We start from the raw sequence: 50041 nt of genomic DNA on the forward strand, positions 1-50041 counted from the left end.
TTCCGATGGTCTGTTGATTGTGACTGTCTATGAGCCTCATTTGTTTGGTATTGCCGAGATGATCCAACCCGTGCACGCTCACTTGCTACGTGCTGAAGCGGAATCAACAATATTACGTGTTGATGCCCATAAAGCCAGGGAACTCTTCCATCAACAAGGATTGTGGGAAGATGCCGCTGCGCTACTTGCCTATCATACCGGCTATTTATTTTACCGTGACGATTTAGTGGTGCAACAGCGTACCTATTCAGTGATACGAAATCATTTAGAGGAAATGAATCTGTTACCACAAGAGACCCGACTGCGCGTTTCTATTCTGGATTATATTCAGGAACGTACACATTTATCGCGCAGTAGTGTTTTAAATGTTGTCTCTGCGTTAAAAAAAGGGGGGTATATTGACTTTGAACGGGGAGGGTACCTAACGTCAATCAACAAATTACCTGAGGGGTTCTAAATAAGTCCAAAAATAAACTAAAAACCAATTATCAACATGGTCTAAATATCCTATTGTAGCGACACTTTATTTGTTCCAAACATAACTCTATGTCCACGATAGGAAAGCTATGAAAAAGACACTTATTACACTCATTATTGCTAACGCTTTTACCGCAACAACCGCCTTTGCTGCTGCCGATGTCGGTACCTGGTATGCGGGGGGGAAATTTGGTTGGTCACATTATTTTGACTCCAGCACGACGCAACAAGCCAATGACCATGGGGATAAATACGGCAATGTGGGTTTTGATAGTGATAATGTGGGTGGCGGTGTATTTACCGGTTATCAAATTACACCGTGGCTTGCCGTCGAAGGTGGCTACGATTACTTAGGTAATATGCAATTCAATGGCAGGAATGGTGCATCAGGTTCGCAAATGAAAAGCCAGGGGTTGCAAGTAACGATGAAAGCAAGTTATGGTCTGACCGATGCCTGGGATATTTATGGTCGGGCAGGGGCGATGGGATATCGCGCAGAATCTGATATTAAAGGAAGTAACCATTTTGACACGGGTATACGTCCGGTAGTCGCGGTGGGTACGGAGTATGCGTTCAATAAAAACTGGGCTGGACGCCTTGAATATCAATGGGTAAGCAACGTGGGCAACGAAAACCAGATTGGTGCCAGCAGCGATATCAGTTCAGTAACGGCAGGGGTATCTTACCGTTTTGGCCAGCATGACTGAGTAGATTAGTAGAACGCAGGACAATGCTTTAATTACGCAATGTAGAAAAAGCCTCCTCATTATTATTGAGGAGGCTTTTTTATTACTCAAATAATGTGGTAACAGTTTGATTGATGCTTAACAGCCCAGTTCTATTCTGCTCTCTATAATAGTAGTCATTCATCTGTTGCATTTGCTCAAGCTTGGTTAAAGAGGTATATACCTGATGAGTCTCACTGTGAACATCAAAAATATCACGCGATTTAACATCCTGAAGATATTCACTTTTTAGTGATATCGCAATATTGTCAATTTGCTGTTTATTTTTTTGATATAACGATCTGTACAGTTCAGGATTAGCAGATGGTGATGTGGCTTCCTGTTGTACAACTGGAATAATCATGTTGTTAATTTTGCTCACCGGTGCCGGTGGTGCCGAATTACAGGCAGAGAGTGTGCCAATGAAAAAGATAAAGTAGAGTTTGCGCATGTGCTTTATATAGACAGTAAGTGGATGCCTGCCATTATCTTTTTTAACAGGTGTGCGTCCACAACTATAATGTTTAAAAATAAATAAGTTAAAATTTAAAATTAAACACTGTTTCGTTTTTCGCTAGAAGATGAGCGTGATAGCCTTTGATTATTGAATTATGTTCATCATCAGCATGCAACGATTTTAAAACCAATCAGCGATCAAATATGCAGAACACTTTTCTGCACATTAATATGTTATTAGCCGAGGATTTATGAAACTTAATAAAGTAGTTGGTTATATGGTTATGGCGGGTGTGTGTTCTGCATCGTTAATATCACTTCCTGCGATGGCACAAGAGGTGGCGAAAGAGGCCACGGCACAGACTAAAAGTGCGAATGATGCGTTGTACGGACAACTCCCGTTCACGGATAAAACCGATTTTTCTAATGCTCACAAAGGCTTTATTGCGCCACTGCCACAAGAATTGATTAAGGGGAAACAAGGGAATACCGTCTGGAATCCGCAGCAGTACGCCTTCATTAAAGAGGGCGATAAAGCGCCGGATACGGTGAATCCGAGCCTGTGGCGCCAGTCACAATTGATCAATATCGGCGGTTTGTTTGAAGTCACTGATGGCGTTTATCAGATCCGCAATCTGGATCTTTCGAACATGACCATTATGGAAGGTAAAGAAGGCATTACCGTTATTGACCCGTTGGTTTCGGCAGAAACGGCTAAAGTAGGAATGGATCTCTATTACCAGAATCGGGGCAAAAGACCTGTTGTTGCTGTTATTTATACCCACAGCCATGTTGACCATTACGGCGGTGTGCGTAGTGTTGTCGATGAAGCTGATGTGAAATCCGGCAAAGTAAAAGTATATGCACCGGCTGGCTTTATGAAAGAAGCCGTGTCGGAAAACATTATGGCGGGGAATGCGATGAGTCGCCGCGCCAGCTATATGTATGGCAACCTGCTGAAGCCCGATGCGAAAGGTCAGGTAGGCGCTGGTCTTGGTACGACGACCTCCGCCGGCACGGTAACGTTGATTGAACCCACTAACTACATCACTCATACCGGACAGAAAGAAGTTATCGATGGTCTGACTTATGACTTTATGATGGCCCCGGGTTCGGAGGCACCGTCAGAAATGCTGTGGTATGTGGAAGAAAAGGGGATGATTGAAGCGGCGGAGGATGTCACACATACCTTGCACAACACTTATTCACTGCGCGGCGCGAAGATCCGCGATCCGCTGGCATGGTCGAAATATATCAATGACGTCATTACTCGCTGGGGGGGGAAATCGAACATTATTATTGCTCAGCACCACTGGCCAACCTGGGGGAATGACAATGTGGTGAAGTTAATGAAGAGTCAGCGTGATATGTACCGCTATATTAACGATCAAACTTTGCGCATGGCAAACCAGGGGCTGACCCGCGATGAAATCGCCGCCAATTTCAAATTGCCATCCGGTCTGGCAAAATCATGGGCCAGCCGAGGGTATTACGGTTCAGTGAGTCATGACGTGAAAGCAACATATGTCTTTTACTTAGGCTGGTTTAACGGTAACCCGGCAACCCTCGATGAACTTCCGCCTGTTGATGCAGCGAAAAAGTATGTCGATTACATGGGGGGAGCGGATGCCATTATGCAAAAAGCAAAAGCTGACTATGCTCAGGGGAATTACCGCTGGGTAGCGCAAGTGACTAACAAGATAGTCTTTGCCGATCCGCATAATAAAGACGCGCGCAACCTGGAAGCCGATGCACTTGAACAGATGGGGTACCAGGCAGAGTCTGGCCCGTGGCGCAATTTCTATCTGACCGGTGCACAGGAATTACGTAACGGTGTAGTGAAAGGTGCGACACCCAATACGGCCAGTCCGGATACGGTTAAAGCTATGTCGCCAGAGATGTTCTTTGATTATCTGGCGGTACATATCAATGGTGAAAAAGCGGCAAATGCGAAAGCAGTCTTTAACGTTGATTTGGGGAGCGATGGCGGAAAATATAAGCTGGAACTGGAAAATGGCGTGCTTAACCATAGCGCTAATGCACAGGCCAGCGATGCAGATGCTTCCATTGTTTTGAACCGTGCAACCCTCAACAAAATCATTCTTAAGGAAGAGTCGCTGAAACAGGCGAAAGAGAAGGGCGAAGTGACTATTACCGGCAACCAGGCTAAAGTTGATGAATTCCTCAGCTATTTAGATAGTTTTGATTTCTGGTTTAATATCGTAACCCCCTGATTTTAGAGATAAATGATAAGACCCGCCATAACAGGCGGGTTTTTTATTCTCTGGGGTTGTGCTTGATTCAAGTCCATTAGCAATGGGTGTTCAAAGATGCTGTGTGCGTATTTCTACCTTAGAGGACCAAGTGGGTAGAAAGGTCATCATGGTATATGCCATTGATGGCAAGGCCAGGGGGTTCTGTTTGGTACGCATTAATTGAATTTAACATAATATACATTATGCGCACTAACATAGTGAACGGTAAAATCTGGTGTATTTGGTTCATCATTGTGCTGGTCATTGATAACGTCTAACAGCGCTGTTGATGGATTCATACTGTTCACCGACTACCATTCAAACCATACACTTTACCCATACGTCAAATCATTGACGTTGCAATTGCTCACTCACTCCTTTTCGTGTACAACCAAGGTACAACACAAACCTGTGCCCCTGGAATTTCACAGCATCGGACCATACAACACAATGCAAAGAACTATCCATGTTCATAAAAATGATAATGCTATCTTACGCGTCGCTTTTTTATTTACTCTTTCATTCGCGCTGACTGGCTGCGCGTTGACCCGTGTCTCTGCCAGTTCACATGACAAAGACGTCGATAAACTAAATGTTATTGGTTTGGATCTGGATGCTGCAAGACAAAGAGCAATCGTGGACGGTTTTGCGTGCAGTAAGGATGCAAACCTCAATCTGGTGCAAACCGAAAGCGGCAATCATAAATGGTTACAAACGGAATGCAGTAAAAAAAGCCTGGAACTGTTCTGCCCACAAATGCGGTTTATAGTACTCAATGTTGACCCCAATACAAATAAAGTTGTTGATGTGGGGAAATATATTAATCAGCATACTTGTTTCTGAATATGACTCGGGCACCAACACCAGTAGGACCTCTGTGATATCGATGTCCCCTTCTGTCTCCACTTCGATTCAAGAGTACCGGATTGTATTGATCCTATGAAAATAATATAATATCTGCATATTTTTAATGATAATCGTTACTGTGTAGCGGATAGTCGACTGCCAGATAAAACTTGAACCAAATCAAAAGTTTTATCTGCAATAATCACTTGGGGTTATGATGAATGATTTAAACCGTTTTTACTTTGACTTACCACAATGGCTAGGTAAGAGTGAAGGCATTCATCGACAATTTATTGGTAACTTTATATCTTGTCTCCATGATGAACAATTACAAGTAATACTGAACCCAGCTAATTTCCCTTGTTATGGTCTTAAAAGACTAGCAATTAAAAATTCCATCACATTCTCTTTTCATTCATATAATAATGACAAAAATGTTTTCTCGATAAAAGAATCGCCTATATATGGACTGTACTCTGTAGATAAAAATGGATATTCGGGGTGGGCAGATATTTGCGTCAATTTTAGCTCATATGTCGATAAAATAAATAAAATAGACAGTGATAGTGCCAAAAATATCATTGGCGAGAAACGGGAATTTTTTAGGGAGACAAAACTCTCCAAGCATCAACAGCCGCAGAACCACGTTGTTCTCCCCTCGGATTACCTGTTTTTCCCCATGCAGGTCAACTCTGATTCGGTTACCGATCATGAGAACATCAGCGCCATGGATGCATTAGACTATGTTGCGGCATTGGCTAAAAAGACAAATCGAACGTTGGTAATCAAACGCCACCCGATGTGTAAATCCAGAGGTATTGATGCCAAGATTGCGTATCTATTAGCAAGCAACGAGAATGTTATGTCTGTTGATGCAAATATCCACGAATTAATTGAAGGGAGCTCTGCCGTTATCGCATGTAATTCTGGCACAAGCATTGAAGCCTTGATTTTAGGCAAACCAGTTTATTGCTTTGGTCGGAGCGAATGGTACGAAGCTACACATAAAATTGAAGTCTTAGAAGATTTCGATGCCATATTTTTGAATGATAAACACAGTACCATGTCTGCTTTCCAGGAAAAATTGATAGCATACTTATTATCTGAATATTGGATTCAGTTTGATGATATTGAGTCTATTAAGACAAAAATAAAATACTGCATAAGCCTCTATGAGAGCAACTACGGTGATGACTTCATTGACAACCATAATGATGGTGAATGTTATGTCAGGAGTTTTTTGAATGCCCAACGAGAGATCGCGATCCTGAAGAGAAAGCAAAAGAAGTATAAGAAAGATTATGAATTATTATCTTTTGTAATGCGATTTGTCCTATTTTTACCCTTTAAAGCTACACTTACTATGCTGGGAAGGAACAAAAATCATTGATTCTGAGGGCGTGATGGAAATTGCTGGCTCAGAATCCTACTATTTCATCGCATACAGGATACAGAAACATGGCTGACTGGAACCCTTCGCTTTATCTCCAATATGAGACCGAACGTTCAAGACCTGCAGCTGAATTGCTCAGCAGAGTCGCGCTGGAGAATGTCCGCTCAGTCGTCGACCTCGGCTGCGGCCCGGGTAACAGCACCGCATTGCTACATCAACGTTGGCCATCAGCAAAAATAACAGGCGTGGATTCGTCTCCGGCAATGCTGAGCGAAGCGCGTAACGCGTTGCCTGGCTGTCATTTTATCGAAGCGGATATTAGCGCATTTCAGGCAGAAGAGCCTGTCGATCTGCTGTATGCAAACGCATCTTTACAATGGGTTCCCGATCACTATCAGCTGTTTCCCCACCTGGTCTCTCTGCTGGGCAAAGATGGCGTACTGGCCGTACAAATGCCGGATAACTGGCTGGAGCCAACGCATGTTCTGATGCGTGAGGTCGCCTATGAACTGGGTTACCCCGATCGCGGCCGCGCACCTCTTCCCGGAGTGCATGCGTATTATGATATTTTGACTGATATGGGCTGCGATGTTGATATCTGGCGTACAACCTACTATCACATTATGGAATCACACCAGGCAATTATCGACTGGGTGAGTTCTACAGGGTTACGTCCATGGTTGCAGGACCTGAGTGAAAGCGAACAGCATCGCTATCTGGCGCGCTACCATGCATTGCTGCAGGAGCAATATCCGCTGCAAGAGAATGGGAAAATACTGCTGGCGTTTCCGCGGTTGTTTATCGTTGCTAAACACAATTCTTAATCACTGACCGTCAATTATCAGCCTTTTTATACCAGGGGCTGATAATTATTGTGAATTCCCCATGCGCGCCCTCGCCTTTTTACGATGAGGATCTAGTGATGAAGCCAGTCATCTGCTAGTGTCTGAGAACGTTAACTGACGGGGGTTGTCATGTCTAAAGTCTACATTGGCGGTTGTCTGTGTGGCTCTATTCGCTTTACCGCGACGAGCCCTAATAATTCGCATACCTGCTCGTGTGATATTTGCCGCAAGCATACCGGTGCACCAACTGTCGTCTGGATTGAATTTAATGCTGAAAATGTAGAATGGACGGGAAAAGCGGGTAAACCGACGACCTGGCGTTCTTCAGAAACCTCCAGTCGTGCTTTTTGCCCTCAATGTGGAAGTTCAGTTGGTGCCATTGATGACGCTCCGGTAATTGCGCTATTAGCAGGCGTTTTTGATGATCCCAATGATGAAGATCTGGCCCCCGAGTTTCATTCATTTACCGATATGCAGCCTGCGTGGTGGCAAAGAGAATTCGGCTAAAGCCGCACTGCCCGGCGCATCAAGTCTCACCTGTTCCTACCGTTAAACAATGAGGGCTGGTCGCGCGACCAGCTCTACCGGATGTTATGTCAGCTGGTAATGCTTATCTGGCATATGTTTCGCTGGTACAGCGGTTTCATCATTCATCTGCAGCAAATCGATTTCAATTGCATTACAAATCGCATCGAGTGGCAGATCATTATTCTCTGTACCAAACGGATCTTCGAGCTCTTCGGCTAGCGTATCGAGCGAGATAAAGGTATAGGAAATAAGCACCGAGATGAATGGTGTCATATAGTGTAAATCCACCACTAACGCGAACGGCAACATAATACAAAACAGATATACCGTGCGATGAAGGATTAAGGTGTAAGCAAACGGGACTGGCGTGTTCGCGATACGCTCACAACCTGCCAGCACTGCCGACATATCATTTAACCTGTTGTTTAAACTGTGAAATAATATATCAGATAGCTGCCCATTTCGTCTGCGAACGGCCAGCCATTCACCCATCAGCAGCAGAATGCGGTTTGCCGGAGATTGGGACGCAAAGACGGTCTGTAAATCGCTCTCGCTGAGGTATTTCGTCAGGGGTTCCGCTTGCGGTTGTCGACGTAACGTCATACGCAGGCAATGGGCAAATGCGATTTGCAAACGAACGAACTGCCCCAGTTCGGCATCATCTGGTAAGGTCGTTTTCACCTCGCGCAGAAGTGAACGGGAAGCAATCATCAACTGCCCCCACAAATGTCGGGCTTCAACATAGCGTGAATAACAGGCGTTGTTACGAAAGCCTAAGAAGATTGCAATTGCGACACCGAGAATGCTGAACGGTGCCAGGGTAAATTTGATACCCAGCATCGTATACCATGGCAGCATGATGATAACGGCAATGGAGAGCAGGAAATTCAGCAGCAAGCGTGAAAAGATTTTGGATAATACCGAGCCATGCCAGACGAATATCAGGCGTAGCCAGTGTTGTTGGGGGCGAACGATCATGGTTATCTTCGGAAAATGTGAAAGCCGGGACATTAAACGTGATCGCGATCAATGTTGCAAGCTTATAGCAACACTATCTCAACATCTTTTCCTGCTGACCCTACTCTGCACTGAAGCTACAGATGAGTGGTATTTTAAAATAGCACATTGTATGTTGTAACTAAGTAAGATCGATAAAAAACCCGGCCTGAGCCGGGTTAATGTATTAGCACAGTGGCTTAACAGCTTCGCGCATGCCTTTTGCCAGGATAGAATCCAGATCAGCAGAAACCTGTTCTACCAGGCCGGAAACCTGTGTCAGATCCTGTTCCCAGTGCTCTTTTACGGCCAATACCGCGTTGACCAGCGCTTCGGTCGTAATCTGGCGGTCACGATGCTGAGCCCACAACACCTGGAAACGCTCCATCCAGTGTGCATCATCCTGAACTGGATAAGATTCACCGTTACGCTCACCGCGGTAGAAGGCAATCAAGGCTGCCAGGGCGAATGTCAGACGCGGCGGCAGTTGGCCGCTGGCCTTCTGCCCTGCCAACAGCTGCGGCAGAATACGGGTGCGGAATTTGGTCATGCCATTAAGCGCAATCGACAATAGTTGATGCTTAATGTACGGGTTGCAGAATCGGCCGGTTACCGCACTGGCAAATGAAGCCAATTCATCGCGCGGCAAATCCAACACCGGAATAATCTCTTCATAGATGGCTTTCTCAACGAAGGCGCGAATTTCAGCATCATTCATTGCTTCACCCACGGTATCAAGCCCTGCCTGCCAGGCGACCGGTACCAGTGCAGTGTGCGCACCGTTGAGAATGGCGACTTTACGCTCTTTATACGGCTTGATGTCATCAACAATCAGAACGTTCAGCGGGTATTTATCGAGGCGAAGTTCGGTGGCTAATGATTTTGGCCCCTGAATAACAAACAGATAGAAGTGTTCTGCGGTATCAAGAAACGCATCATGATAACCCAGTTCAGCTTCAAGCTTCGCAACTTCATCACGTGGGTAGCCGGTAACAATACGGTCCACCAGCGTAGAGCAAAATGCGTTTGCCTTGTCCAGCCACTGTACAAATGCTTCCGGCAACGCCCACTCCTGAGCATAACGCAGAACCAGTTCATGTAGCGCTTCACCATTGTAATCAATCAGCTCGCAAGGAATGATAATCCAGCCTTTATCAAGCGCACCATTGAAATGGCTATAGCGTTCGAACAGCAGTCGGGTCAGTTTAGCCGGATAACTCACCGCTGGCGCATCATCAAACTTATCACCCGCGTGGTAGCTGATACCCGCTTCCGTGGTGTTAGAGAAAACAAAACGCATTTCAGGATTATGCGCCAGCTTCAGGAACTCATCGTATTCGCTATAGACGCTGATTTCGCGGTTGACCGAACGAATTAAACGGGCATCGCTGACGGCTTCGCCCTTTTCATTCAAACCACGAATGATGGTGGTATAGAGACCATCCTGGGTACTCAGTGACGGCGGGAAGGTACTTTCGATAGGACGAACAATGACCACACCAGCGTTCAGATCGGTATGTTCATTCAGCAGATCAACTTGCCAGTCAACAAAGGCGCGCAGGAAGTTTCCTTCACCAAACTGAATAATGCGTTCAGGATAGTGAGCACCGGGAAAATCGCGACGATTTAGTGTTTGCACAATGGGTTCCCTTTTTGATTAGTCATACAACCTGATTGAATTGGTCTAATAGGTTAGCAAACTTTAATACAATGAAACCCTGTTTTGATCAATCACCGGTGACAAATTAGAGCGTTTTATAAAAAAGTGTGGTCCCGGCCAGTGTTCCATCGGGCATTTTTGCATAGCCAGGGATGACCCCTGCTTTTTGCCATCCACAATTGTGGTAGAACAACTCGGCGGCGCTGCCTGTAGACGTATCAAGAACCAGGAGGGTTTTCCCTTCATGACGTGCGCAAATTTCCAGTGTATTCATCAATTCCCTGGCGATCCCACACCGCCGTGCAGAGGTATGAACCAGGAGTTTGGCAACGTCTGCACGATGAGGCTGGTTTTCGGGTTGATCGATAATGAGCTGAACGGTCCCAATGAGCGTCCCTTGCGCATTTTCACCCCCCAGAACAATGCGTTCTCCACAAGAGACACTTTGCGCAACACGCGTCCAGAAAGGCCGTGACTTATCGCGGTTAAAAGGAAGCATAAAACTGACAGATGCGCCATCGTTCACGCACTGTTCAAGGACATCACTAAGCTCGTCGATTCTCGACAGGATCTGTTCCGCGCTCAGTATAAAGCAGGGAGTGTTGATAGCCATTTGGTCTCCTTAGATTGACCCCTTCATACTGCAATTAACAATTACATAACACAAGGAGTCGAATCATAGGATTATGTTATCTATGGCTTATTCATTTGCAGCACTAACCAGTGGTAGATAACAGTGACAACGTAACGTTGCTGTTGCTCGCTCAACGGTTGCCCCTGTGGTATATCATGCCATTTGGCCAGACATCCCCTACAGCACGTCGCCGTGGCATGTTGAGCGATAAACACCGGATGTCCACGCATCGGCGTTTGCTTTCCATCATTGGCCGGAAACGCGGGTGCCAATCGCTTAGCAATAAAATCGGCCGCATGTTGTTCAATGACCGGCGCACCTTTTTCCAGACAATATTGTCTTTCTTTCTGACCGAGACGAAACCGCGATCGAAAAGTCGATTTCGTCAGTCGGGCAAAAAGCGGGTCGAGCGTGTTCATCAGTAAACCGAGCGCCCTAACTGTTGAGTTAATTGTTCCAGTACCGCAATACCCGCCAGCGAGTTCCCTGCGGGATCCAGCTCCGGACTCCAGACCGCAATCGCCATCTCATGCGGCACGATCGCCACAATGCCACCACCGACACCCGATTTCGCCGGCAGACCTACCCGCCAGGCAAATTCCCCGGCATTTTGATACATACCGCTGGTCGCCATTAGCGCGTTAATCTGCCGCGCCTGCATCGGCGAAACCACCGGCTCGGTGAGGTGGAAAGCGTTCCCTTGATTCGCCAGAAATACGAAGGTCCGCGCCAGTTCCACGCAGCTCATTTTCAGCGCGCAGTAGTGAAAGTAATTTTGCAGAACGGTCGTCACATCGTGATGAAAATTGCCAAAGGACTTCATCAGCCAGGCAATTGCCGCGTTGCGGGCGGAATGCTCAAACTCAGAGCGAGCAACCGTCGTATCATAAGCGATATCAGAAACGCCGCTTAATGCACGTACCACTTCCAGCATTCGTTGCCGTGGTGCACTCAGCCGACCTTGCAACATATCGCAAACCACCAATGCCCCGGCATTTATAAAAGGATTACGCGGTATACCCTGCTCCATTTCCAGCTGCACCAGCGAGTTAAATGGATGACCGGAAGGATCTTTGCCAACACGTTGCCAGATCTCGTCTTCCTGGTAATGACGCATTGCGACAACCAGGCTAAGCACCTTTGAAATCGACTGAATAGAAAAACGTTCTTGCGCATCCCCCGCCTGATAGTGCTGACCATCAACGGTGCAAATGGCAATACCCAGTTTTGACCCATCGACGGAGGCTAATGCAGGAATATAATCGGCGACTTTTCCCTGACCAATCAGCGGACGAACCTGCTGCACAATGGTCTCTAAAATTGAATTGTCCATGGCCCTGGCCACAACATGCTCCTTGCTCGCAGGTATGAAAGGCCTGCGAGTATAACAGAGCTGAATACACAGCGTCAGGCCGGAAGACGGAATCTGGCAACGGCCTGCATAAGCTGATGAGATTCATGATGTAACTGTAGGGAGGAATCAGATGCGGCGTTCACCAGATCGCTGGTCTGTCGGGCTTCGTTATTCAGAGCCTGAAGCTGACTGGTCAACTCGTGAATACGCGTTCCTTGATTCATCGTCGCAGCAGAAATGTCATTCAATAAGGCACCAAGATTTTCCACCAGCGATATAACCTGTTGTAGGTTGTCATCGAGTCCGTTCACCGCATGAAAGCCCTCATCTATACCCGCTAAGGAATGATGAATCAGCGCCTGAATATTCTGCGTGGACTGACTGCTTTTTCTCGCCAACAATCCCACTTCTTTTGCAACAACCGCAAATCCACGCCCTTGCTCACCAGCATGCGCAGCTTCAATCGCCGCATTTAACGCCAGAATATTGGTCTGAAACGCGATGCTGTCAATCAGTGAGATGATCCCGCGCATCTCTGATGAACGGGCAACAATCGCCTGCATCGACGCATTTACCGTTGCCATCATCCGGTCGCCACCCGCAGCAATATCCCGCGCCTGAACGGCGCGTTGATTCGCCAGTTGAGCAAACCCACTGTTATCCTCAACATGTGTTTCCAGAAACGAAATATGTGATGTCACCGTATTTAGCTCATCGCTCTGTTTCGCGGATTGCTGATACAACTGTTTATTGCTTTGTGTAAGCTGAGTGATATTCCCCACCATTGAGGTAGTCGCGTCATTCACCTGCTGCACCAGCATACGTAGCCCATGCTGCATCGCGTCAATACGTGAGCTCAGTTGTGTCACTTCACGATTAAACTGGCTCACCTGGGGTGCCGGACGGGAAAGATCGCCAGCCGCTAACACATCAATATGATCGATCAGCCGTCTCAGTGGCGCGATGACCCAGCGGGACATACTGCGCCAGACCAGTACCGCAATCGCCACCAGCACAAGAGGAATAAATAAAAAGAGCTGCTGTAAACGTTCAAGACTGGTCAACAGCTGCTCTCGCCCTTTTTCCGCTTGCTGGCCACTGTCTTGCTGAAAGCGTGCATAATTTTCATTAAAGTCTGTCTGAAACGCCTGCACAGGTACGGCAAAAAATGCATCAATACTATTGGATTGCATTACTCCATCTGCCTGCTCCTGAATACCGCTATAAAAACGCTGATAGCTCTCCATCAAGTCGGCAGCCTGATGCGGACCCATTGCAAGCCAGGCATCCCACGCCGTTTTTGACTGCGTTAACGCATGCTGAGCCTCTTCCATTAACGGATGCCAGCTCCCTTCCGAGCCGGTAGCCGCATCCTGCATAAAGTAAACGCCGGCACGATTAAGTAAGTCGCTGGCCGATAACAACGCCACCCTTGCTTGATCGATCTTCGACTGTTGCAAGAGCACCTGCTGGTTATGCTGTTCATTTATCTGCGCGTCCCTGACAGAGGTTGAGAGCATAAGCGAGGATGCAATCTGCAAAACAGAGAACAGCGCAATAATACAAATAATACCGGTTAACAGACCAAACTGACGGGGGATCAGGCGACGAAAAATTTGCGTTATGTTCATATTACTCTTCTGTATCAAAGCGTTAGACTCGAGTTTACGCAGAGTAAATGACAAATTTATGGCAGAAATAAGACGGATGCCCCTGCTGAGGCACCCTGGCTATCAGAGACGGTTTTTCCAGACGGTTTGCACATTGCAAAACTCATGCAGGCCAAAGTGAGAAAGTTCACGGCCAAAACCGCTTTTCTTCACGCCGCCAAAAGCAACACGAGCATCACTGGCACTGTAACCATTAATAAACACGCCACCACACTCCAGACGGGCCGCCATAGTTTGTGCCAGTGCCTCATCCGCGGTAAACAACGTGGCCGACAAGCCGAACTCGCTGTCATTAGCCAGTGCTAATGCGTGCTCAGCATCCTTCGCGACGGTAATCGCCGCAACCGGGCCAAACAACTCCTGACGAAATGCCGTCATTTCCGGCGTAACATCACCCAGCACCGTCACGGCATAGTAATTACCCTGACCGGCGATCTTTTCCCCGCCGAGAAGTAAGCGCGCCCCTTGCGCCAGTGAGGCTTCAACCTGCTGATGCAGTTCATCCCGCAGATCAAAACGTGCCATTGGGCCGAGATCGTTCTCTTCATTTAGCGGATCGCCCATTTTCAGTGCGCTGGCTGCCGCCACAAAACGTTGGGTGAATTCTGCGGCAATACCCTGTTCAATAATAAAGCGCTTCGCTGCGGCACAAACCTGCCCGGTATTCTGATAACGCCCTGCCACTGCTGCTTTGACGGCTAAATCAAGGTCTGCATCATTAAGCACGATAAACGGATCGGAACCTCCTAACTCAAGCACGCATTTCTTCAGTGCAGCACCGGCCTGAGCGCCAATCGCAGCCCCTGCCCGCACGCTGCCCGTCACGGTTATCGCTGCGATACGCGGGTCATTAATCATCTGGCTAACCCCGGCGTTATCGGCATTAACCCAGCCATATACCCCAGCCGGTATTTCCGCATCGCTAAACACCTGGGCGATAATTGCGGCACAGCCGGTCACATTTGGTGCATGCTTTAACAAATAACCATTTCCGGCCAGCAAAATCGGTACGGCGCCGCGCATAACCTGCCAGAGCGGGAAATTCCACGGCATGATCGCCAGAATAGTCCCCAGGGGACGGTACTCAATCACGGCCTGGTTATTCTCAACCTGCGTTGCCTCGGTACTGAGCATCGCTGGCCCATGTTCAGCGTACCAGTCACATAATGCCGCAGACTTTGCCACTTCCGCACGAGCCTGCCTTACAGGCTTACCCATTTCACGCGAGATACACTGCGCCATCTCTTCGGCGCGGCCACGCAGCGCCTGTCCGACCCGACGCAACATCTGTGCGCGATGGACGACGGTCGTGTGTTTCCATTCATTGAATCCCGTCGCCGCCAGATTCAGCGCGTGGGTAATCTCATCGGCGCTGGCCCACGGCATTGCCGTCAGCATTTCGCCACAGGTCGGGTCAACGGAAATAGCATGTGTTGCTGCTGTGATGGTCATAAGTGCCTCTCTTTCTCGCAAGGTATGGTTATATCATGCGCAGGTTTACTCTTCCTGAAAAATGAATAATATTAACCATACCATTCACGAATAGAGAAAATTATGGACCTGACGCAACTGGAAATGTTCAATGCCGTCGCAGAGACCGGCAGCATCACGCAGGCAGCGGCGAAGGTGCATCGCGTGCCGTCCAACCTCACAACGCGTATTCGCCAGCTTGAAGCGGACCTTGGCGTCGATCTGTTTATTCGTGAAAATCAACGTCTGCGGCTTTCTCCCTCCGGGCACAATTTTTTGCGTTACAGCCAGCGGATCCTGGCGCTGGTAGAAGAAGCGCGGATGGTGGTCGCAGGAGATGAACCACAGGGATTGTTCTCTCTGGGGTCGCTGGAAAGTACAGCCGCCGTACGTATTCCGGCCACACTTGCCGAATATAATCAGCGCTACCCTAAAATCCAGTTTGCACTGGCAACAGGGCCGTCAGGTACCATGCTGGACGGTGTGCTGGACGGTACGCTGAACGCCGCTTTTGCCGATGGCCCTATAACCCATCCAGGTCTTGAAGGAATGCCGGTGTACCGTGAAGAGATGATGATTGTCACCCCACACGGACACCCGCCCATCAAACGAGCCAGCGATGTGAATGGTTACAATATCTATGCTTTTCGCGCCAACTGTTCATATCGCCGCCATTTTGAAAGCTGGTTTCACGCCGATCGTGCGATGCCGGGCACAATCCATGAGATGGAGTCCTACCACGGCATGCTGGCCTGTGTGATTGCGGGGGCGGGAATCGCGCTTATTCCGCGTTCTATGCTGGAAAGCATGCCAGGCCACCATCAGGTCAATGCCTGGCCGCTGAGCGAAAACTGGCGTTGGTTAAATACGTGGCTGGTCTGGCGTCGGGGGGCGATGACGCGACAGCTGGAAGCATTTATTGAGGTACTGGAACCTCAGCTGTCGCAGAATGCGGATTAACTGGCGAACGTCAGATGGCAAGGCAGTTGTTCAAGCTGCTGCCGTACCTCTTCATTGAGTCGGGCATCGGTCACGATATCCGTCAACGCATCCAGATGTGTGACGTTGAAAAGTGACCATGCACCATATTTTGAACTATCTGCCAGCAGGACGCGACGTTTGGCGTTTGCAACCAGGTCACGCTTCAGACCGGCCTTTTCTTCCGTCGGTGCGGTGATCCCGCGGGCCAGGTCCCAGCCGTTACAGCTTAGAAACGCGATATCCGGCCACACGTTTTGCAGCAGTTTACGCCCGTGCTCGCCGATACAGGACTGGCTGGAGTCATCAATGCGCCCGCCAATGATCGTCACTTCAATTTGTTTGAACTCAGAAAGAAATAGCGCAATGTGCAGATCGCTGGTGATGACGCGCAACGGCAGATGGGTAAGCTGGCGCGCCAGTTCAATCATCGTCGTTCCCGCATCCAGGACAATGGCGTCCCCGGCTTTCACCAGGCTTGCCGCCGCGCTGGCAATAGCCTGTTTTTCCATCAGGCTACGCTGCATTTTCTCATGAGTGGTCGGTTGCGAAGGGATAAACCGGTTAAGCGTCACGCCGCCGTGAGTTCGGCTGATAACACCTTCCTGATCGAGTTTAATCAGGTCGCGACGAATGGTCGCCGGCGAGGCCTGAGTCACAGCAACAAGCTGTTCAACCGTTGCCAGATTATGCCCTTTCAGATAATCCATAATCTGTTCTAACCGATTATATCCCTTCATTTTAATCCCGCGTAATTTGCATTGCTAACTGGATGGACACGGCCATGCTCTCAGACTTGGCTTTACCTGTCCAGGCAATATCAAACGCCGTGCCGTGGTCTGCAGAAGTGCGAATAAATGGCAATCCGGCGGTGATATTCACCCCATCATAGAATCCCAGCAATTTTAGCGGAATATGGCCCTGATCGTGATACATCGCCACCACCATGTCATACATACCTTCGTGGCACTGCATAAAGACAGTGTCCGGTGGGCAAGGCCCGGTGACATTCAGCCCCTGCTCCCGCATAGCCTGTACCGCAGGGCCGACTATGGTCATCTCTTCATCACCAAACAGACCGTTTTCCCCGGCATGGGGATTAACGCCTGCTACCGCAATACGTGGATTATCAAACCCGACACGACGCAGGAAATCATCCGCGACCCGAATGACTGTTTTCACACGCTGTTCACTGAGCGTATCAAGGAATTTACGCAGTGCAATATGCGTGGTGACATGAATCACTTTAAGCTGTTCGGTATACAGCACCATTGCGTAGTCTTTGCTGTTAGTCAGTTGCGCCAGTAATTCGGTATGGCCGGGATAATGATGTCCTGCCATGTGCAGTGCTTCTTTATTCAGCGGCGCCGTGGCAATGGCTTTCACTTCCCCGCTGAGCGCCAGCGCGGTGGCACGCTTAATACAGCGGTATGCCAGATCGCCAGCCTGTGCCTGGACCACGCCCGGTTCAAGCGCAGCAGGATCGGCAAGGGGTTCATCAATTACATTGATAACACCGGGGGCGAATTGTGCCTGGGTTACGTTATCGATCACCCGAAGGTCCACAGGCGGCGTGACGTTTAATGCCTGGATGCGCCTCAGCGTTTGTGCACAACCCACAACCACGACCGGCGCGCCAGACAACTCTCCCTCCACCAACGATTTAATAATGATCTCCGGTCCAATACCTGCCGGGTCGCCCATGGTTACCGCAATCGTGTTATTCACTCATTTTCTCCTCGATATAATTCAAAACCTGACGCAGAGTGGTTTCATCACCGAATCCCCCTGCTTTTGTCATAACCGGGCGTTGCCAGTAGCTACCGGCAAGATGGCCGTACGGCACACACTGGGCCACACGGTCGGTAATACGAAATCCTGTTGCCTCCAGCGCATCCGCGATCGCCATCGCGACATCACCGCCGGAAAGATACAGCGCCCCAGGTGAGGCTTCGTGCAGCACCTGGCGGGTAAGCTGTCCAAGAAACTGGCAGATTGTTTCACCGAGCTGCGCGCGGCTCATCTGCAGGTGTGCACACAGTTTTGCAATATGATGGCGTGCTTCGATGTCTGGGCAGGTGTGAACGATGCAGTGTTTACCTGAGATGAGAACCCTGACGATACGCTGCACATACTCTGTCCGGTTACCACTGAAGATATTTTCGATATCAATGAATACAGTCTCCACCCGCGGGTCCTGACACACTGCAGCAATCTGTTGTTGAGCGATTTCACTCATTGAACCCACTACCGCCAGTAAACACTGGGAGGACGGTGTCCGGACATGGCGGGCCAGCGCGTCACAGATCCCGGCAGACCCTACCAGCAGCGGCGATTCCTCCTGCATCAGCGCTTCCGAAGCAATAACATCAAGATCGGTCTGCGTGCGGGCATCCACCACCCAGATTTGTGGCGTTTTCGCAACAGGCTCTCTGAGGTGCTGCAGATAGTCGCTCAGAGACATTGCCCGACACGCAATGACTGTTTGCGCCTGTAACACCTCACAGATATCGGCGCTAATAACCGGCGTTTTCGGATCGCTGGCAAATTCAGTCTGCGTTACGGGAATACCGTTAACGAGGCACTGCCCCTGCTCAGTGGTACGCCCGGCTGAGGGACAAGCCAGCGCCACGATGGCCCGCTTTTTACCTGTAATCCGCATTAACGCGTCCAGTTCGGCCCCTGGGTTTCCGCGCAAAGTTGAATCCATTTTCTTAAGCCACTGCGTCTGAGGGCCTGCCTGACTGGCAAGAGCCAGCTCACTTACTCTGGCGGCGGCCTGCTCTGCTTCCAGCGCACGACTATCCGTGTTGATGACCAGCACATCTGCATCATCGGCACTGGGCAATGTGAAAGCGACATTCACCGTCATACCCGTCAGCGCCAGACTTACCCCCGCATCATTACCACCAGTAAAGTCGTCGGCAATCACCAGTACCTTCGGCCTTGCTACCTGTCTACTCATCCATGCTCCGGGTTGTTGTATGTTGATAATGATTATATTCAATCACATTTGATTAAATGTGAGCAAGCTCAAGTTATTCGGTTCCGAGATAAATTATAAATTTAGCCCATGATGCAATCGTTCCTGAATCTCAGTGAGCGAATTCAATCACTCGAACAACAGGAGAATGTTGTGGCAACAATCAATAGCACCGTGATTAGCGGTTCGAATGCCATCCCCGCACTGGAGCCGTTACTGGCGGGGAAACGCCAGCTGTTACTGGTGACGGATAGCAATATTGTCGGGCTGGACGCGGTAACACAGATCCGTAACTTACTGGCCAACGATGGACGTCATGTGGCTCTGATTGACAATGTGCCTGCAGAACCCGGGCATCACGATGTCAGCGCGCTATTAAAAAACGTACAAGATCTCAACGTAGAAATGGTTATCGGTATCGGCGGAGGCAGCGTACTGGATGTGGCGAAACTGTTCTCCGTCTTATGCCATCCTGAATCTCCGACACTTGACGCCATGCTGGCGGGAGAAAAACCGCTGCAACGCGTTGCTTCTGTGCTGATCCCCGCCACGGCAGGTACGGGGTCTGAAGCAACCCCGAATGCCATTCTGGCTATCCCGGAGCAAAACACTAAGGTCGGTATCATCTCTCCCGTGCTGTTACCGGATTTCGTAGCCCTGTTGCCAGAGCTCACGACCAGCATGCCGGCGCATATTGCCTCGTCCACTGGAATTGACGCGTTATGTCATCTGATTGAATGCTTTACCGCTACTGTCGCCAATCCCGTAAGCGATAACGCGGCGCTCATTGGCCTGCGTAAGCTACTCAACCATATAGAAACCTCCGTCAATGAGCCGGAAAACCTGCTGGCCAAACTGGAGATGCTGTGGGCATCGTATTACGGCGGTGTGGCGATTAACCATGCCGGTACTCACCTGGTTCACGCGCTCTCTTACCCGCTTGGCGGTCGATACCATCTCCCACATGGCGTCGCTAACGCCATTCTGCTAGCACCCTGCATGAAAGTGATTCGCCCTTTTGTGGTCGACAAGTTTGCCCTGGTATGGGATTTGCTGCCTGACGCTGACCCCACTCTCAGTGCCGAAGAAAAATCCTGCGCCCTGGTGGAGTACTTCTCCACACTGGTGAAACGCCTGAACCTGCCCGATAACCTGGCAACGCTTGGTGTACCGTCTACTGATATTCCCGCACTGGCCGATGCCGCACTGAACGTAAAGCGCCTGATGAATAATGCTCCCTGCAAGGTGAGCCATAACGATATTCAGGCCATTTATCAAACTCTGTTTCCAGAACTGATGACAAAGGAGTGAATAATGAGTAGCAAAATCCGAGGAGTACTGACGGCAATCGTTACCCCGTTCGACCACGACGGCGGGCTTAACCTTAAAGAACTGAGAAACCAGGTAAACCGCCAGTTAAACGCCGGAAACGGTATTTTCTGCGGCGGGACCAACGGCGAATTCTTTGTACTTAACGAAGATGAAAAAATCGCCGTCACGCGGACCTGTGTAGAGGAAGTGGCGGGTCGGGCACATGTAGTAGCACACATTGGCGAAATATCTACCCGTGAAACCATCCGCCTGGGCAAACAGATAGAAAAGCTGGGTGTCGATGCGGTGTCGGTCATTACCCCGTACTTTGTTCCTCTAAAACAGGCTGAACTTATTGCCCATTACACCGCGATTGCCGATGCGCTCTCCGTCCCGGTATTTCTCTATAACATTCCGGCGCGGACGGGAAACACCATTGAGCCTCAAACAGCCAGAGTGCTGGCGGCACACCCGAACATTATCGGGATCAAAGACAGTGCCGGCAGTTATGAAAGTCTTAGCGGCTTCCTGGACGCAGTTAAAGATATCGAGGGATTTGATGTGCTGAATGGTCCAGATTCACTCATTCACCAGGGGTTTGTTGATGGCTGTTCCGCCTGTATTTCGGGGCTGGCTAACGTCGCACCACAAGAAATTAACGCGATCTGGTCTCGCTTTAACGCGGGCGACGTTGCTGGGTCGCATCAGGCTCAGGAGAGCGTCACGGGTCTGCGCACCGATCTCTATAAAGTAGCCTTCTCTCCGGCTGCGGTAAAAAAAGCATTACAAATCATGGGCCATGATGTTGGCGCAAGTCGTTACGCTGTCACGTTTGATACACATCAGGAACGCCAGATTCAGCAAATTATCAATAACTATTTGCGATAGACACTTTTACAGCGGCGGCAACGCCGCTTAACTAACAGGATTGTGTTATGAACGTCATCTGTACATCACCTTCATTTGCCAAATACGATCAGCAGCCGATCAAACGGCTTAACGACGCAGGACTTGAATTAATCATGCTACCTGCAGATGCCGGTTTTGAAGCGCTTGCACCTCATCTGGAACAGACCGTGGCAATGATCGTCGCTTTTACCGATGTTAATGCCGAACTAATCGCGGCGGCACCGAATCTGAAAATCGTCTGCAAACACGGCGTGGGTGTCGATAATATCGACCTCAATATTACGCATGAAAAAGGTATTTTTGTTACCAATGTGCCGGATGCCAATAAGCATGCCGTCGCAGACTTTGCGTTTTCCCTGATCCTTAACTGTGCACGTCAGCTCCCCTATGCGATTGAACAAACCCGCGCGGGAAACTGGCCACGAATCTTCGCCTCCGATGTATATGGAAAAACGATTGGCATTATTGGGTTAGGTAACATCGGTAAGCAGGTTGCACTGCGAGCCCGCGGCTTTAATATGCGCGTACTGGCTCACGACGCATGGCAGGATGCACAGTTCGCCGCAGATAATCACATTGAATACGTTTCGCTCGATGAACTAACAGAACAAAGTGATTTCATCACGTTACACACACCGCTGACGCCAGAAACCAAAGATCTCTTTGATTTAGCACAGATGAAAAAAATGAAAAGCAGTAGTTATCTCATTAACGTTTCACGCGGTGGTGTTGTTAATGAAGAGGATCTCTTTCTGGCTCTGACGCAGGGTGTCATTAAGGGTGCTGCTGCCGATGTCTTTCTACAAGAACCGTGCAATTCACACCCCTTATTTGCGCTCGATAATTTCATACCTACTGCACATATCGCAGGATATACCGAGGGCGCGATCAGCAATATCGGCGAGCAATGCGTTTATAACATCATTGAGCATGTCATTCATCAGCGTAAGCCTAAAAATATCATGAACGGATTATAACATTGTGGAGATAACCCTACCCTTTCCACAATAATAAAAATGAACATCTACCATGGGCCAGATATATGAATAATTTTGCAGAAAAATCCCGAATTCGTTGGTGGATTGCGGGATTAATGTGGCTTGCTATTGCAATTAACTATATTGACCGGACGGTATTATCGGCTGCTGCACCTCACCTCATTGATGAGCTAAAACTCGATCCTGAAATGATGGGGTTTATTATGGCGGCGTTCTTTTGGTCATATTCTTTACTGCAAATACCAGCAGGTTGGTTTGCAGACCGTTTTGGTCAGAAAAAAGGTCTGGGTTTTGCCGTCGCGTGGTGGTCAATCGCCACCTCAATGATGGGGTTAGCCACTGGATTTAAATCTCTACTCGCATTGAGACTTGCTCTGGGCGTCGGTGAAGCCGCCGCCTATCCAAGCAATGCAGGGATCGCTGCGCGTTGGTTCCCGGATCGGGAAAGAGCCACCGTCTCAGGATTGTTTGACAGTGCCTCTAAATTTGGTGGTGCCGTCGCGATGCCGCTTATTGTCTGGATGATCTACCAGTTTGACTGGCGGATGACATTTCTGATTATTGGTGGTGTAGGCGTTTTTTGGGTCATTGCCTGGTATTTTATTTATACAGAAAACCCGGAAGACCACAAAAGGATCAGTGCAAGCGAAATTAAACATATTCGCGAAGGGCAAAAGCAAAAACACGGTGACAAATCCGTATTACCGATGCGTTGGTATAAACTGTTGCGCTACCGGAATATTTGGGCAATGTGTATCGGTTTCTTTACCATCAACTATACATCCTATTTCTTTATTACCTGGCTGCCCACCTATCTGGTAAAAGACAAAGGAATGGATTTTATCAAAATGGGGATGGTTGCCGCCCTGCCATTATTATGTGGAATGGTGATAGAAGTCTTTGCCGGCTGGGCCTCTGACCGTATGGTACATAAGCGGGTCCTGTCACTGACTGCCACAAGAAAATTATTCCTGACAATCGGTCTGTTAATGGCTTTATGTATTGGTTTTGCCCCTTTCACTGATTCCGTATTTATGACCGTGTTTTTACTGTGTGTGGCGAAATCAGGCACCACGGTTGCCGCCTCGCAGGTCTGGGCACTACCGGGTGACGTTGCGCCTAAAAACAGCGTATCGATTGTTGCAGGGTTACAGAATACTGTCTCCAATATGGGGGGCGCGGTAGGACCCATTATTACCGGTGCCATTGTTGCAGCCACTGGCTCCTTTACCTGGGCGCTGGTGTTCTCTGCCGCACTGGTGGTTCTGGGAATTTTGAACTATCTATTTTTGATGGGCAAAGTTGAGCCAATCATCGACAGCGAACATGAAGCGTTGTGCATGAAAGAAGCGCAGCAGCACTAAATTCGCTCTGGCAACGGCATTCTCCGGTCAGTCAGTCGTACTGACCGGCTTTATCTTTTCTAGTAACACACCCCGTTATCATCCGCAAAGCAGCGTGATCTTAATCACGAAATGATTGTATTTTCACCAGTAAACGTTTTAAGATCGCCACCTCTCCTTTTTGCAGCTAACCCGATTTATACATATGACAACAAACACTGTTTCCCGCAAGATCGCGTGGCTACGGGTAGTTACGCTTGCTATTGCCGGTTTTATTTTCAATACCACTGAGTTTGTCCCGGTCGGTTTGCTGTCCGACATCGCACAAAGTTTTAATATGCAAACCGCGCAGGTTGGGATCATGTTGACGATCTACGCCTGGGTGGTAGCCCTGATGTCGTTGCCATTTATGCTGCTCACCAGCCAGATGGAACGACGTAAGCTTCTGATCTGCCTGTTTGTGGTGTTCATTGCCAGCCATGTTCTCTCTTTCCTCGCATGGAACTTCACTGTACTGGTCATGAGTCGCATTGGGATTGCCTTTGCCCATGCCATCTTCTGGTCAATTACCGCGTCACTGGCTATTCGCATGGCCCCTGCCGGGAAACGCGCACAGGCGTTGAGCCTGATTGCCACCGGTACCGCACTGGCGATGGTATTAGGCCTGCCTATCGGGCGTATTGTTGGGCAATATTTTGGCTGGCGTACCACCTTCTTTGTCATCGGTATGGGGGCGTTAATCACGCTTCTTTGCCTGATTAAGCTGTTGCCTAAACTACCAAGCGAGCATTCAGGCTCATTAAAAAGCCTGCCACTGTTGTTCCGTCGCCCTGCGCTGATGAGTTTGTATTTGTTAACGGTGATAGTGGTGACCGCACACTACACGGCTTACAGCTATATTGAACCGTTTGTCCAGACGGTCGCCGGGCTGAGCGCTAACTTTGCCACCGTGCTGCTTCTGGTCCTCGGTGGAGCGGGTATTATTGGCAGCGTTATTTTTGGCAAGCTGGGTAATCAGTATGCCTCGGTGTTGATAAGCGGGGCGATCGCCCTGTTGACCCTGTGCCTGGTGCTGCTACTGCCTGCTGCCGATAGCGAAATGCACCTTGCGGTCCTGAGTATTTTCTGGGGCATTGCCATTATGGTGATCGGTCTGGGAATGCAGGTGAAAGTACTGGCACTGGCTCCGGATGCCACTGACGTCGCAATGGCGCTGTTCTCCGGTATCTTTAATATTGGTATTGGCGCGGGGGCACTGGTGGGAAATCAGGTAAGTCTGCACTGGTCGATGTCGACAATTGGTTACGTCGGCGCACTCCCTGCCGTTGCCGCGTTGATCTGGTCAGTGATTATCTTCCGCAAATGGCCGGTAACGCAGGAAGAGCAACCACAGCAGCAATAAGAAACGGGCCCGGTAGACATACCGGGCCCGTTGTTTAATGGTAGGTTTGGATGATTTCCAGCACGCCGTTAATAATAAACTGCACACCCATACATACCAGCAGGAAGCCCATCAGACGGGAAATAGCTTCGATCCCCCCTTTCCCCACCAGCCGCATAATTCCGCCAGAACTGCGCAGACATCCCCACAAGATAATCCCGACGACGGCAAAAATAATGGGTGGCGCAACCATGATCACCCAGTCCGGGAATTCGGAGCCGTGACGCACGGTGGAGGCCGAACTGATGATCATTGCAATCGTCCCCGGGCCGGCAGTACTCGGCATTGCCAGCGGAACAAAGGCAATATTGGCCGTCGGTTCGTCTTCCAGCTCTTCGGATTTGCTTCTCGCTTCCGGAGACTCATGCGCTTTCTGCTGAGGGAACAGCATACGAAAGCCGATAAACGCAACGATTAACCCGCCCGCAATACGCAATCCGGGAATCGAAATCCCGAAAGTATTCATCACCAGTTGCCCGGCGTAGTACGCGACCATCATGATGGCAAACACGTAAACAGACGCCATTAATGACTGACGGTTACGCTCTGCGCTGTTCATGTTGCCGGCTAACCCGAGAAACAACGCCACGGTGGTTAACGGGTTGGCTAACGGTAACAGGACTACCAGCCCCAGTCCTATCGCTTTAAACAAGTCCATCATAATGTCATCTTTCCTGTGCGTTAATCGTCAACGGCAAGTATAAGGTGAAATCGCTGAGATAAGCCATTGTAGCGATGTAAGGATTCATTTTTCATCCTGGCGGATAAACCAGAATTATCAAAACGTTAAAAATAGATGCGCCATTCGCCGGGCCTGATGATTTAGCAAAACGTGGCATGCGGAGACTCATTCATTTGACTTATATTTGCCTAAGCAATAATATCAGCCGTGACTAACTACTTGCCAGGGCAACCATTGTGAAAAGCACCAGTGATCTGTTCAATGAAATCATCCCACTGGGTCGTTTGATCTACATGGTTAATCAGAAAAAAGATCGTTTATTAAACGACTATTTGTCACCGCTGGATATCACGGCATCGCAGTTTAAGGTGCTCTGCTCCATCCGTTGCGCGGTGTGCATTACCCCTGTCGAATTGAAAAAAGTGCTGTCTGTCGATCTTGGCGCCCTGACACGGATGCTGGACAGACTGGCCTGTAAAGGCTGGATAGAAAGGCTTCCGAATCCACATGACAAGCGCGGCGTGCTGGTGAAACTCACCGAAGACGGCGCAGCAATTTGCGAGCAGTGTCATCAATTAGTAGGGCAAGACCTGCACCAGGAACTAACAAAAAACTTAACGGCGGAAGAAGTAGCAACACTTGAGCATTTGCTTAAGAGAATCCTGCCGTAAACAGAAAGAGGTATGACGATGTCCAGACGCAATACTGACACAATCACTATTCATAGCATTTTGGACTGGATCGAAAATAACCTTGAATCGCCACTCTCGCTGGAAAAAGTGTCTGAGCGTTCAGGTTACTCCAAATGGCACCTGCAGCGGATGTTCAAAAAAGAAACAGGCCATTCATTAGGTCAATACATCCGTAGCCGTAAAATGACTGAAATAGCGCAAAAATTGAAAGAGAGTAACGAACCGATCCTCTATCTTGCGGAGCGATACGGTTTTGAGTCTCAGCAAACGCTGACCCGGACATTCAAGAACTATTTTGATGTACCGCCGCATAAATATCGGATGACGAATATGCATGGCGAATCCCGGTATTTGCTACCGCTCAATCAATGTAATTGCTAATCGCCAGTTAACGACGTAACCGAGGAAATCATGAAACTTCTGTCTTATGCGATGCTGGCCCTGCTGCTTGTTGTGTCGGGCCAGAGCATGGCGGAACAGACCCCGCAGCCAACAACGCAAAATAATCGCGACGCGATGATTATGCCCCCTGCGCACGATCAGTCACCGTTCGATTTTAATCATATGGGTGCCGGCAGCGATAAATCCGATGAGTTAGGCGTGCCTTATTACAATATGCACAGCCTGTAATTTTTAGCCCCGCCACTGCGGGGCTTTTTTTTAGCCCCGCGCCTGTGCAATCTTGCGCAGTCGAAAACCGAACACGTTGATATACAACCCCGCCATGATCAACAACGCACCAAGCAGTTGCAGTCCGGTTAACGTTTCATCCAGCAGCACTGCGGCACTGGCCAACCCCACCACGGGTACCAGTAACGACAGTGGCGCAACACGCCAGGTTTCATAGCGCCCCAGCAGTGAGCCCCAAATGCCATAGCCCACAATGGTCGCCACAAAGGCCAGATACACCAGGGACAAGATGGTAGTCATATCGATCGCCACAAGACTCTGCACGATTTGCGTTGGGCCATCAAGAAATGCCGATGCCAGAAAAAACGGAACCACAGGAATTAATGCGCTCCACACCACCAGCGACATGACCGCTGGACGCGAAGTATGCTGCATAATTTTCTTATTAAAGATATTGCCGCAGGCCCAGCTTAGTGCCGCCGCCAGCGTCAGCATAAAGCCAAGCATACCGACATGTTGTCCATTGAGACTCGCCTCAATCAATACCAGTACACCAAACACCGCCAGCGCGATACCGACCAGTTGCTTCCCCTGCAAACGCTCGCCAAAGGCGAACGCCCCCAGCACGATAGTGAAAAACGCTTGCGCCTGTAAAACCAGCGATGCCAGACCGGCAGGCATCCCAAACTTGATGGCGCTAAACAGAAAAGCGAACTGACCGAAGCTGATGGTCAGACCATAGCCAAGTAACAGCGAGAGCGGGATCTTCGGGCGGGCAACAAAAAAAATTGCGGGAAACGCCACCAGTAAAAAGCGCAAGCCTGCCAGCATCAACGGCGGCATATTGTGCAAGCCCACTTTGATGACGACAAAGTTAAGCCCCCATACCACGACAACCAGTAACGCCAACAACCCATCTTTACGCGACATACCACCGCCCCTGCAAATATTAAATTTTTGTAAACAAGTTAAGGTAACGGAAATCGTTGTACCGTAACAGATCATTAATTCAGGTAGGCCACACAGGGCATTTTCAGACAACTTATTGAGTGTACATCACACTTTTAGCATGCTATTTGTTTCTGATATCTAAAAAAAACATAACAACATGCACTGTCGGGCAAAAAATGAATATCTCGCTGAGAAGGTCGACCCTTGCATTACTCGCGTCATCATTACTATTAACCATTGGGCGCGGAGCCACGCTGCCATTCATGACGATTTACCTCAGTCGTCAGTATGGTCTGGGTGTCGATCTGATCGGTTATGCAATGACGGTAGCACTGACTATTGGCGTCGTTTTCAGCCTTGGATTCGGTATTCTGGCCGATAAGTTTGAAAAAAAACGCTTTATGCTGCTGGCAATTGCGGGTTTCGCATCCGGCTTTATCGCGATTCCTCTGGTGCATAACGTGGTGGTGGTAGTTCTGCTCTTCGCGCTGATAAACTGTGCCTACTCCGTGTTTGCCACCGTGCTGAAAGCCTGGTTTGCCGACAACCTCTCTGCCACCAATAAAACAAAGATTTTCTCACTTAACTACACCGTGTTGAACATCGGATGGACCGTTGGTCCACCGTTGGGCACGCTGCTGGTCATGCAAAGCATTAACCTACCGTTCTGGTTGGCGGCCATATGTTCAGCCTTCCCACTGGTATTTATCCAGACATGGGTAAAACGTTCTGCAATCCCCTCCGAAGGTTTGAACGCGGCAGTATGGTCACCCTCGGTTCTGCTGCGCGATAAAGCATTATGCTGGTTTACGTTGTCTGCTTTTCTGGCCTCGTTTGTTGGTGGCGCATTTGCATCCTGTATTTCTCAGTACGTGATGGTGGTTGCCGATGGCGATTTTGCTGAGAAAGTGGTGGCAGTTGTTCTGCCCGTCAACGCGGCAATTGTAGTATCGCTGCAATATGCTGTCGGACGCAGACTGACGTCTGCAAACATCCGCCCGCTGATGGCTGCAGGTACACTGTTTTTTGTTATCGGTCTGGTCGGTTTTACCTTCTCAGGCAACAGCCTGCTGTTCTGGGGGATTTCAGCCGCCTTTTTCACCATTGGCGAGGTCATCTATGCACCGGGTGAATACATGCTGATCGACAACATCGCACCGGCGGGCATGAAAGCCAGTTACTTTTCCGCCCAGTCACTGGGCTGGCTTGGCGCGGCGGTAAACCCATTAGTCAGCGGGGTCATCCTGACCACTCTGCCCCCATGGTCGCTGTTTGTCGCACTGATGGTGGCGATTGTCCTTGCCTGGGCGTTAATGATAAAAGGCATGCGCGCCAAACCCTGGAGCCAACCGGCAGTCTGCTGAACATTACGGCGACAGTGCCATAACTGCACTGTCGCCTGATTCAGATGGCAACCAACCCACGCACACCTTCTGCTGCCATGTTTTCACCTGTTCCGCGTTGAATAATACTTCCCCGCGACATTAACAGGTATTTGTCCGCAAGCTGTTCGGCAAAGTCATAAAACTGCTCCACCAGCAATATAGCCATATCACCACGATGGGCCAGTTGGCTGATAACCAGGCCAATCTCCTTAATAACCGAAGGCTGAATTCCCTCTGTTGGTTCATCGAGGATCAACAACTGCGGGCGACTGGCCAGCGCCCGGCCAATAGCTAACTGTTGCTGTTGCCCGCCCGATAAATCACCGCCCCGCCGGTATTTCATCTCCTGCAATACCGGAAACAACGCATAAATTTCATCCGGTACACGTTTTGACTCTTGTGCTGAAAACCGCGAGAGTCCCAACAGCAGATTTTCTTCCACCGTCAGGCGAGGAAAAATATCGCGCCCCTGCGGCACATACGCCACCCCCGCCTGCACCCGCTGATGTGGCTTACGGTGAGTCATGTTTTTACCCTGCCAGATAACGCTGCCGTTGCGGGTTGGAATCAGCCCCATCAGGCACTTCAGCAGTGTCGTTTTGCCAACCCCATTACGCCCCAGCAGACATGTTACTTCCCCGATACGCGCCTCAAAACTCACGCCGCGCAGGATATGGCTGCCGCCATAGTATTGATTTAATTCATTTACCTGTAGCATCAGCACTCCTTAGCGACCGAGATAAACGTCAATCACCTGCTCGTTGGCCTGAACATCGCGCAGGCTCCCCTCGGCCAATACCCGCCCCTGGTGCAATACCGTGACGTGATCAGCAATGCTCTCAACAAACCCCATATCGTGCTCAACCACCATCAGAGAATGTTTTCCGGCAAGCTGGCGAAACAGTTCCGCGGTGTATTCCGTCTCAGCATCCGTCATCCCGGCAGCCGGTTCATCCAGTAGCAGCAAATGCGGCTCCTGCACCAGCAACATACCAATCTCCAGAAATTGTTTCTGTCCATGCGAAAGGAGGCCAGCACGACGGGCGCGTTCGTTACTCAGTCGCAACAGCGTCAATATGTCATCGATGCGATCCCGCTGTTCTCCCGACAAACTCGCCCGTAAGGCACTCCAAACGGATTTATCATTTTTCATCGCCAACTCGAGGTTCTCTTCCACCGTCAACGCTTCAAATACGGTCGGTTTCTGAAATTTGCGACCAATGCCCTGGCGAGCAATGGCGATGGCGTCGAGTGCTGTTAAATCAATGGATTGATCGTAAATCGCCTGCCCACTTTGCGGTTTCGTTTTACCGGTGATGACATCCATCAAGGTGGTTTTTCCCGCGCCATTGGGTCCAATAACGCAGCGTAACTCTCCAACCCCAATATTGAGCGTCAAATCTGTTAGCGCCTGGAAACCATCAAAGTTAACGTTTATTTTTTCCAGTTGGAGCACCGGATCTGTTTGATTGCGAAAACGATCGCCTGGCATCTGGCGGGTAAAAAGTCCTTCATCTGGCTGCATTATTTGTCTCCCTTGCGAAACAGACCAATCACGCCGCGAGGCAAAAACAGCGTAACGCCAATAAAAATCAGGCCGAGAAACAATTGCCAGTATTCCGGCATGATGACGGTAAACCAACTTTTAGCGCAGTTCACCAGCACCGCGCCAAACACCGGGCCAATCAACGTACCGCGTCCACCCAGTGCGACCCAAATCGCGGCTTCAATTGAGTTGGTGGGTGACATTTCGCTGGGGTTAATGATGCCCACCTGCGGAACATACAACGCCCCCGCCAGCCCGCACAGGACTGCTGAGAGCGTCCACACCAGGAGTTTGAAGCCCTTTGGGTCATATCCGCAGAACATCAACCTGTTTTCAGCGTCGCGAACGGCGGTCAAAATGCGGCCAAATTTACTGCGAGCCAGCGCCAACCCGATCCACAGCGCCATAACCAGCAACACAACTGTCGCCAGGAACAACGCGATACGCGTCGTGATCGCCGTCACCGAAAATCCCAGAATAGTGGTAAAACCGGTAAATCCGTTATTACCACCAAACCCGGTTTCGTTACGGAAGAACAGCAGCATGCCGGCAAAGGTGAGCGCCTGCGTCATGATGGAAAAATAGACGCCTTTGATTTTTGAACGGAAGGCAAACCAGCCAAACACCAACGCCAGCAAACCTGGCACCAAAACAACCAGCACCATCGCCCAAAGAAAATGCTGTGTTCCCCACCAGAACCACGGAAGTTCAGTCCACGACAGGAACGACATAAACGCGGGCACCCCAGCACCAGATGCCTGGCGCATCAGGTACATCCCCATCGCATAACCGCCCAGCGCAAAGAAAATACCGTGGCCCAGCGACAGCATTCCGGCATATCCCCACACCAGATCCAGGGCAACGGCCACAATGGCATAACAGAGAATTTTCCCGACCAGTGTCAGTGTCCAGACAGATATCGCCAGCGGATGATCCGCAGGCAGAAGTGCGAGAAATGGCAGAATAATCAGCGCCAGCAGTAAAGTCAGCCCCAGCACACCGGTAATACGCGGCGCTTTGCGCGCCAGCGTTAATGTCATTGGCATCGTCATCAGTCAATGACCCTCCCTTTTAGCGCAAACAGCCCCTGCGGGCGTTTCTGAATAAACAGAATAATCAGCACAAGTATCATAATTTTGCCGAGAACTGCCCCAACCTGCGGTTCGAGAATTTTGTTGAAAATCCCCAACCCAAACGCCGCCGCGACGCTCCCGGCAAGCTGTCCAACGCCACCCAGCACCACCACCAAAAATGAATCAATGATGTAGCTTTGCCCCAGTTCTGGCCCCACGTTGCCCAACTGCGATAGCGCCACGCCCCCCAGCCCGGCAATGCCGGACCCAAGACCAAATGCCAACATATCCACCCGCCCTGTGGGAACACCGCAGCAGTCAGCCATGCTGCGGTTTTGCGTCACCGCACGCACGCGCATACCCAGACGGGTTTTATTCAGCAACAACCAGGTGAAAAACAGCACCAGAATGGCAAATCCCAGTACCACAACCCGGTTCCATGGCAAAATCAGATTGGCATAGACCTGCATACCACCTGACAGCCACGCCGGGTTAGCTACCTCCAGGTTTTGCGCACCAAAGGTCATACGCACCAACTGGATCAGCATCAGGCTAATCCCCCATGTTGCCAGTAGCGTTTCAAGTGGGCGTCCGTACAAATGGCGGATCACTCCGCGCTCCAGCAGCATTCCAATTGCGGCGGTCAGCAAGAAGGCAACCGGCAGCGCAATCAGCGGATAAAAGGCTAACCACTGAGGGAAAAACTGGCTCATCAGTTGTTGCACTATCCAGGTACAGTAAGCGCCAAGCATCAGCATTTCACCGTGCGCCATATTAATGACGCCGAGCAGACCGTAGGTGATAGCCAGCCCCAGCGCCGCCAGCAATAAAATAGACCCCAGCGATAATCCCATAAACGCCTGGCCAAGCAGCTCTCCAACCTTCATTCGATGTCCGATGGTATTCAAGCTTTCGCTGGCGGCAGCGCGTACGCGCGCATCGGGTTCATGCTCCACCTGGGTGAAAGGCTGTAACCGCGCTTGTGTTTCAGGATCATTGGATGCGCCCAGCAATTCGATGGCCTGACGCCTGACTTCGGGCGAAGTACTGTTCAGTTGCAGGTTTGCCAGAGCAGCGGCAAGGGTGGATTTCACGCCAGCATCCGTCTCCTGCAGCAGCCTGTGCTGCAAAAATGGCAACATGTCTGGCAGTGCTTCACGCAGTAATGTCCGGGCGGCAGTCATTCTCAAGGTGACACTGTCACCTAAAAGTTGATGAATAGCCAATGTGCCAGCCACCAGATTACGCAGGCGGTTAGTCAGGCGGATTTTTTTTAATTCGCCGCTGGGCATGCTGGCCGCCCCCAGTGATTGCACATGCGAACCGTTCATCGTGAATGCATTTTTAGCGTCATCGGTCAGCAGGTTTTCGCCACTCAAGGCATTAAGCAAAGGTAAACGCTGCACATCGGGGTTAATCGCCCATTGTTCCAGTAATGTCGCCTGCTGTGTCCGACTGGCCGCAGCGAAAGTATCGGCATCTGTTGCCTGCGCTATCCACGGCAAAAGCCACGTCAGCAACAACACACCACGAATAAAGCGCCTGGCTTTCATGATAGCGTTCTCCTATTAGGCCCTCCCACAGGAGGGCGTAAGATCAGTTGCTGGCGGTTTTAACGGGCTGCTCAGATTTTTTATCATTCCCGGCGATATACGGGCTCCACGGTTGGGCACGGACCGTGGCATCCGTTTGCCATACCACGTTAAACTGACCGTTGTTTTCGATTTCGCCAATCATGACGGGTTTATGCAGGTGGTGGTTCGTTGTATCCATTGTCAACGTAAAGCCAGAAGGTGCAGCGAATGATTGCCCCGCCATGGCTGCGCGAACTTTATCCACATCCGTCGTCCCCGCTTTTTCAACAGCCTGCGCCCACATGTGCAGGCCAACATACGTTGCTTCCATCGGATCGTTCGTGACCACAGAATCAGCATTCGGCAGTTTGTGTGCTTTCGCATAGGCGCGGTAATCAGCGATAAATTGCTTATTGGTGGCATTATCAACGGATTCAAAATAGTTCCAGGCCGCAAGATTGCCTACCAGGGGTTTGGTATCAATACCGCGCAACTCCTCTTCTCCAACAGAGAAAGCAACGACCGGGACATCGGTCGCTTTCAGGCCCTGGTTTGCCAGCTCTTTATAGAACGGAACGTTAGAGTCGCCATTAATGGTAGAGACCACCGCCGTTTTCCCCCCTGCGGAGAATTTTTTGATGCTGGCGACGATGGTCTGGTAATCGCTGTGACCAAATGGGGTATAAACTTCTTCAATGTCTTTATCCGCAACGCCTTTTGAATGCAGCCAGGCACGAAGAATTTTATTGGTTGTTCGCGGATAGACGTAGTCGGTGCCCAGCAGGAAGAAACGTTTTGCACTGCCACCGTCTTCACTCATCAGATACTCAACCGCCGGAATGGCCTGCTGATTGGGCGCTGCGCCGGTATAGAAAACGTTAGGTGACATCTCTTCACCTTCGTACTGTACGGGATAAAACAACAGGCCGTTTAACTCTTCAAATACCGGCAGTACCGATTTGCGCGAAACCGATGTCCAGCAACCAAAAACCACCGCCACTTTGTCCTGGCTTAGCAACTGACGGGCTTTTTCGGCAAACAGCGGCCAGTTTGACGCCGGGTCGACCACTACAGGCTCCAGTTTTTTCCCCAGTACACCGCCTTTGGCGTTGATCTCATCAATGGTCATCAACGCCACATCCTTCAGCGGTGTTTCAGAAATAGCCATTGTCCCGGACAACGAATGCATGATGCCAACTTTAATGGTGTCGGCAGCCTGTACGCAAAAACTCATCCCCATAGCCACAACAGAGGCCGAAAGAGCAAAGGCTTTTAATAATGTACGACGCTGCATAGTTTCACTCCTGAAAGTAGACTTGCTGAAAGCTCCGGTGCTACCGGGCAGACAAAACGGTGCAAATTAAGGGTGTTCAGAAGTGATAAGGCAAAAACAGTGCCAGATATAAAAACAACAGATAATTCAAAGAATTATAAATATCATCAATGAAGCGCGGATAAAAAGAAAGCATCGTCATGACGGTAAGAGTGAAGAATTGAACCACCATGACACAGTGTTGCATTATAAACGTGCAACATATTGTGTCCGGACAACCCGACAGCTGCCACGGATTACAGGATAACATTGTGATTATTTGTTGATGGGGGTACCCGTTTCGTCACTATTATTTATTTTCTTCGACGAGAAAAGGCCATAACTTTACATTTCAGACGAAATAATCACACAGTTCACTCTTTGTTTAAGTTCGAATTGCTACTATAGTCATTAACGAGGTGAAATTAAGGTAAGAGAGGAAACTCATAGATAAAGGAGCATTTACTATGCTGGGTAATATGAATATTTTTATGGCTGTTCTGGGAATTATTTTATTTTCCGGTTTCCTGGCCGCGTATTTTAGCCACAGATGGGATGATTGATGAACGGAGATAGTCCTGCACCGAACCGGCCCCTTGTAGCGTAACTGCACAAGGGGCCATTTTTTTACCTGCTTCCCTTCCCTGAATCATTTCTCTGAATTACAGGTAAAAAAAAACCGCCGGAAAACCAGCGGTAAATGCTTGCATGGATAGATTTGTGTTTTGCTTTATCCGTTATCTGGCAATTCCCTGCGAAGATAACGAATAGTCGGCTAACATATCATCGACAACCACAATGGAAGTTAAACGAAACGTAACTACAGCCGATCTGCGCTGATTAAATTCACGCTCTGACGAGCGGTGCCAGTTGATCATTGGTGCCAACTAACGTGATTTTCTCTTTTTCATCCATAAACATGCAGCGATTCCTGCCGGTCTGTTTCCCCTCATACATGGCTCTGTCAGCACGTCCAAGACCGTTGTCCAGCGTTTCACCCTGTTGAACTCTGGTAATGCCAGCCGTTACCGTTATACCGATTTCGCCTTCTGGGTAAGGGATTTTTTTCTGGCCAATCAGATGACAAAGACGCCCCCCTGCCTGGCACGCCTGCTCGTCCGTTTTGGTTCGGATGATGACAATGAATTCCTCACCACCATAGCGATAGGCAACCTCATCGTATCGAGTCCATGATAATAAATTTGACGCAAGGTTACGCAATACCATGTCACCAACCAGATGCCCGTAGGTATCATTAACATGTTTAAAGCGGTCGATATCCAGCAACAATATGTACAGGTTAAGCGGCTCAGCATCGAGTAACTGCTGATCAAACGACTCATCAAGCATTCTTCTGCCAGGCAAACCTGTTAAGACATCAATATTACTGCGAATAGTCAGTAAATATATTTTGTAGTCCATAACCGCAGACGTAAATGCCAGTAACGCATCCTGGAAACTGTCGAAATGCCATGAATGGCTGCGCTCTTCCACGATTGCCAAGAGCAATTCCTTGCCTAATAAATGCATTTTCTCGTGAGTCGCGTTAATCTTGCTGACATAACTACATTCATCATCATCGTGCTGTGGATGGTCTTTGAGCCACTGCCCAAATTGACAAACGAAGTGAGCGTCATCGCCCGTAATATCAGGCTGAGTAACGTCTGATGACACCACACAGCGAAACATTTTCACTAGCCACTTATAATGAGCATCAATTGATTTGTTAAGTTCGATTAAAATTGCATCTATTTCCTTCGTTCTTCTGATCATCACGGTTTCCTTCCCTGTATGAACATTTAGACATGGGTATTTTAGCGCCAAAAAGGAAAACTTATGTAAATTTTTTAATAGTAATTAATGCTAAGGAAAGTAAATAAAGATTACCTCGCATGATAATAAATCAATTTGAAATCAAAATAACCATGATAATCAATACGATAAGATTGTTGTCATTTTTATTGTTTTATATTTAATGAAACAAAACACCTCTGAGTTAAATCGCAAAAAACGACGATAATATTAACCACATGAAATGTGATATTTGATGACAATTTACTCAATTAACGGCTTCGTGATAAAGAACCTGTCCGCCCATACCTGAAATCAGCTTATCTACTCGAATATAATCCTTATAGAAAAAAGAGGGAGCATCATCCCAGTGGCAGAGCGCGATTTCACGCTTCAGGTATGTGTCATAGTAGATAACACGAGCCTTACATGGCCGGGTTCTACCTCCAGATTGTATGGGGTATTTCATCTTGAATCTGTAATTATCACTCACATGCTGATTAGCTGATGAGATCATTACTAATTCTGGAACGTTCCAAAAAGTAAAACTCAGGCACATCATAACGGTCAGGCAAACGCCAAAAAGCCTCTTAACCCTATCTGCTGCGTACTTATTTCTTAGGTACACACGCCAGGCCATGAACACGCTTATCAGGAAAGAGATTCCAACAATAACTGACTTATAAAGCACCCCGTCAAAAAGGTAAGTATCATGGGTAGTTTTGTCTGCCCATGCACACCAAATAACCCAAGTAGCAGCAAAGCAGGATGAAATCAGCTCTACCTTTGTTGGCAACCTCATTAGCATTCGTCCATTTCACATTTTGGGGAAGAAAAAATCCAGCTAAAAACCGGGCATCTCGCCCGGTTCAATTTTTTGGCTGAGAATGTCTTAAGCGCTCAAACCACGGTGTTTGAGCATTGGCTCCATTTTGGGGTCGCGGCCACTCCACTGGCGATAAAGCTCTGCTAAATCAGTGCTGTTACCACGGGACAAAACCGCTTCGCGGAATTTCTGTCCGTTTTCACGAGTCAACCCGCCCTGCTCTACAAACCACTGATAGCCGTCATCGGCCAGCATTTGCGTCCATAAATAAGCGTAATACCCTGCGGCATAACCACCGCCGAAGATATGGGCAAAATAGCTACTGCGATAACGCGACGGTACAGCCTGCAGATCCAATCCTTCCGCAGCCAGGGCCTGTTGCTCAAATTCATCGACTGACAGTGATGACACACTCTGCTCCAGGCTGTGCCAGCGCATATCCAGCAATGCAGCGCTGAGAAGCTCCGTCATATCATAACCTTTGTTAAACAAGCTGGCCCGTTGCATCTTCTCCAGCAATGGCTGGGGCATTTTTTCACCCGTTTCAACATGGCGAGCATAACGCGCGAAAACCTGCGGATCACTCGCCCAGTGTTCGTTAATCTGCGACGGGAACTCGACGAAATCACGCGGGGTATTCGTGCCTGACAGCGTTGCATACCGTTGGCTGGCAAACAGACCATGTAACGTGTGTCCGAACTCATGGAACAACGTGATGACATCATCCCACAGCAGCAAGGCGGGTTGGCCCTGAGCAGGTTTCTGATAGTTGCAGACGTTGTAAATGACCGGTCTGGTTTCATTTTGCAGCGATTGCTCAACAAAATTCCCCATCCAGGCACCACCACTTTTTGAGTCACGGGCAAAGAAATCACCATAAAATAGCGCCAGTCCTACGCCATCATGATCGAAAATCTCCCAAACCCGTACATCCGGATGATAAACAGGGATATCAAAGCGCTCGATGAATTTAATGCCAAACAGTTGGTTTGCTGTCCAGAAAACACCTTCATTCAGCACCGTATCCAGGGCAAAGTAAGGTTTAAGCAGAGCTTCATCAAGAGCATATTTTTCACGACGCACCTGCTCGGCATAAAATGCCCAGTCCCAGGCCTCAACCTCGAATTCGCCCTGTTGCTGATTAATCGTTTTCTGAATTTCAGCCTGCTCATTGAGCGCGCGTTGACGTGCTGCGGGCACGATCGCCCGCATAAAAGAAAGTGCCGCTTCTGGCGTTTTCGCCATCTGATCGGCAATTTTCCAGGCGGCAAAATTCGCAAAACCCAGCAATGTTGCCTGCTCTCGGCGGATCTCCACCAGCCGTTTAATAATGGCGCGTGTATCGTTGGCATCCTCTTTTTCCGCCCGCGTCCAGGCCTGGGTAAACAGGTTTTTTCGTGTCTGTCGATCGCGTAACGCAGCAAGTGCCGGTTGTTGTGTGGTGTTCAATAGTGGGATAACCCAGCGAACCTCAAGTCCTTTGTTTCTGGCGGCTTCTGCCGCAACGGCAATTTCCTCTGCACTGAGTCCGTCAAGTTGATGGACATCATCCACGACCAGTGCACCTGCTTTGTTCGCCGCCAGCAAACGCTGATTGAACTGACTGGTTAACGTTGCTGACTCCGTATTTAGCGCTTTCAGACGCGATTTGTCGGCGTCATTAAGACGTGCCCCTGCCAACACAAAGCGTTGGTGAACCACCTCCAACAGACGCAATGACTCACCTTCCAGATCCAGCGAAGAGCGTTGCTGCCAGACGGCATCTATACGCGCAAAAAGTGCGTCATTGAGGTAGATATCATTGGCCAGCGCGGCCAGTTCAGCGGAGAACGCCTCGTCAAGACGCTGAAGCTCATCGTTGGTATGCGCTGCCGTCATCGCAAAGAAAACGCTGGTGACGCGCGCCAACAACGCCCCACTTTGCTCAAGCGCCAGCAATGTATTTGTGAAATCAGGAGCCTGTTGGTTTTGCACAATCGCCGCTATTTCAGCGCGTTTTTGTTTCACACCTTCATCAAACGCGGGCCGATAATGGCAATCTTCAATCCGATCGAATTGCGGTGCCTGGTAAGGTAATGTGCTGTGGTGCAAAAAAGGATTTGTTAACGACATCTTTTCCTCCTGAAAACGATTTGTTTACTAGAGTAGGCCTCCCAGGATTCGACCGCAATCTCGTTAAGCAGGAATAGCTCTGAACAGAAATGACGTGCTATGGTAGTACTACATAAAAAGCGTTGAGGAACAGTGAGATGATCGTTTTAGTAACCGGAGCAACAGCAGGTTTTGGTGAGTGCATTACGCGTCGTTTTATTGAGAATGGGCATAAAGTTATTGCCACCGGACGCCGCCAGGAACGTCTGCAGGAACTGAAAGATGAACTGGGTAATAATCTGTATACCGCCCAGCTTGACGTACGCAATCGCGCATCCATTGAAGAGATGCTGGACGCCCTGCCCGCCGAATGGCGCAATATCGATATCCTGGTCAACAATGCCGGTCTGGCGCTGGGTCTTGAGCCAGCCCACAAAGCGAATGTTGATGACTGGGAAACCATGATCGATACCAACAACAAAGGCCTGATTTATATGACGCGTGCCGTTCTGCCGGGCATGGTCGAGCGTAACCGCGGCCATATTATTAATATCGGCTCTACCGCCGGTAGTTGGCCGTACGCTGGCGGGAACGTGTATGGTGCAACCAAAGCGTTTGTTCGTCAGTTTAGTCTGAACCTGCGTACAGACTTACATGGCACAGCGATCCGCGTGACCGACATTGAACCCGGACTGGTTGGCGGTACCGAGTTCTCTAATGTGCGCTTCAAAGGCGACGATGATAAAGCAGGCAAAACCTACGAAAATACCACTGCACTGACTCCGCAAGATGTCACTGAAGCCGTATGGTGGGTTGCTTCGTTACCGGCTCATGTCAACATCAATACCCTTGAGATGATGCCTGTCACCCAGTCTTTTGCCGGGCTCAGCGTGCATCGAAGCTAAATGAGATACCCGGCCTTGTGCCGGGTATAGAAAGCGCTCTATAAGTGATAAAATATCCGGGTTAACTCTCTAATAAGTAAGAATGAATGACCGTAGAAACGCAGCTCAACCCTACACAGCCGGTAAATCAACAGATTTACCGTATTCTTCGCAGCGATATCGTGCATTGTCTGATTGCACCCGGTACGCCATTGTCGGAGAAAGAGGTTTCCGTACGCTTTAACGTGTCTCGCCAACCGGTACGAGAAGCATTCATCAAACTGGCAGAAAACGGTTTGATTCAGATCCGTCCACAACGTGGCAGTTACGTGAATAAGATCTCGCTGTCGCAGGTGCAAAATGGCTGTTTTGTACGTCAGGCCATTGAGTGTGCCGTGGCCCGCCGCGCCGCCTCGATGATCACCGACAACCAGTGCTATCAACTTGAACAAAACCTGCATCAGCAACGCATTGCCATTGACCGTAAGCAGCTCAACGATTTTTTCCAGCTTGATGATGAATTTCATCAGAAACTGGCATTAATCGCTGATTGCCAACTTGCCTGGGACACCGTCGAGAATATTAAAGCCACGATTGACCGTGTGCGCTATATGAGTCTGGATCACGTCTCCCCGCCTGAAATGCTACTTCGTCAGCACCATGATATCTTTGCAGCGCTGGTAAAACATGATGGCGATGCCGTCGAGCATGCAATGAAGCTGCATCTACAGGAAATTAGCGAATCTGTTCAGCTTATTCGTCAGGAAAATAGCGACTGGTTTAGCGAAGACTAATACGTAGCTCACCTCTCACTGAGGTGAGTTTCCCCGAACGATTCCCTCTCCTGCATATCCCCATAAAAAAAGCTGTGATTTTGATCGAAAACAAAAAAAATCATTAACGAGAAGCGTATTTATATTGCGCCCGTTACGTGGGACTAAAAGCCCACGGGCTTTGACGGTAAGTTGGAAAGGAGAAAACACCATGAAAACATACGATCGTAACCGCAACGCAATCACCACTGGCAGCCGCGTCATGATTAGTGACACCGGACTCACCGGCCGTATTACAGCCATTGACACCGATGGCCTGACCGCTGAGCAAATCCGCCGCGGTAAAACAGTGGAAATCGAAGGATGTGAAGGCAAATATGCCCCCCTCGAACTGATTCGTTTAGGCATGAACTAATTGGTGTGAATGCCAAAAACAATGCGCCATCTGGCTGTTGTTAAAGCCGGATGGCGACATAGAGAGTTATATTACTGACTGTAATTTCGCAGCATATTTCGCAACCGTTGCTTTCGCGCCTTCCGCCAGCAAAGTCAGGTACGCTTCTGTAACCCGCTTTTTAAACAGTTCAATCTGTGGCAGTTCGTCACCAAAAATAGCGTCTATAGCCAATAGCGCCTGCACACGCTCTTCACCTTCGTGACTGTTCTGTACCGCTTTCTGGATCACTGGCAGCAGCGGATCGCTAATTTCAATGACTTGCCCCTGCTCATCCACACCCCCGACATAGCGCATCCAACCCGCCACACCGAGTGCAAGCAGATCAAAACCACTACCGTGCACAATATGCCAACGCACAGAGTCGAGCATACGTTGCGGCAGTTTCTGACTACCGTCCATGGCAATCTGCCAGGTACGGTGGCGCAACGCCGGGTTGCTATAACGGTCAATCAGTAAGTCGGCATAATGCTGGAGATCCACCCCTTTCACTTTCAACGTTGGTGCTTGCTCCTGCAGCATCAACGTGCGGGCGGCGACACGATAGTTCTCATCCCCCATACAATCGTTGATGTGTTGATATCCTGCCAGGTAGCCGAGGTAAGCAAGGAAAGAGTGGCTGCCGTTAAGCATGCGCAACTTCATCTCTTCGAACGGGATAACATCTGACACCAGTTCAGCGCCGGCTTTTTCCCACTCTGGGCGCCCAACGACAAAATTATCTTCAATGACCCACTGACGGAACGGTTCGCATGCCACACCCGCCGGATCGCGTACCCCGGTAAGTTGTTCAATTTTGTCCAGCGTATCTGGGGTTACCGCCGGGACAATACGGTCAACCATTGTTGACGGGAACGTCACATGTTGTTCGATCCATGCAGCCAGCTCAGCATCCACCGCGCGTGCATATGCGGTCACAACATTACGCATCACATGACCGTTTTCAGGCATGTTGTCACAGGACATAACAGTAAACGCACCTAAACCTGCGGCTTTACGGCGTGCAAGTGCTTCAACCACCACACCCGGCGCGGTCTTCGGCTGTTTTGGGTTTTGCAGGTCGGCGGCAATCATCGGGTTATCCAACATCAATTGCCCGGTTGCCGGAGAATGGCAATATCCCTTCTCAGTTATGGTCAGGGAAACGATCGCCACCTGCGGTTCGCACAGCGCAGCCAGTACAGCTTCCAGACCATCAACCTGTGCATGCAATGCCTTTTTAACCACGCCAACAACTCTTGCTGTCCAGGCATCCGCAGACATTTCCGCAACGGTGTACAGGTTATCTTGCTGTTTCAAATCAGCAATCTGCTGCTCTCCGCCAATCAGGTTTACTTCGCAATATCCCCAGTCACTATTGTGATCTGCTGCCAGGATGTCAGCGTATACCCCCTGGTGTGCGCGGTGGAAAGCACCGAACCCCAGATGAACAATACGTGGAACCAATTTTGTACGATCGTAGCCAGGAAGTGCAGCCTTTGCCGCTAAGAGCTTGTTTTGCATTGTATGACCTACTTATCAATGAAATCAGGACTGTCTCAGAGTAACACCTGTATGGTTGTATGTTTTGATTTGCATTAAACTTTCCATGATTGGTATGACATCATGGAAAGCTGTGTAATAGCATGATCAGGCCATCAGTTCAGACCTGACCATACCCTGTCCGTACTAGCCTGCCTGAGTGGCTCCGGCACGAACCTTCTCGGTTTTGCTCACTTCCGCAGCATCTTCCAGGACACTCAAATCACGGTCTTTCACTTCAGGCATTAGCAGTGCTGAAACCAAACCAATGAGCGAGTAAGCCATAACCATCACCAGAATCGGCCACCAGGAATTTGTCATGTTGCAGAAAATACCCGCCAGAACAGGGCCAAAACCAACGGCCACCAATCCACCGGCCTCTTTTGAAATTGCCATTCGGGTGAAGCGATTACGCGCGCCGAACATTTCAGCCATGGTAATATTTTCGAGTGCGAACAATCCCAGCACCGCAAAATTATGAATAACAATCAGCGCTGTCATAATGACGCCGGGGCTATACGTTTTATCTACAACAATCGATAACATTGGATAAGCAAGAATAATTGCAGATATATTCAGAATTATATATGGCAAACGGCGACCAAATTTATCTGACAACCAGCCTAATAAAGGTATTGTAATAAAGCCAAGAACAGAACTAATCATTAAGGCATCTGTCGGTATTGATTTATCAAACAACAGTGTTTGCACCAAATATCCGGCAAGGAAAGTCTGAATTAAACCTGAGTTACCCGCCTGTCCAAAACGTAAGCCGGTTGCCAACCAGAAAGACTTACTGGTAAACATTGCACCCAGCGTATTTTCTGACGGGTTATTTAATGCAGGTGCATTTTCCTCATCATTAACTTTCTCAAATACTGGACTTTCTTTGAGGTTCATGCGCAACCAGATGGCAAAAATCATAACCACTACACTCGCCAGGAACGGAATTCGCCAACCCCAGGCTAACAATTCCTCACGATCAAGGGCAAAGAACATCACGGCCCAGATTGCAGTAGCACTTAATGTGCCGCAGTTAGTTCCCATTGCAACAAGAGAGGAAATGATACCGCGTTTTCCTTTTGGTGCGTACTCTGCGAGCATTGTACCCGCACCAGAGATTTCGGCTCCTGCACCAAGTCCCTGCACAATACGCAGCGTCACCAGCAAAACAGGAGCAAAAATTCCAATTTGCGCATATGTCGGTAACACACCAATTAATGTTGTACAGATCCCCATCATAGTTATTGTAATAAACAGCACTTTTTTTCGACCAATACTATCCCCCATTTTACCGAAAATAAATGCTCCAACTATTCGTGCAATATACCCTGCCCCGTATGTACCCATTGCCAGAATGAGTGCCATCGCGGCAGATTGTTCCGGGAAAAATATTTCATGAAATACCAGTGCGGCACCCAATGAATATAATTGGAAATCCATAAATTCGAGAGCTGTCCCTAACCATCCTGAAACGGCTGCTCTCACCAGATCTTTCGTTGACCTTTCGTGTTTTTCTTGATTCATATTGGCTATCTCTAAGAGGTAAGATGCGTACCACTTACTCGCAGTTATTAATATTATTCAGTGAATGTGAGTAAAACTTTGCAGCAGTGCTGCTGATCTTTCTCAAACAATTCAATTGCGTCGGTAACGTGGTGATAGTCAAAAGTATGGGTAATGAGTTTATTAGGGTCGATAAGTCCTTTGACCAACCAATCAATAACAACCGGGAATTTATTTGCATTTAATCTTGAAGAATAGATTGAAAGCTCTTTCCCTGTAATACCTTGCTGTACAATCTGGCAAGGTTCGCTGGAGAATCCCATTAAAACGATTCGCGCAGCCGGTGATGCCAGCGTGATAGCCTCCTGTAAAATGGATGGATGACAAGCCGCATCCACGATAATCGTAGGTTTCAGCGCCTTCTCAGCAAGAAAATCCTGCAATGATTGCTGCCCATTATTGACTGTCCAGTCAGCACCGCACTGTTTTGCCATCGTCAGACGTTCGTCAATTCTGTCTGCAATCACTACTGTTTTTACGTTGTAAACATGTTTAAGTGCCTGAACAGTCGTGAGCCCCATCGGGCCGGCTCCGTAAATCAGTGCGATATCGTTCTCTGTTGGTTGAACTTGTCCGGTCACGTTCGCCGCGATGGTAAAAGGTTCCACCATAACAGCGTGCTCATCTTTCACTGCGTCAGGGATTAACCAGGCATTTTTCGCGGGTACAACCGCGTACTCACTAAAACCGCCATCACGATGAACACCCAATACAACCAGCGAGGTGCAAACATTTGGTTTACCAATTGAGCAAGGGTAGCAATGTCCACAACTGATAACCGGATCAACGGACACACGTTCACCTATACGCGAACGCTCTACTCCTTCACCAACAGCATCTATTACACCAAAGAATTCATGGCCAATAACTCGCGGATATTTCGCAAATGGATTATGTCCACGATAAATATGGCTGTCTGAACCGCAAATCCCCGCCAGTTTTACTTTTACCCGGACCTCTCCTGCTGAAGGTTCTGGTACTGGTCGCTGCGCGATAACAAGCGTATTCGGTTTTTCAATCACAATACTATTCATAACAAATCACTCCTTACCAGTTCCACAACGTGCCATCTTCAAGACGGGCGACCGGCAGATATGCGGGATCGTACGGATATTTCGCTGCAAGTTTTTCGTCAAACTCGATACCGAGCCCTGGTTTGTCACCTGGGTGCATATAGCCGTTATCAAAGGTCCAGTTATGCGGGAACACTTCCAACATCTGTTCTGAGTACCCCATATATTCCTGCACACCGAAGTTTGGTACCCACAGATCGAAATGCAGCGCAGCGGCCATGCAGACTGGCGACAAATCGGAAGGTCCATGAGAACCCGTGCGTACCTGATAAAGTGAGGCAAAATCAGCAATACGACGCATACCGGTGATACCGCCTGCGTGGGTAATAGTGGTGCGGATATAGTCAATCAGCTGTTCTTCAATAAGCTGCTTGCAGTCCCAGATACTGTTGAAGACTTCCCCTACAGCAATCGGCGTGACCGTATGCTGGCGGATCAGGCGGAAACACGCCTGATTTTCAGCCGGAGTAGGATCTTCCATCCAGAATAAACGGTATTGTTCAATGCTCTTGCCAAAACGGGCCGCTTCAATTGGCGTCAGGCGGTGATGCATGTCATGCAGAAGATGCTCATCAAAACCAAATTTGTTGCGAACGGCTTCAAACAATTTCGGTGTGAAATCGAGATATTTCTCCGTCGACCACAGTTGTTCTTCCGGCCACTGGCCTTTGGTCGCAGGTTCGTAGGCCAGGCCTTTACCTTTAGACATACCGTAGGTGGTCTTCATCCCCGGTACGCCACACTGCACACGGATCGCTTTAAACCCCATCTCTTTATGACGCGCGTAATCCTCCAGCACATCATCAATGGAATGGCCCGTTGTGTGACAGTACACCATGACGCCTTCGCGTGATGCGCCACCCAGCAACTGGTACAACGGCATATTCGCCGCCTTCGCTTTGATATCCCACAGGGCCATATCCACCGCAGAAATCGCCGACATCGTTACCGGGCCGCGACGCCAGTATGCCCCCTTGTAGAAAAACTGCCAGATATCCTCAATTCGATGCGCATCACGCCCAATGAGCTGTGGACACACATGATCTTTCAGGTAGGACGCCACGGATAATTCACGTCCGTTCAGCGTGGCATCCCCTAATCCGGTGATCCCATCGTCTGTCGTGATTTTCAGCGTGACAAAATTACGTCCTGGACAGGTAACAAAAACTTCAGCCCCGACAATCTTCATTTTTCAATCCTTACATCTCTTCTTGTGATGCAGGAAATTTACCCAACTGAGCTACTACCATACAAGTATAAAGATCAAAAAAGCGCTCACTGATCACAAAAAAGGCGCTATGCGCGCCCCCATCCAGCCACGATGATCAACATCCCACACAGTGCCACTAACGCACCGGACCAGTCGTACAGGCTCAATTTTACGCCATCGACAATGCGTAACCAGAGCAATGCAGTCACCACATATACGCCACCATACGCGGCATATACCCGCCCGCTCGCCGCCGGATGTAGCGTCAGCAACCAGACGAACAGCGCTAATGACACCCCAGCGGGAACCAGCAGCCAGGCCGTCGCCCCACGCTTAAGCCACAGCCAGGGTAAAAAGCAGCCAATGATTTCGCATAACGCGGTGACGAAGAAAAGTAATGTTGTCTTAAGCATTGAAGTTATTCAGTTACCTTCGGTTTAACCATGATACGACAGAATATGTCCAACGTATCCATATGCGCCCAGTGGGTATGCCCTGACGCAGGAATAGTGTAGAATTTAACCCTGTTTTATCGTTTTTTTCCCTTTCTCATTAAAGGAATTCGCCATGAAAATTACACTGACCAAACGCCTGTGCCTGACGGCCATGCTGACGCTGGCGGCGGCTGTGTACACCTCTTCCGCATTTGCTGAAACCAGTAAACTGGTCATAGAGTCCGGGGACAGTGCGCAAAGTCGTCAACAGGCCGCAATGGAAAAGGAACAATGGAACGATACGCGTCAGTTGCGTCAGAAAGTCAACAAGCGTACAGAGAAAGAGTGGGACAAAGCCGATGCTGCTTTTGATAGCCGTGATAAATGCGAACAAAGCGCGAACCTGAATGCGTACTGGGAGCCTAACACCCTGCGTTGTCTCGATCGTCGCACTGGCCGCACCGTTGCCCCATAATCATTGTGCTCACTAGAAGATATTGAAAGGATACGATATGGCAAGCGCCCTCAGTGTAAAGCTGCGCCCGCTGGAGCGTGAAGATTTACGTTTCGTCCATCAGCTTGATAACAACGCCAGCGTCATGCGCTACTGGTTTGAAGAACCTTACGAAGCGTTTGTGGAGCTGTCAGACCTGTATGACAAACACATTCACGACCAAAGTGAACGCCGTTTTGTGGTCGAGTGTGACGGTGAGAAAGCCGGGCTGGTGGAGCTGGTTGAAATAAACCATGTGCACCGCCGGGCTGAATTTCAGATCATCATTTCCCCGGATTACCAGGGCAAAGGTCTGGCAACGCGCGCGGCAAAACTGGCGATGGATTACGGTTTTACCGTGCTTAACTTATATAAGCTGTATCTGATCGTTGATAAAGAGAACGAAAAAGCAATTCACATCTACCGCAAACTTGGCTTTATGGTGGAAGGTGAACTGATTCATGAGTTCTTTATTAACGGCCAATACCGTAACACCATTCGCATGTGTATCTTCCAACAGCAATATCTGGCCGATCACAAAACACCGGGTCCCAACCTGTTACAACCTACCGCTCAGTAAAAACGGTTAGTAGTAATCAATGGTGTTTTCAATCGAGTAATGATGCTCAACTGCCGGCTTTACGCTTTCGTCAACGATAACCAGCTGGCAGTTGACCGGATTAGCATACGAATCATACTCACAGGTTTGTTTGACGTTACCTAAAGGGTGATCGTTCAGCATGCTGACTGCCGTGTAATCCAGTTTTTTCAATGGATCGGCTGACGGTTTAGCGTCAACCTGCAGCGTATTGTCCTTACTGATGGTGGTTTTGCCGAGCGGGTAGCCTTCCGCGTCATACCGGTACTGCACCTTCATCTCTTTTCCCGTGGCGGACACAACAAAACCGTTATCGTCGGTATCCCACACTACGCCCGCAGAAGGCAGTTCCGCCAGTTGGCATTTCCCCTGTAAACGGATCCGTTTTTCCAGCGTTTCGGCGTCCCGATAGAAGTTCGCATCCAGCACTAATGCCATTCCCGTATTATTTTCGACATCATGCAATTCCAGCGTATCAAAACAGCCTTCCTGCGAGAGCGTACCTGTGACGCGCTTGGTCACTTCGCCTTTGTCGTTGAGCAGGGTCTGACTAAAATCTTTCACCGGGCCGCGTAACGGATCAAAATCAAATTCATTGGAGAAGCTGGCCATTTCCGGCGTAAAGGACACCAGCCCTTTGGCGTTATCACACCCAACCAACACGATACACAGGAAACCTAACAGGGTCTGTTTCTTCACATTTTTCACCGGGATAAGTAGATAATTCTCAATCATATTAGCAAATACAGTTATTTACACCAGAAATGCTAATCTTAGTTTATGTCGATCACGAAAGGAGTTGATGATGAAATACATAACAGGAATTGCCGCGAGCTTATTACTGGTCGCTTCCCCGCAGATCCTGGCGGCACCCGCGTCCTGTGAGCGCGTGAAGAGTGATATCGAACAGCGCATTATGAATAATGGTGTCGCGGAATCCAGTTTCACGCTGAATATTGTTCCTAATGACCAGGCCGATCAGCCTGATTCACTGGTGGTCGGTCATTGTGCCAATGATACGCACAAGATCCTCTATACCCGAACCCACAGCGGTAACACGCCCGCAAACAGTAGCCCTTCTCAAGACGGCCACATGTCTGAACCGCAGTAAATTTTTACCCTCCGTTCGCGGAGGGTCACTCCTGTTTGATATGCATTAATAAGATTTACCTATAAATAGGTAGACTCAATTTCATTGTTAGCAAGCTAG

At 49.2% G+C, this 50041-nt stretch carries 51 protein-coding genes (1 of these 51 only partly in view); 24 read left to right on the forward strand and 27 right to left on the reverse strand.

All coding sequences use genetic code 11. The annotated features are described in order from the left end of the window. Both NNO03_RS03795 and NNO03_RS03800 read left to right on the forward strand, forming a co-directional pair. A protein-coding gene (locus tag NNO03_RS03795) for a winged helix-turn-helix transcriptional regulator (RefSeq protein WP_271442849.1) crosses the window boundary here: on the forward strand, positions 1–457 show its 3' portion. Its footprint begins 173 nt before the window's first position; only the last 457 of its 630 coding nucleotides appear in the window; its start codon lies beyond the left edge, outside the window; the stop codon is at positions 455–457. Between the two features lie 109 nt (positions 458–566). Further along, the gene (locus NNO03_RS03800; RefSeq protein ID WP_271448858.1) at positions 567–1184 is read left to right on the forward strand and encodes an outer membrane beta-barrel protein; all 618 of its coding nucleotides are present in this window, start codon (positions 567–569) and stop codon (positions 1182–1184) included. An 82-nt stretch (positions 1185–1266) separates the two neighbouring features. Here the strand turns inward: NNO03_RS03800 and NNO03_RS03805 are convergent, their stop codons facing one another. Then, the gene (locus NNO03_RS03805; RefSeq protein ID WP_271448859.1) at positions 1267–1653 is read right to left on the reverse strand and encodes a hypothetical protein; all 387 of its coding nucleotides are present in this window, start codon (positions 1651–1653) and stop codon (positions 1267–1269) included. Positions 1654–1909: 256 nt separating this feature from the next. On the opposite strand from NNO03_RS03805, the gene NNO03_RS03810 reads away from it, so the two are divergent. From NNO03_RS03810 to NNO03_RS03830, 5 genes are all read left to right on the forward strand, one after another. Beyond that, a complete protein-coding gene (locus NNO03_RS03810) occupies positions 1910–3892 on the forward strand; it encodes an alkyl/aryl-sulfatase (RefSeq protein ID WP_271448860.1) in 1983 nt (660 codons plus the stop codon). 471 nt (positions 3893–4363) lie between these two features. Next, positions 4364–4756: a hypothetical protein gene (locus NNO03_RS03815; RefSeq protein ID WP_271442117.1), complete on the forward strand. Its 393-nt coding sequence runs from the start codon at positions 4364–4366 to the stop codon at positions 4754–4756. Positions 4757–4973: 217 nt separating this feature from the next. Continuing rightward, a complete protein-coding gene (locus tag NNO03_RS03820) occupies positions 4974–6149 on the forward strand; it encodes a hypothetical protein (protein WP_271448861.1) in 1176 nt (391 codons plus the stop codon). A 68-nt stretch (positions 6150–6217) separates the two neighbouring features. Beyond that, positions 6218–6976, forward strand: coding sequence for a trans-aconitate 2-methyltransferase (tam, locus tag NNO03_RS03825; RefSeq protein WP_271448862.1), 759 nt, complete (start codon positions 6218–6220; stop codon positions 6974–6976). 150 nt (positions 6977–7126) lie between these two features. Further along, the gene (locus NNO03_RS03830) at positions 7127–7504 is read left to right on the forward strand and encodes a GFA family protein (RefSeq protein WP_271442120.1); all 378 of its coding nucleotides are present in this window, start codon (positions 7127–7129) and stop codon (positions 7502–7504) included. An 84-nt stretch (positions 7505–7588) separates the two neighbouring features. On the opposite strand, the gene NNO03_RS03835 is transcribed toward NNO03_RS03830, so the two are convergent. The 7 genes from NNO03_RS03835 to sad form a co-directional block, all read right to left on the reverse strand. Further along, on the reverse strand, positions 7589–8503 hold the full coding sequence (locus tag NNO03_RS03835) for a bestrophin family protein (RefSeq protein ID WP_271448863.1): 915 nt from the start codon (positions 8501–8503) through the stop codon (positions 7589–7591). 205 nt (positions 8504–8708) lie between these two features. Then, complete coding sequence (locus tag NNO03_RS03840) at positions 8709–10160, reverse strand: tagaturonate reductase (RefSeq protein ID WP_271442122.1); 1452 nt, start codon at positions 10158–10160, stop codon at positions 8709–8711. A 106-nt stretch (positions 10161–10266) separates the two neighbouring features. Beyond that, positions 10267–10794 carry an N-acetyltransferase gene (locus NNO03_RS03845; protein WP_271448864.1) on the reverse strand — a complete coding sequence of 176 codons (528 nt, stop codon included), beginning with the start codon at positions 10792–10794 and terminating at the stop codon, positions 10267–10269. Between the two features lie 80 nt (positions 10795–10874). Beyond that, positions 10875–11234, reverse strand: a complete 360-nt coding sequence (locus tag NNO03_RS03850; RefSeq protein ID WP_271448865.1) for a DUF4186 domain-containing protein — start codon at positions 11232–11234, stop codon at positions 10875–10877. Next, complete coding sequence (glsB, locus tag NNO03_RS03855; protein ID WP_271448866.1) at positions 11234–12160, reverse strand: glutaminase B; 927 nt, start codon at positions 12158–12160, stop codon at positions 11234–11236. Before glsB ends, NNO03_RS03850 begins: the two co-directional genes overlap by 1 nt. A gap of 62 nt (positions 12161–12222) precedes the next feature. Further along, on the reverse strand, positions 12223–13800 hold the full coding sequence (locus NNO03_RS03860; RefSeq protein ID WP_271448867.1) for a methyl-accepting chemotaxis protein: 1578 nt from the start codon (positions 13798–13800) through the stop codon (positions 12223–12225). Between the two features lie 102 nt (positions 13801–13902). Next, positions 13903–15291 (reverse strand): succinate-semialdehyde dehydrogenase, encoded by a 1389-nt coding sequence (sad, locus tag NNO03_RS03865; protein ID WP_271448868.1) that lies wholly within the window; start codon positions 15289–15291, stop codon positions 13903–13905. Between the two features lie 102 nt (positions 15292–15393). On the opposite strand from sad, the gene NNO03_RS03870 reads away from it, so the two are divergent. Next, the gene (locus NNO03_RS03870; RefSeq protein WP_061067887.1) at positions 15394–16269 is read left to right on the forward strand and encodes a LysR family transcriptional regulator; all 876 of its coding nucleotides are present in this window, start codon (positions 15394–15396) and stop codon (positions 16267–16269) included. Here NNO03_RS03870 and NNO03_RS03875 read toward each other — a convergent pair. From NNO03_RS03875 to NNO03_RS03885, 3 genes are read right to left on the reverse strand one after another with little or no spacing between them, the layout of a single operon-like run. Continuing rightward, entirely contained in the window at positions 16266–17027 is a 762-nt protein-coding gene (locus NNO03_RS03875) for a DeoR/GlpR family DNA-binding transcription regulator (RefSeq protein WP_137383087.1), read from the reverse strand. The two genes, NNO03_RS03870 and NNO03_RS03875, sit on opposite strands and share 4 nt — an antisense overlap. A 1-nt stretch (position 17028) precedes the next feature. Continuing rightward, positions 17029–18015, reverse strand: coding sequence for a D-threonate 4-phosphate dehydrogenase (locus NNO03_RS03880; protein WP_271448869.1), 987 nt, complete (start codon positions 18013–18015; stop codon positions 17029–17031). After that, positions 18008–19252 carry a four-carbon acid sugar kinase family protein gene (locus NNO03_RS03885; protein WP_271448870.1) on the reverse strand — a complete coding sequence of 415 codons (1245 nt, stop codon included), beginning with the start codon at positions 19250–19252 and terminating at the stop codon, positions 18008–18010. Before NNO03_RS03885 ends, NNO03_RS03880 begins: the two co-directional genes overlap by 8 nt. Positions 19253–19423: 171 nt before the next feature. Here NNO03_RS03885 and NNO03_RS03890 point away from each other — a divergent pair, with 171 nt between their 5' ends. The 5 genes from NNO03_RS03890 (at position 19424) to NNO03_RS03910 (ending at position 25233) form a co-directional block, all read left to right on the forward strand. Next, positions 19424–20581, forward strand: a complete 1158-nt coding sequence (locus tag NNO03_RS03890; RefSeq protein ID WP_271448871.1) for an iron-containing alcohol dehydrogenase — start codon at positions 19424–19426, stop codon at positions 20579–20581. 3 nt (positions 20582–20584) lie between these two features. Beyond that, the gene (locus tag NNO03_RS03895; RefSeq protein WP_271448872.1) at positions 20585–21469 is read left to right on the forward strand and encodes a dihydrodipicolinate synthase family protein; all 885 of its coding nucleotides are present in this window, start codon (positions 20585–20587) and stop codon (positions 21467–21469) included. Between the two features lie 47 nt (positions 21470–21516). Continuing rightward, a complete protein-coding gene (locus tag NNO03_RS03900; RefSeq protein ID WP_271448873.1) occupies positions 21517–22467 on the forward strand; it encodes a phosphoglycerate dehydrogenase in 951 nt (316 codons plus the stop codon). 65 nt (positions 22468–22532) lie between these two features. Next, entirely contained in the window at positions 22533–23852 is a 1320-nt protein-coding gene (locus tag NNO03_RS03905) for an MFS transporter (RefSeq protein ID WP_271448874.1), read from the forward strand. 184 nt (positions 23853–24036) lie between these two features. Beyond that, positions 24037–25233 carry a sugar transporter gene (locus NNO03_RS03910; protein WP_271442132.1) on the forward strand — a complete coding sequence of 399 codons (1197 nt, stop codon included), beginning with the start codon at positions 24037–24039 and terminating at the stop codon, positions 25231–25233. Positions 25234–25267: 34 nt separating this feature from the next. Here the strand turns inward: NNO03_RS03910 and NNO03_RS03915 are convergent, their stop codons facing one another. Continuing rightward, on the reverse strand, positions 25268–25933 hold the full coding sequence (locus NNO03_RS03915) for a MarC family NAAT transporter (RefSeq protein ID WP_137383095.1): 666 nt from the start codon (positions 25931–25933) through the stop codon (positions 25268–25270). Positions 25934–26190: 257 nt separating this feature from the next. Here NNO03_RS03915 and marR point away from each other — a divergent pair, with 257 nt between their 5' ends. Genes marR through marB form a run of 3 tightly spaced genes read left to right on the forward strand, consistent with a single transcriptional unit; the run spans position 26191 to position 27276 of the window. Beyond that, positions 26191–26625: a multiple antibiotic resistance transcriptional regulator MarR gene (gene marR / locus NNO03_RS03920; protein ID WP_137383096.1), complete on the forward strand. Its 435-nt coding sequence runs from the start codon at positions 26191–26193 to the stop codon at positions 26623–26625. A gap of 18 nt (positions 26626–26643) precedes the next feature. After that, positions 26644–27027 (forward strand): MDR efflux pump AcrAB transcriptional activator MarA, encoded by a 384-nt coding sequence (gene marA, locus NNO03_RS03925; RefSeq protein WP_003032424.1) that lies wholly within the window; start codon positions 26644–26646, stop codon positions 27025–27027. Positions 27028–27057: 30 nt separating this feature from the next. Further along, positions 27058–27276: a multiple antibiotic resistance protein MarB gene (gene marB / locus NNO03_RS03930; RefSeq protein ID WP_005122747.1), complete on the forward strand. Its 219-nt coding sequence runs from the start codon at positions 27058–27060 to the stop codon at positions 27274–27276. 30 nt (positions 27277–27306) lie between these two features. Here marB and eamA read toward each other — a convergent pair whose 3' ends face one another. Beyond that, positions 27307–28206, reverse strand: coding sequence for an O-acetylserine/cysteine exporter (eamA, locus tag NNO03_RS03935; protein WP_271448875.1), 900 nt, complete (start codon positions 28204–28206; stop codon positions 27307–27309). A 197-nt stretch (positions 28207–28403) separates the two neighbouring features. Between eamA and ydeE the strand changes: the two genes are divergently transcribed. Beyond that, positions 28404–29591 (forward strand): efflux MFS transporter YdeE, encoded by a 1188-nt coding sequence (gene ydeE / locus NNO03_RS03940; protein WP_271442135.1) that lies wholly within the window; start codon positions 28404–28406, stop codon positions 29589–29591. Between the two features lie 40 nt (positions 29592–29631). Here the strand turns inward: ydeE and urtE are convergent, their stop codons facing one another. From urtE to urtA, 5 genes are read right to left on the reverse strand one after another with little or no spacing between them, the layout of a single operon-like run. After that, a complete protein-coding gene (gene urtE / locus NNO03_RS03945; protein WP_271448876.1) occupies positions 29632–30330 on the reverse strand; it encodes an urea ABC transporter ATP-binding subunit UrtE in 699 nt (232 codons plus the stop codon). Between the two features lie 9 nt (positions 30331–30339). Continuing rightward, positions 30340–31137 carry an urea ABC transporter ATP-binding protein UrtD gene (gene urtD, locus NNO03_RS03950; protein WP_271448877.1) on the reverse strand — a complete coding sequence of 266 codons (798 nt, stop codon included), beginning with the start codon at positions 31135–31137 and terminating at the stop codon, positions 30340–30342. Further along, the gene (urtC, locus tag NNO03_RS03955) at positions 31137–32210 is read right to left on the reverse strand and encodes an urea ABC transporter permease subunit UrtC (RefSeq protein WP_271448878.1); all 1074 of its coding nucleotides are present in this window, start codon (positions 32208–32210) and stop codon (positions 31137–31139) included. Before urtC ends, urtD begins: the two co-directional genes overlap by 1 nt. Next, entirely contained in the window at positions 32210–33784 is a 1575-nt protein-coding gene (gene urtB / locus NNO03_RS03960; protein WP_271448879.1) for an urea ABC transporter permease subunit UrtB, read from the reverse strand. The genes urtC and urtB overlap by 1 nt, the downstream gene beginning before the upstream one ends. Positions 33785–33827: 43 nt before the next feature. Continuing rightward, on the reverse strand, positions 33828–35099 hold the full coding sequence (gene urtA, locus NNO03_RS03965; RefSeq protein ID WP_271442140.1) for an urea ABC transporter substrate-binding protein: 1272 nt from the start codon (positions 35097–35099) through the stop codon (positions 33828–33830). Positions 35100–35584: 485 nt separating this feature from the next. Between urtA and mgtS the strand changes: the two genes are divergently transcribed. After that, positions 35585–35680, forward strand: coding sequence for a protein MgtS (mgtS, locus tag NNO03_RS03970; RefSeq protein ID WP_003032406.1), 96 nt, complete (start codon positions 35585–35587; stop codon positions 35678–35680). A 283-nt stretch (positions 35681–35963) separates the two neighbouring features. Here mgtS and NNO03_RS03975 read toward each other — a convergent pair whose 3' ends face one another. From NNO03_RS03975 to dcp, 3 genes are all read right to left on the reverse strand, one after another. Further along, positions 35964–36890 (reverse strand): diguanylate cyclase, encoded by a 927-nt coding sequence (locus NNO03_RS03975; protein ID WP_271448880.1) that lies wholly within the window; start codon positions 36888–36890, stop codon positions 35964–35966. Between the two features lie 286 nt (positions 36891–37176). Beyond that, a complete protein-coding gene (locus NNO03_RS03980; RefSeq protein ID WP_271448881.1) occupies positions 37177–37710 on the reverse strand; it encodes a hypothetical protein in 534 nt (177 codons plus the stop codon). A 90-nt stretch (positions 37711–37800) separates the two neighbouring features. Then, positions 37801–39846 carry a peptidyl-dipeptidase Dcp gene (dcp, locus tag NNO03_RS03985; RefSeq protein WP_271448882.1) on the reverse strand — a complete coding sequence of 682 codons (2046 nt, stop codon included), beginning with the start codon at positions 39844–39846 and terminating at the stop codon, positions 37801–37803. 137 nt (positions 39847–39983) lie between these two features. Here dcp and ydfG point away from each other — a divergent pair, with 137 nt between their 5' ends. The 3 genes from ydfG to ydfZ all read left to right on the forward strand — a co-directional run bounded on the left by ydfG (position 39984) and on the right by ydfZ (position 41897). Continuing rightward, positions 39984–40730, forward strand: a complete 747-nt coding sequence (gene ydfG, locus NNO03_RS03990) for a bifunctional NADP-dependent 3-hydroxy acid dehydrogenase/3-hydroxypropionate dehydrogenase YdfG (protein WP_137383108.1) — start codon at positions 39984–39986, stop codon at positions 40728–40730. Positions 40731–40816: 86 nt separating this feature from the next. Further along, positions 40817–41503 (forward strand): GntR family transcriptional regulator, encoded by a 687-nt coding sequence (locus NNO03_RS03995; RefSeq protein WP_202038684.1) that lies wholly within the window; start codon positions 40817–40819, stop codon positions 41501–41503. Positions 41504–41693: 190 nt separating this feature from the next. After that, positions 41694–41897, forward strand: a complete 204-nt coding sequence (ydfZ, locus tag NNO03_RS04000) for a putative selenium delivery protein YdfZ (RefSeq protein ID WP_003032393.1) — start codon at positions 41694–41696, stop codon at positions 41895–41897. A 66-nt stretch (positions 41898–41963) separates the two neighbouring features. Here the strand turns inward: ydfZ and NNO03_RS04005 are convergent, their stop codons facing one another. From NNO03_RS04005 to NNO03_RS04025, 5 genes are all read right to left on the reverse strand, one after another. Next, positions 41964–43439, reverse strand: coding sequence for a mannitol dehydrogenase family protein (locus NNO03_RS04005; RefSeq protein ID WP_271448883.1), 1476 nt, complete (start codon positions 43437–43439; stop codon positions 41964–41966). Between the two features lie 165 nt (positions 43440–43604). Further along, positions 43605–44984, reverse strand: coding sequence for an MFS transporter (locus tag NNO03_RS04010; RefSeq protein WP_271440531.1), 1380 nt, complete (start codon positions 44982–44984; stop codon positions 43605–43607). A 53-nt stretch (positions 44985–45037) separates the two neighbouring features. Continuing rightward, positions 45038–46057: a Zn-dependent oxidoreductase gene (locus tag NNO03_RS04015; protein ID WP_271440532.1), complete on the reverse strand. Its 1020-nt coding sequence runs from the start codon at positions 46055–46057 to the stop codon at positions 45038–45040. Between the two features lie 13 nt (positions 46058–46070). After that, positions 46071–47285: a starvation-sensing protein RspA gene (gene rspA / locus NNO03_RS04020; RefSeq protein WP_005121148.1), complete on the reverse strand. Its 1215-nt coding sequence runs from the start codon at positions 47283–47285 to the stop codon at positions 46071–46073. A 107-nt stretch (positions 47286–47392) separates the two neighbouring features. After that, positions 47393–47719 (reverse strand): YnfA family protein, encoded by a 327-nt coding sequence (locus NNO03_RS04025; RefSeq protein WP_005121149.1) that lies wholly within the window; start codon positions 47717–47719, stop codon positions 47393–47395. 154 nt (positions 47720–47873) lie between these two features. Between NNO03_RS04025 and NNO03_RS04030 the strand changes: the two genes are divergently transcribed. Then, the gene (locus tag NNO03_RS04030; RefSeq protein ID WP_137383113.1) at positions 47874–48215 is read left to right on the forward strand and encodes a DUF1283 family protein; all 342 of its coding nucleotides are present in this window, start codon (positions 47874–47876) and stop codon (positions 48213–48215) included. A 37-nt stretch (positions 48216–48252) separates the two neighbouring features. Continuing rightward, the gene (speG, locus tag NNO03_RS04035) at positions 48253–48813 is read left to right on the forward strand and encodes a spermidine N1-acetyltransferase (protein ID WP_271448884.1); all 561 of its coding nucleotides are present in this window, start codon (positions 48253–48255) and stop codon (positions 48811–48813) included. A gap of 6 nt (positions 48814–48819) precedes the next feature. Here the strand turns inward: speG and NNO03_RS04040 are convergent, their stop codons facing one another. Then, positions 48820–49530, reverse strand: coding sequence for a YnfC family lipoprotein (locus tag NNO03_RS04040; RefSeq protein WP_271448885.1), 711 nt, complete (start codon positions 49528–49530; stop codon positions 48820–48822). A 106-nt stretch (positions 49531–49636) separates the two neighbouring features. Here NNO03_RS04040 and NNO03_RS04045 point away from each other — a divergent pair, with 106 nt between their 5' ends. Beyond that, a complete protein-coding gene (locus NNO03_RS04045; RefSeq protein ID WP_271448888.1) occupies positions 49637–49942 on the forward strand; it encodes a DUF1161 domain-containing protein in 306 nt (101 codons plus the stop codon). Positions 49943–50041: the final 99 nt, after the last annotated feature.

It is taken from the genome of Citrobacter sp. Igbk 16, from assembly GCF_028069755.1.
In the GTDB taxonomy this organism is placed as follows: Bacteria; Pseudomonadota; Gammaproteobacteria; order Enterobacterales; family Enterobacteriaceae; genus Citrobacter.

Coding starts and splice junctions, on each gene's coding strand:
- NNO03_RS03800 (WP_271448858.1), top strand. CDS start 567: ATGAAAAAGACACTTATTACACTCATTATTGCTAACGCTTTTACCGCA.
- NNO03_RS03805 (WP_271448859.1), bottom strand. CDS start 1,653: ATGCGCAAACTCTACTTTATCTTTTTCATTGGCACACTCTCTGCCTGT.
- NNO03_RS03810 (WP_271448860.1), top strand. CDS start 1,910: ATGAAACTTAATAAAGTAGTTGGTTATATGGTTATGGCGGGTGTGTGT.
- NNO03_RS03815 (WP_271442117.1), top strand. CDS start 4,364: ATGCAAAGAACTATCCATGTTCATAAAAATGATAATGCTATCTTACGC.
- NNO03_RS03820 (WP_271448861.1), top strand. CDS start 4,974: ATGATGAATGATTTAAACCGTTTTTACTTTGACTTACCACAATGGCTA.
- tam (WP_271448862.1), top strand. CDS start 6,218: ATGGCTGACTGGAACCCTTCGCTTTATCTCCAATATGAGACCGAACGT.
- NNO03_RS03830 (WP_271442120.1), top strand. CDS start 7,127: ATGTCTAAAGTCTACATTGGCGGTTGTCTGTGTGGCTCTATTCGCTTT.
- NNO03_RS03835 (WP_271448863.1), bottom strand. CDS start 8,503: ATGATCGTTCGCCCCCAACAACACTGGCTACGCCTGATATTCGTCTGG.
- NNO03_RS03845 (WP_271448864.1), bottom strand. CDS start 10,794: ATGGCTATCAACACTCCCTGCTTTATACTGAGCGCGGAACAGATCCTG.
- NNO03_RS03850 (WP_271448865.1), bottom strand. CDS start 11,234: ATGAACACGCTCGACCCGCTTTTTGCCCGACTGACGAAATCGACTTTT.
- NNO03_RS03860 (WP_271448867.1), bottom strand. CDS start 13,800: ATGAACATAACGCAAATTTTTCGTCGCCTGATCCCCCGTCAGTTTGGT.
- sad (WP_271448868.1), bottom strand. CDS start 15,291: ATGACCATCACAGCAGCAACACATGCTATTTCCGTTGACCCGACCTGT.
- NNO03_RS03870 (WP_061067887.1), top strand. CDS start 15,394: ATGGACCTGACGCAACTGGAAATGTTCAATGCCGTCGCAGAGACCGGC.
- NNO03_RS03875 (WP_137383087.1), bottom strand. CDS start 17,027: ATGAAGGGATATAATCGGTTAGAACAGATTATGGATTATCTGAAAGGG.
- NNO03_RS03885 (WP_271448870.1), bottom strand. CDS start 19,252: ATGAGTAGACAGGTAGCAAGGCCGAAGGTACTGGTGATTGCCGACGAC.
- NNO03_RS03895 (WP_271448872.1), top strand. CDS start 20,585: ATGAGTAGCAAAATCCGAGGAGTACTGACGGCAATCGTTACCCCGTTC.
- NNO03_RS03900 (WP_271448873.1), top strand. CDS start 21,517: ATGAACGTCATCTGTACATCACCTTCATTTGCCAAATACGATCAGCAG.
- NNO03_RS03905 (WP_271448874.1), top strand. CDS start 22,533: ATGAATAATTTTGCAGAAAAATCCCGAATTCGTTGGTGGATTGCGGGA.
- NNO03_RS03910 (WP_271442132.1), top strand. CDS start 24,037: ATGACAACAAACACTGTTTCCCGCAAGATCGCGTGGCTACGGGTAGTT.
- NNO03_RS03915 (WP_137383095.1), bottom strand. CDS start 25,933: ATGATGGACTTGTTTAAAGCGATAGGACTGGGGCTGGTAGTCCTGTTA.
- marA (WP_003032424.1), top strand. CDS start 26,644: ATGTCCAGACGCAATACTGACACAATCACTATTCATAGCATTTTGGAC.
- marB (WP_005122747.1), top strand. CDS start 27,058: ATGAAACTTCTGTCTTATGCGATGCTGGCCCTGCTGCTTGTTGTGTCG.
- eamA (WP_271448875.1), bottom strand. CDS start 28,206: ATGTCGCGTAAAGATGGGTTGTTGGCGTTACTGGTTGTCGTGGTATGG.
- ydeE (WP_271442135.1), top strand. CDS start 28,404: ATGAATATCTCGCTGAGAAGGTCGACCCTTGCATTACTCGCGTCATCA.
- urtE (WP_271448876.1), bottom strand. CDS start 30,330: ATGCTACAGGTAAATGAATTAAATCAATACTATGGCGGCAGCCATATC.
- urtD (WP_271448877.1), bottom strand. CDS start 31,137: ATGCAGCCAGATGAAGGACTTTTTACCCGCCAGATGCCAGGCGATCGT.
- urtC (WP_271448878.1), bottom strand. CDS start 32,210: ATGACGATGCCAATGACATTAACGCTGGCGCGCAAAGCGCCGCGTATT.
- urtB (WP_271448879.1), bottom strand. CDS start 33,784: ATGAAAGCCAGGCGCTTTATTCGTGGTGTGTTGTTGCTGACGTGGCTT.
- urtA (WP_271442140.1), bottom strand. CDS start 35,099: ATGCAGCGTCGTACATTATTAAAAGCCTTTGCTCTTTCGGCCTCTGTT.
- mgtS (WP_003032406.1), top strand. CDS start 35,585: ATGCTGGGTAATATGAATATTTTTATGGCTGTTCTGGGAATTATTTTA.
- NNO03_RS03975 (WP_271448880.1), bottom strand. CDS start 36,890: ATGATCAGAAGAACGAAGGAAATAGATGCAATTTTAATCGAACTTAAC.
- NNO03_RS03980 (WP_271448881.1), bottom strand. CDS start 37,710: ATGAGGTTGCCAACAAAGGTAGAGCTGATTTCATCCTGCTTTGCTGCT.
- dcp (WP_271448882.1), bottom strand. CDS start 39,846: ATGTCGTTAACAAATCCTTTTTTGCACCACAGCACATTACCTTACCAG.
- ydfG (WP_137383108.1), top strand. CDS start 39,984: ATGATCGTTTTAGTAACCGGAGCAACAGCAGGTTTTGGTGAGTGCATT.
- NNO03_RS03995 (WP_202038684.1), top strand. CDS start 40,817: ATGACCGTAGAAACGCAGCTCAACCCTACACAGCCGGTAAATCAACAG.
- ydfZ (WP_003032393.1), top strand. CDS start 41,694: ATGAAAACATACGATCGTAACCGCAACGCAATCACCACTGGCAGCCGC.
- NNO03_RS04005 (WP_271448883.1), bottom strand. CDS start 43,439: ATGCAAAACAAGCTCTTAGCGGCAAAGGCTGCACTTCCTGGCTACGAT.
- NNO03_RS04010 (WP_271440531.1), bottom strand. CDS start 44,984: ATGAATCAAGAAAAACACGAAAGGTCAACGAAAGATCTGGTGAGAGCA.
- NNO03_RS04015 (WP_271440532.1), bottom strand. CDS start 46,057: ATGAATAGTATTGTGATTGAAAAACCGAATACGCTTGTTATCGCGCAG.
- rspA (WP_005121148.1), bottom strand. CDS start 47,285: ATGAAGATTGTCGGGGCTGAAGTTTTTGTTACCTGTCCAGGACGTAAT.
- NNO03_RS04025 (WP_005121149.1), bottom strand. CDS start 47,719: ATGCTTAAGACAACATTACTTTTCTTCGTCACCGCGTTATGCGAAATC.
- NNO03_RS04030 (WP_137383113.1), top strand. CDS start 47,874: ATGAAAATTACACTGACCAAACGCCTGTGCCTGACGGCCATGCTGACG.
- speG (WP_271448884.1), top strand. CDS start 48,253: ATGGCAAGCGCCCTCAGTGTAAAGCTGCGCCCGCTGGAGCGTGAAGAT.
- NNO03_RS04045 (WP_271448888.1), top strand. CDS start 49,637: ATGAAATACATAACAGGAATTGCCGCGAGCTTATTACTGGTCGCTTCC.